This window comes from Haemophilus sp. CCUG 60358, from assembly GCF_001679485.1.
Lineage (GTDB): Bacteria > Pseudomonadota > Gammaproteobacteria > Enterobacterales > Pasteurellaceae > Haemophilus_D.
In genome coordinates this window covers 114,403-172,073 of sequence record NZ_LZOZ01000017.1, presented here as the reverse complement: position 1 = coordinate 172,073, position 57,671 = coordinate 114,403, and the positions used below count along the sequence as shown (strand labels likewise).

The window sequence follows — 57,671 nt, the reverse complement described above, 5'->3', positions numbered from 1 at the left end:
CAAAAACACAAGAATTTTTGACCGCACTTGTTTATGGAATCATCAGTAAATTACTTTTCAGTTTTTAACTGATTTTCTCTGGCTGCTTTGACAAAGCCTTCAAATAATGGGTGGCCATCACGTGGTGTTGATGTAAATTCTGGGTGGAATTGACATGCCACAAACCATGGGTGGTTTGGTACTTCAATGATTTCCACTAATTTACAATCCGCAGATAAACCAGTTACTTTAAGGCCCGCTTTTTCAATTTGTGGAAGCAGGTTATTGTTCACTTCATAACGGTGACGGTGACGCTCTTCGATAGTTTCTTTGCCATATAATGCACGCGCTTTTGAGCCTTCAATTAAATGACATTGTTGCGCACCTAAACGCATCGTACCACCCAGATCTGAATTATCATCACGGGTTTCAATGTGGCCTTCCGCATCTTGCCATTCTGTAATTAAACCAACTACTGGTTGTTCGCAGTGACGATCAAATTCAGATGAGTTTGCTTTTTCAAGACCAGCAACGTTGCGCGCATATTCGATTAATGCAATTTGCATCCCTAAACAAATACCGAGGTAAGGAACATTGTTTTCACGGGCATATTTTGCGGTCAAAATTTTGCCTTCTACACCACGATAGCCAAAGCCGCCCGGTACTAAAATACCATCGACACCTTTTAATACATCAGTGCCTTTGGTTTCAACATCTTGAGAATCAATGTATTTGATATGCACGCTTAAACGGTTTTTCAAACCTGCGTGTTTTAAGGCTTCATTCACTGATTTATAAGCGTCTGGTAATTCAGTATATTTACCTACCATACCGATGGTCACATCGCCCACAGGGTTGGCTTCTTGATAAAGCACTTGTTCCCATTCAGAAAGATCGGCTTCAGGGCAGTCTAAGTGGAAACGTTGGCAGATGAATTCATCTAAACCTTGTGATTTCAATAACGCCGGAATTTGGTAGATCGAATTCACATCTTTTAATGAGATGACCGCACGTTCTGGTACGTTACAGAATAAGGCGATTTTTGCACGCTCGTTTGGTGGAATCATACGATCTGAACGGCAGATAAGCACATCTGGCTGAATACCAATCGAAAGTAATTCTTTTACAGAATGTTGAGTTGGTTTAGTTTTTACTTCGCCCGCAGTCGGGATGTATGGCACTAACGTTAAGTGCATAAAGAGAGTATTCTCACGACCTACTTGTACGGCAAGTTGACGAAGAGCTTCTAAGAATGGAAGTGATTCAATATCACCTACTGTTCCGCCTACTTCCACGATAACCACATCATGGCCTTGTGCGCCGGCAATCACGCGATCTTTGATCTCATTGGTGATGTGTGGGATAACTTGAATTGTCGCACCTAAATAATCACCACGACGCTCTTTGCGTAATACTTCAGAATAAATTTTACCTGTGGTGAAGTTGTTGCGTTTGGTCATTTTGGTACGAATAAAACGCTCGTAGTGACCTAAGTCTAAATCGGTTTCCGCCCCGTCTTGTGTCACGAACACTTCGCCGTGTTGGGTTGGGCTCATCGTACCCGGGTCCACGTTGATGTAAGGGTCTAATTTCATAATAGTCACGTTTAAGCCACGTGCTTCTAAAATTGCTGCCAATGATGCTGCAGCAATACCTTTACCTAACGATGAAACCACACCGCCTGTGACGAAAATATAATTTGTAGCCATAGTGAGAGACCTAATATGTTGGGATAAAAATGATTATAGCCAATCATCTTTTATGCAAATTTGTGCAGAATGCTGAAAAGTGCGGTCAAAAATAAAAGAAAAAGATGATTAGCTATCAAGACGGGAGGATAGTTTACAGGATTTGAGATTTTTATACAATCTTGTCTTGTCAGGAATGTATGAAAATTAAATGGCTTATCATATTCTCCATTCTACGATAGAATACGTTCAATTTTTTTAAAAGAAGAGAAGAATTTATGACAAATAAAGCATTAAGCGTGGTGATTTTAGCGGCTGGTAAAGGCACTCGTATGTATTCTGATTTACCAAAAGTCTTGCACAAAGTGGCAGGAAAACCGATGGTAAAACATGTGATCGATACGGCAAATCAATTAGGTGCGGAAAACGTGCATTTAATTTATGGTCACGGTGGCGAATTAATGCGTGAACGTTTGGTAAATGAAAGCGTGAACTGGGTGTTCCAAGCAGAACAATTGGGGACTGCCCATGCGGTTCAACAAGCTGCACCATTCTTCAAAGATGATGAAAATATTGTGATTTTATATGGTGATGCACCATTAGTGACCAAAGAAACATTGGAAAAACTCATTGCAGCGAAACCAGAAAATGGGATTGCATTGCTCACGGTAAATTTAGATAACCCAACGGGTTACGGTCGTATTATTCGTGAAAATGGCAATGTGGTGGCGATCGTAGAACAAAAAGATGCCAACGCAGAGCAATTAAAAATCCAAGAAGTGAATACAGGTGTGCTAGTGGTTGATGGCGCACATTTCAAAAACTGGCTTTCTCGTGTGAAAAATAACAATGCACAAGGCGAATTTTATTTAACAGATGTGATTGGTTTAGCCAACCAAGATGGTTGTCAGGTTACTGCCGTTCAAGCCTCTGAATTTATGGAAGTAGAAGGTGCCAATAACCGTTTACAACTTGCTGCATTAGAGCGTTTTTATCAACGTAAACAAGCAGAAAAACTTTTACTTGCTGGCGTGATGTTAATTGACCCAGAGCGTTTTGATTTACGTGGTACATTAGAACACGGTAAAGATGTTGAAATTGATGTGAACGTGATTGTGGAAGGCAATGTACGTTTAGGTGATCGAGTAAAAATTGGTGCAGGTTGTGTATTGAAAAACGTGATCATTGGTGACGATGTTGAAATCAAACCTTATTCTGTTTTAGAAGATGCGACAATTGGTGAGAAAGCAGCGATTGGTCCATTCTCTCGTTTACGTCCAGGTGCTGAATTAGCGGCTGAAACCCATGTGGGTAACTTTGTGGAAATTAAAAAATCCACAGTAGGTAAAGGCTCTAAAGTAAACCACCTTACTTATGTCGGTGATACTGAAATCGGTGAAAACTGTAATATTGGTGCAGGTGTCATTACTTGTAACTATGACGGTGCGAATAAATTTAAAACAATCATTGGCAACAATGTATTCGTGGGTTCGGATACACAATTAGTCGCACCAGTTACTGTGGCTGATGGCGCAACGATTGGCGCAGGTTCAACCATCACTAAAAACGTTGAAAAAGATGAGCTTGTGATCACTCGCGTGCCACAACGTCATATTCAAGGTTGGCAAAGACCGGTGAAGAAAAAGTAATTAATATTGAAAGGCGAACCAATGTGTTCGCCTTTTATAATTTGATGCCTTTTACTTTATAAAGGTTGTTCGAGTTGCTAAAATCATCGTCCATTTATAAAGACAGATAATTTCCTATGACAAAAAATAAAACAGGACTTTCATTCCTTTGGTTAAGTGCGGTTGCATTTATCCTTGATTTACTGACCAAATATATTGTAGTGCAACGCTTTGATCTCTATGAAAGCGTAAATATATTGCCTATTTTTAATCTGACCTATGTGCGTAACTATGGCGCAGCGTTTAGTTTTTTAGCTGAGCATGATGGTTGGCAGAAATATTTCTTTATCGTGCTTGCGATTGGGATTTCTTTAATGCTGGCTTACTTTATGAAAAAGAATTCGGCAGAGCAAAAATTACAAAATTCAGCTTATGCACTGATTATCGGTGGCGCGTTAGCCAATATGGTGGACCGTGCGTATAACGGTTTTGTGGTGGATTTCTTAGATTTTTATTGGGATATTTATCATTATCCGGTATTCAATGTGGCAGATATTGCGATTTGTATTGGTGCGGGTTTATTAGCATTAGATGCCTTTAAAGGTGATAAAAAGAGCGGTCAAAAATGAAGATAATTTTAGCTAACCCTCGCGGATTTTGCGCGGGTGTCGATCGAGCCATTAGCATTGTTGAACTAGCGCTTGAAATTCATGGTGCGCCGATTTATGTACGTCATGAAGTGGTGCATAACCGTTTTGTGGTGAATGGTTTGCGTGAGCGTGGGGCGATTTTTGTAGAAGAACTGAGCGAAGTGCCAGATGGTGCCATTGTGATTTTTTCCGCCCACGGCGTATCACAAGCCGTTCGTCAGGAAGCGAAAGATCGTCAGTTAAAAGTATTTGATGCAACTTGTCCGTTGGTAACCAAGGTACATATGCAAGTGGCTCGTGCGAGCCGTAAAGGGACGAAAGCGATTTTGATCGGACACAAAGGCCATCCCGAAGTGGAAGGCACAATGGGACAGTACAACAACGAGGAAGGTGGTATTTTCTTAATTGAAAGCGTGGAAGATATTGCTCGTTTGCCGGTTCAAGAAAATGATGATTTAACCTTTATGACACAAACTACGCTTTCTCTTGATGATACGGCGGAAACTATCAGTGCATTGAAAGACAAATATCCAGCTATTCAAGGCCCACATAAAAACGATATTTGCTATGCTACAACCAATCGCCAAGAAGCAGTGCGTGAATTAGCGAAACAATGTGATTTAGTGGTCGTTGTAGGCTCTAAAAACTCATCGAATTCTAATCGTTTAGCTGAGTTGGCATCGCGTATGGGTGTGAAATCAAAATTGATTGATGATCCAAATGATGTGACAGCAGATTGGTTTGAAGGCGTTGAAACAATTGGCGTAACAGCAGGGGCCTCAGCACCCGAAGAGTTGGTGCAATCTGTGATTGCTCGATTAAAAGAATTTGGTGCGGATAGCATTGAAGAGCTTCAAGGCTTAGAAGAAAATATGTTCTTTGAAGTGCCAAAAGAGCTACGAATAAAAGAAGTAAACTAATTCTATTAAAAAAGTGCGGTTAATTTACCGCACTTTTTTTGTGTTATTTTATTTTTTATTGTGCACTTTAAGCCATTTTTCCATTTGTTCAATTTCTGCTTGTTGAGCGTTAATAATATTCTCAGCAAGCTTACGCATCTCAGGATCTTTTCCGTATTTTAATTCAACTTCCGCCATTTTTACTGCGCCAATATGGTGTGGCAACATACCTGCTGCAAAAGCAACATCAGGATCTTTATATTGCGCAGCTGCCATCATGTCTTGATGCATTTGACTCATACCTTGCATTAATTCTTGTTGCATTGCAGAATCTGTCGACATTGGCATATTCATGTGTGCTTGATGCGGTTGTTCATTAGCTTGGGCATAAATTGAAACTGCAGCAGCGCTAAGTGTGATAAAAGTCATAAGTTTTTTCATGTTTTTCTCCTATGTGATAACTGAATGAGCACCAATCATAAACTTTGACCTAAGGTTAAGGTCAATATTTATTCCGAAAATTTTTGGTGAGATGCTAAAATAAGACAATGTTTGATATGAGGGACAGAATCATGAAACAAAAAATTGTGCTTGCCACAGGTAATAAAGGCAAAGTAAAAGAAATGGCGGATGTATTAGCCAATTTCGGTTTTGAAGTGATTGCTCAAACGGATTTAGGCATCGAAAGTCCAGAGGAAACGGGCTTAACGTTTGTCGAAAATGCGATCCTTAAAGCACGCTATGCAGCTGAAAAATCAGGTTTACCGGCAATAGCGGATGATTCAGGTCTTGTGGTGGATGCTTTAAATGGTGCACCTGGATTATATTCTGCACGTTATGCAGGTGTAGATGGTGATGAAGCTGATGCGAAAAATCGTGAAAAATTACTGGCAGAATTAGCTGATGTTCCATCTGAACGTCGCCAAGCAAAATTTGTGAGTACGATTGTGTTATTACAACACCCAAGTGATCCTTCTCCGATCATTGCTCAAGGTGAATGTGAAGGGAATATCATTTATGAAGAACGAGGCGAAAACGGCTTTGGTTACGATTCGCTCTTTTTTAGCCCAGAAAAAGGCTGTACTTTTGCAGAATTAGAAACCGTAGAGAAAAAGAAAATCTCTCATCGTGCGAAGGCATTGGCCGTTTTAAAATCAAAATTAAGCGTCTAAAGTGCGGTTAATTTTTAATGAGAATTTAAGGATACAAAATGATTGTGACAACAACCCCTAATGTCGAAGGGAAACAAATCGTAGAATACAAACAAGTCGTCTTTGGCGAAGTGATTGCCGGTGCAAACTTCATGCGTGATTTTTTTGCTGGCATAACGGATGTGATTGGTGGGCGTTCTAGTGTTTATGAGCGTCGTATTAGTCGCGCACGTCAAGATGCATTGAAAGAACTGGAAGAAAAAGCATACGCCTTAGGTGCTAATGCTATTGTTGGCGTGGAAGTTAACTACACAACGGTAGGCACGAAAAGCATGTTTATGGTGATTGCAAGTGGCACGGCAGTGGTGGTGCGCTAAGGTCGTTTTTTCATTTACTTAAATGTAATTTTTGCGATCAGGATCGCAAAAGTGCGGTCAATTTCTTGCGTGTTTTCGGTGTTTCTTAAAAATGTCGCTGTTGATATGAATCAACGGTACTTTTTGTTAATAAAGGGCATTTTTATGAAATTGATGAAACATTTATTTAGTTCATTATTTGTTGCGACCACAATGTTGAGCTCGCAAGTGTTTGCAGAAGAAAAGGTGGCTGAACAGGCTCAACCTCAAGCGCAAGTTCAGCAACAAACCGCATCACAAACTACACAACAAGCAGTGAGTGATAAATTAAATATCAATACCGCCAGAGCATCAGAAATTCAAAAAGCGCTAATTGGTATTGGTGCGAAAAAGGCGGAAGCCATTGTGCAGTATCGTGAAAAGCACGGTAATTTCACTATGGCAGAACAATTGCTTGAAGTACAAGGCATTGGTAAAGCAACGTTAGAGAAAAATCGCGATCGTATTGCGTTTTAATCTGCGTTATTTATATATAAAAAGCGGGATAGTAATATCTCGCTTTTTTGTATTTGAAGATAAAATTTACCAAAACTTGCAAAATATCAAATTTTTTTGAAATAAATGGGGGATTTCTTGCAAAGGTTTTTTAAGAGAGTAGAATAACGATAGGTATAAAAATACCTATGTTGAAGTATAAAAATAATCAATTAATTATTTGGAGTAAGATATGGCATCAGAAAATTTAAATCAATCTTCTGTTGCTCTCACACCAGTTGAAGCAACGGATTATGCTGAAAACGTCGCTGCGTATAAAGCGCAAAAACGTCCATTTTTATCATTCATGTCTGGTATTAGTGCTGGGGCTTGTATTGCATTAGCCTTTGTATTTTATACGACAACTCAAACAGCGAGCGCTGGCGCGCCTTGGGGATTAACCAAGTTAGTTGGTGGATTAGTCTTCTCTTTAGGCGTAATTATGGTGGTGATTTTAGGATCGGAATTATTCACCTCTTCTACTTTAACCTTAGTTGCCCGCGTAGGCGGAAAAATAACCACAACCCAAATGATTCGAAATTGGATTGTGGTGTATTTAGGCAACTTCGTAGGCGGTTTATTTATTGCTGCGGTGATTTGGTTTGGGGGACAAACCATGGCAGCAAGTGGTCAATGGGGTTTAACCATTTTGGCAACCGCGCAACATAAAATTCATCATACTTGGTTTGAAGCATTTAACCTTGGTATTTTATGTAACATTATGGTGTGTGTAGCGGTATGGATGTCTTATTCCGGTAAAACTGTTACAGACAAAGCATTTATTATGATTATGCCAATTGGCTTATTTGTGGCATCAGGTTTTGAACACTGTGTGGCAAATATGTTTATGATTCCGCTTGGCATTATTACAGCACACTTTAGTACACCAGAATTTTGGCAACAAATTGGTGTGGATCCAATGAAATATGCAGACTTAGATCTTTATCATTTCATTGTGAAGAATTTAATTCCCGTAACGTTGGGTAACATTGTGGGCGGCGCAGTTTGTATCGGCTTATTCCAACGTTATTTAACCAAAGCTCACTAATGTACTAACGAACTAAACAAGACTTATTTTTTATCAATTAAAAAAGGAAATGACTATGTCAGAACTTAATGAAGCACAAAAAGTTGCGTGGGCAGGATTCGTTGCCGGTGATTGGCAAGAAAACGTCAACGTGCGTGATTTTATTCAGAAGAACTACACCCCGTATGAAGGTGATGATTCTTTCTTAGCTGGTCCAACCGAAGCGACAACAAAACTTTGGGAAACCGTAATGGAAGGGATCAAAGTTGAAAACCGCACTCACGCGCCATTAGACTTTGACGAACATACGCCTTCAACGATTATTTCTCACGCTCCAGGCTACATCAATAAAGACTTGGAGAAAATCGTAGGTCTTCAAACTGATGCTCCATTAAAACGTGCCATTATGCCATTTGGTGGTATTAAAATGGTGGAAGGTTCATGTAAAGTTTACGGTCGTGAATTAAATCCTGAAGTGAAAAAAATCTTCACTGAATACCGTAAAACACATAACCAAGGTGTGTTCGATGTTTATACGCCGGATATTTTACGTTGCCGTAAATCAGGTGTATTAACAGGTCTTCCAGATGCTTACGGTCGTGGCCGTATTATCGGTGACTACCGTCGTGTAGCACTTTACGGTGTAGACTTCTTAATGAAAGATAAATACGCACAGTTCTCTTCTTTACAAAAAGACTTAGAAGATGGCGTAAATCTTGAAGCAACTATCCGTTTACGTGAAGAAATCGCAGAACAACACCGTGCATTAGGCCAAATGAAACAAATGGCAGCAAGCTACGGTTACGATATTTCTAACCCAGCAACTAACGCTAAAGAAGCAATTCAATGGATGTACTTTGCTTACTTAGCAGCAATCAAATCACAAAACGGTGCAGCGATGTCATTCGGTCGTACTGCAACTTTCATCGATATCTATATCGAACGTGATTTAAAAGCGGGTAAAATTACTGAAACTGAAGCGCAAGAATTAGTTGACCACTTAGTCATGAAACTTCGTATGGTTCGTTTCTTACGTACACCTGAATACGATCAATTATTCTCTGGTGATCCAATGTGGGCAACTGAAACCATCGCAGGTATGGGTTTAGATGGCCGTACATTAGTAACCAAAAATACATTCCGTATTTTACACACTCTTTACAACATGGGTACTTCTCCAGAACCAAACTTAACGATTCTTTGGTCTGAACAATTACCTGAAAACTTCAAACGTTTCTGTGCGAAAGTATCGATTGATACCTCATCAGTTCAGTACGAAAATGATGATTTAATGCGTCCAGACTTCAATAATGATGACTACGCGATCGCATGTTGTGTATCACCAATGGTTGTTGGTAAACAAATGCAATTCTTCGGTGCGCGTGCAAACTTAGCGAAAACATTGTTATACGCAATCAATGGCGGTATCGATGAAAAATTAGGTATGCAAGTAGGTCCGAAAACTGCACCAATCACTGATGAAGTGTTAGATTTCGACACAGTCATGACTCGTATGGACAGCTTTATGGATTGGTTGGCAAAACAATATGTGACTGCCTTAAACATCATCCACTACATGCACGATAAATATTCATACGAAGCAGCATTAATGGCGTTACATGATCGTGATGTATACCGTACCATGGCTTGTGGTATCGCAGGTCTTTCTGTTGCGGCAGACTCACTTTCAGCAATTAAATATGCGAAAGTTAAACCAGTTCGTGGCGACATCAAAGATAAAGATGGCAATGTTGTAGCAAGCAACGTAGCAATCGACTTCGAAATCGAAGGTGAATATCCACAATATGGTAACAACGACAACCGTGTTGATGACATCGCTTGTGACTTAGTTGAACGTTTCATGAAGAAAATTCAAAAACTTAAAACTTACCGCAACGCTGTGCCTACACAATCTGTATTAACCATTACTTCTAACGTAGTTTATGGTAAAAAAACAGGTAACACCCCAGATGGTCGTCGCTCAGGTGCGCCATTCGGACCAGGTGCGAACCCAATGCACGGTCGTGACCAAAAAGGCGCGGTAGCGTCATTAACATCTGTTGCTAAACTTCCATTTGCTTACGCGAAAGATGGTATTTCTTACACCTTCTCAATCGTACCAAATGCGTTAGGTAAAGATGCAGAAGCGCAACGTCGTAACCTTGCTGGCTTAATGGATGGTTACTTCCACCATGAAGCAACAGTAGAAGGTGGCCAACACTTAAACGTGAACGTGTTAAATCGTGAAATGTTATTAGATGCGATGGAAAATCCGGATAAATATCCGCAATTAACCATCCGTGTATCTGGTTACGCAGTACGTTTCAACTCTTTAACTAAAGAGCAACAACAAGACGTCGTCACTCGTACATTCACAGAATCGTTCTAAAACACGATAAAATTTAACCGCACTTTAGCGGGAACATAAAAATTATGAGCCTGATTTAAGTCAGGCTCATTTTTTATAGACGATATTTTTGGTAAAATTTAGCTATATTCATTTTTTGGAAATTTATATATGTCTGTTTTAGGAAGAATTCATTCTTTTGAATCCTGTGGCACCGTGGATGGCCCAGGGATTCGTTTTATTTTATTTATGCAAGGCTGTTTAATGCGTTGCAAATATTGCCACAACCGTGATACTTGGGATCTTGAAAGTGGTCGCGAAATTAGTGTTGAAGAGCTCATGAAAGAAGTGGTGAGTTATCGCCATTTTATGAATGCGACCGGTGGTGGCGTGACGGCATCTGGTGGTGAGGCTGTTCTCCAAGCAGAATTTGTGCGAGATTGGTTCCGAGCTTGTAAAGCAGAAGGTATTAATACCTGTTTAGACACCAATGGTTTTGTGCGTCATTACGATCATATTATTGATGAATTGCTTGATGTAACGGATCTTGTTTTGCTTGATTTGAAAGAGCTAAACGATCAAGTACACCAAAATCTGATTGGCGTACCAAATAAACGTACGCTGGAATTTGCGAAATATCTGCAAAAACGTAATCAGCGAACCTGGATTCGTTATGTAGTGGTTCCTGGCTATACCGATAACGATCATGATGTTCATCTGCTAGGGCAGTTTATTGAAGGTATGACCAATATTGAAAAAGTCGAACTTCTCCCTTATCATCGATTAGGCGCTCATAAATGGAAAACCCTTGGCTTTGAGTATGAGCTCGCAGATGTTTTACCACCGACAAAAGAGTCACTTGAACACATCAAAACGATTCTTGAAGGATATGGACATACGGTAAAATATTAAGCTAAGGTATAAAAAGATTAACAGCAGGCTTTAGAAAGCTTTAAGGAGGAAAAATGAAAAAATTAGCATTAACGTTTTTAGGTGTAGCCCTTTTAGCAGGCTGTTCAGCTGTTCAATCGCCAGTTACACAAGAAGAGGTGACATTAACGCCTCCTTCAAAAGATAGAGTAGGGTATGTTCGATTAGTAAAAGATAAAAATTACTACATTGATACCGATTCAATTTGGGTGGACAACCAAGATTTAAATCAAGTGCATTTTGATGCGGTGGTGAATTTGGATAAAGGTTTATATGTGTATCCAAATGAGAAAAAACGTTATGCACGTTCTGTTCGCCAATATAAAATCTTAAACTGTAAGAATTACCATTTAACCCAAGTTCGTACTGATTTTTATGATGATTTCTGGGGCGAAGGTTTGCGTGCCGCACCGAAAAAACAAGAGAAATACACAATTAGCTTAAAACCTAATACAACGCTCTATGCGGCGGCACAAATCATTTGTGTTAACTCAGATAGAAAACCTTCTTTAGATTTAGAAGGCTCAAAAGCGAAATAATCAATCAAAGTGCGGTTAGAAATAACCGCATTTTTTATCTCTATGAAACTAATGAGTAGGTAATAAAAAACGGCCAATATTTATCAAATATTGACCGCGCTTTTTATCTCACAATGAAAGATTATTTCACACGAGAAACGTATTCGCCTGAACGAGTATCGACTTTAATTACTTCACCGATTTGAACGAAAAGAGGTACTTTCACCACAGCTCCAGTACTTAATGTTGCTGGTTTACCGCCAGTGCCCGCAGTATCACCTTTAAGACCAGGGTCAGTATCGATGATTTCTAATTCTACGAAGTTTGGTGGAGTGACAGTAATTGGCGCACCGTTCCATAAAGTCACGATACAATCTGCTTGGTCTAATAACCATTTTTCTGCATCACCTACTGCTTTTGCATCAGCAGAGTATTGTTCGAATGTTTCTGGGTGCATAAAGTACCAGAATGCATCATCTTTGTATGAATAAGTGAGGTTAAGATCCATAACATCAGCAGCTTCAACCGAAGTACCAGATTTGAAGTTTACGTCTAATACTTTGCCTGAAATTAATTTACGAATACGAGTACGAGTAAAAGCTTGGCCTTTACCTGGTTTAACGAATTCGTTTTCAACGATCACACAAGGCTCACCGTCTTGCATAAATTTTAGACCTGGTTTGAAATCACTGGTAGTATATGTAGCCATATTAAAAATATCCTAAAAATAGAGATTGTTTGAAAGTGCGTATTTTAACCCGAAATATTGCGATTAGAGAAGAACAAAATTGGTTAGAAACCCTAAAAAATGCGATTTCTGATCCGAAAATCTTATTAAAAACCTTAAATTTACCTGTTGAAGATTTTGCTGAAGATATCGCCGCTCGTAAACTTTTTGCTATGCGAGTGCCTTTACCTTTTGTTGAAAAAATGGAAAAGGGAAATCCTAAAGACCCACTTTTTTTACAGGTAATGACGGCTCAACAAGAGTTTATAGAGGCCGAAGGTTTTAGCCAAGATCCTTTAGATGAACAGCAAAAAAATGCGGTGCCTAATATTCTGCATAAATACCAAAATCGCTTGCTGTTTATGGCAAAAGGGGGCTGTGCAATCAATTGTCGTTATTGCTTTCGTCGTCATTTTCCTTATGATCAAAACCCAGGCAATAAAACCAGTTGGCAACAAGCAATAGACTATATTGTCGCACATCCTGAAATCGAAGAAGTGATTTTTTCGGGGGGCGATCCGATGATGGCGAAGGATAGTGAATGGGCGTGGCTATTAGAACGCCTTGAAAAGATACCGCACTTACAGCGTTTGCGTATTCACTCTCGTTTGCCGGTCGTGATTCCAGAGCGCATTACGGATGAATTTTGTGATTTATTGTTAAAAAGTCCATTAAAAACGGTGTTTGTGACGCATATCAATCACCCAAATGAAATTGATGAAGAACTCGCTTTCGCTATGCAAAAACTGGTAGGCGCTAAGGTCACATTACTCAATCAATCAGTCCTTTTAAAAGATGTGAATGATAACCCACATACATTAAAAGAATTAAGCGATAAGCTATTTCAAGCAGGCATTCTGCCTTATTACTTGCATTTGTTGGATAAAGTGCAAGGTGCGAGCCATTTCTATATTTCAGATGAGAAAGCGTTACAAATTTATAAAGAATTACAGGCGCTCACTTCTGGCTATTTAGTACCCAAATTAGCTCGAGAAATCGGTGGAGAGCCAAATAAGACTTTATACACAGCGTAAGATCCGATAAAATACGATCCAATTTTTCACCGCACTTTTTGTGCGATCTTTAGTTTAGCAAATCGAGGTAATCCCGTGGATAATAAAAATCAACCTAACGACAATTCATCTCAAAATGAATTAGATTTAGGATTTAATCAAACAGACTCTGTGACACCAAGAAAACCGGTTCAACAAAGTGGCTCAATTTTTGATAAAGCCAAAGGTTTATTTGGTAAAAAAGAGCAACCAGATACGCAATTCCATGTTCGTCGCGAACCAACTTTTGGTGCGGCAGCAAGCCAACCTTTTTCACCTTCTCAAGCATTTCAAAGTGAAAATACTGAACAATCAGTGCCATCAAGTGCTTTCGGAACTCAAGAGCCCGTTGAGAATGTTCAGGTAGAAAACGTAGCGGAAGAAAAAGTGATTTTTGAAAATTCTCCTGCAGAAGAGATTGTGGAAGAAGTGACAACTCAAGCCGAAACAGTTGCACCGGTAGCCGCTGCGGCAGCAGGCTTGAAATCACCTGAAAAATGGAAGGTTCTACAAATGTTACCGGAAAAACATCGTCGTTTATTTATTGCGATTTTGGGTTTAGTGGTATTACTGATCATTTTCTTCACCCTAAAACCAAATTCAGATACGGTGGAGTCTTTTGAACAACAAAATGGTAATGAAATACCAGTTCAATTCCAATCATTGGATCAATCTCAACCAGTTGAAACGACGATATTAGATAACAATAATACGGTAGCACCAGCAAAAACAGAACAAGCAGCAAATGATGCTAAATCAGATACACCTCCAGCAATGGAATATGTAGGTGATAAGGCAGATGCTGCTAAATCACAACCAGCAGAGCCTGCACCACAAACTGTTGCTCAACAACCTGCAACACAAGCTCCAGCTCAACCAACTACTGTTGCTCCGACAGCAGCTAAAGATCCAGTGAAAACTGCACAACCAGCTGTAGAAAAACATACTGCAACGGTTGAGCATAAAGCAGAACCTCGTCATGAACATACACCAGTGGTTCAAGAGAAAAAACAACCTAAACCAGCAACTGAAAAAGCGACAGCTCAGCCGACTCAAACTGTGAAAAAAGAGCAAAGTAAAATTCAAGAAGCTAAACCTGTTGCGACTAAAGAAACTAAAGTTCAAATTGTGGAAGCGAAATCCGCAACCAACAAGACTGTGAAAGCTGCAGAACCAGTAGCTCAAACAGGTGCAACAAAAACATTAACTGTGCCGCAAGGTGTTTCACTGATGCAAGTATTCCGTGATAATAAATTGAATATTGCCGATGTGAATGCGATGACCAAAGCAAATGGTGCAGGTAATGCATTAAGCAGCTTCAAACCTGGTGACAAAGTACAGGTTTCAGTGAACGGTCAAGGCCGAGTGAGTGAGCTTCGTTTATCAAATGGCGGTAAGTTCATTCGTCAAGCCGATGGTTCATATCAGTATAAAAAATAATTTTTAGTGGGCGAGTAATCGCCCATTTTTCTAGATAAGATTGTTTATCCTTGCTCATTTTGCAAAGTGAGCAATCATAAACAACCCTTGATGGAAATAGAATTCATGTTAAAAAAATTAAGCGTAATTTTGACCGCACTTTGTCTTTCTGCTTGTTCACAAAATGTTGAATTAAGCAAACCAGCACCACAGAAAATGAAAGTGCAAACCGTTGATAAAAAATCCCAAAAGGGTTCAGCGACGGTTTATTTGTGTAAAGGCAATAAAGAAGTGAGTGTGGTTCATACCAAGCAAAAACAGAAAAGTAAAAAAACACTTAGTCAGGTGACCGTTACTTTTAATGATGTAACCGAAAAATTGACACGAGTGATTTCTGAGCGTGGGAGAAATTATGCGAATATTCGTTGGTATTGGCAGGAGCGTGATGACTTCAGTCAATTACAAACTAGCGTAGGTGAAGTGCTCGCAGAACGCTGTGTTAAACAACCAAGTGAATTAAAATCAGGCAAATAATTCTTTTATGGATCTCCAACGCGGCTTTGTATTGCATCGTCGTCCTTATAGTGAAACCAGCCTTTTGGTTGATTTATTCACTGAAGAAACGGGACGTTTGACGGTTATTGCAAAAGGTGCACGTGCGAAACGTTCGGCATGGAAATCTGTCTTACAGCCTTTTACGCCATTACTTCTTCGTTGGTCAGGGAAAGGCGCATTAAAAACACTCACCAAAGCTGAACCGGCTGCGATTACATTACCTTTACAACAGACGGCTCTATACAGCGGGTTTTATGTTAATGAATTGATTACGCGTGTGATCGAGCCAGAGACTGCCAATCCACAGCTTTTTCAGCATTATCTACAATGCTTAACAGGCTTAGCGACTCAGCCGCAGGTTGAGCCTACATTACGCTTATTTGAATTTCATTTACTTAAAATCTTAGGTTATGGCATTGATTTTCTGCATTGTGCTGGCTCAGGTTTGCCAGTGGATGAATCGATGACTTACCAATACCGTGCGGAAAAGGGTTTTATCGCTTCGTTGGTGAAAGATAACTTGACCTTTTATGGTCGAGATTTACTCGCCTTTGACCGTTTAGAATTTACTGATGAGGCGGTCTTACAAGCAGCAAAACGTTTTACCCGCATCGTGCTTAAACCTTATTTAGGTGATAAACCGCTGAAAAGCCGAGAATTATTTACGCAAAACGTACTTTATTTAAAATAATCCCTTTCTTTGATACAAATAGATTAAAACACCATCATGGCTTTACTTTACGCTCCACAAAAAAAACAGAAAACCATACAAAAAATCGTCGCTGAAATTCAGGATTTAGATTATCAAGGATTAGGCGTAGCCAAAATTCAAGGTAAAACCTGGTTCATTGAAAATGCTTTACCAACGGAAAAAGTGGAAGCGGTAGTGACCGATGAAAAACGTCAATATGGATTAGCGACTGCACAAAAATGGCTACAAGAGAGTAATCACCGTGTTGAGCCACAATGTTGTTATTATGGGCGTTGTGGTGGCTGCCAAGGTCAGCATATTCCTGTAGAAATGCAACGTAACGCTAAAGAGAAGGCCCTTTTTTCTCGATTAAGTAAACTGCAAGCAGAGCCCATTCAATTAATGCCAATGATTTGTGGTGAACAATGGGCTTATCGTCGTCGAGTACGATTAAGTTTACTGTGGAATGCTAAAAACAAAACTATTGAAATGGGATTTCGTCAGAAAAACTCCAATCAGTTAGTCAGCATTCAGCAATGCTTAGTCGCAGAGCAAGCAATCAATGATCTTATCCCCAAATTGACCGCACTTTGGGCGCAATATTCAGCCCCGAAACAATTAGGACATATTGAATTGGTTTCAGCAGAGAATGGCGTAGCTATGTTGTTACGCTATAAAGGAAACTTAGCCGAAACTGACCGCACTTTGTTGCTCGAGTTTGCTCGTGTAAATGCCGTAAATTTGTTTTTACAAGATGATCAAGGTATTCAACTTGTACATGGTGAAATGCCTTATTATGCATTAGACGATATTCGTTTATCTTTTGATATCCGCGATTTTATTCAAGTGAATACTCGCTTAAATCAGCAAATGGTTGAGACTGCTTTAGATTGGCTTGATTTGAATCAGGACGATCACGTTTTAGATTTATTCTGTGGCATGGGTAATTTTACTCTGCCTTTAGCCAAACGCGTGAAAAGTGCGGTTGGAATTGAAGGTGTTTTTGACATGGTTCAAAAAGCCCAAACGAATGCACAATTTAACCACATTGAGAATGTTGAATTTTATCAAGCTGATTTAGACCAAGCTTTTTCAGAACAACCTTGGGCAAAACAACATTTCAATAAAATTCTTCTCGATCCGCCTCGCAGTGGTGCCGCTTTTGCGCTGAATGCGTTATGTGAGCTGGGTGCAGAAAGCATTCTTTATGTATCTTGCAACCCTGCAACCTTAGTACGAGATGCAGAAATACTTCGCTCTTTCGGGTATCGTATCATCAAAACTGCCATGATTGATATGTTCCCGCATACCAGTCATTTGGAGTCAGTGACATTATTTATCAAATAAGGTGTAAATTCTGATAGAATAGTCAGACTTTTTTGTTGTCTTAAAAAGACAACTCGGTTGACAGGATGTCACCGAGCCATATTCATCAACAAGGGGGTATTATGGTTGCAGTTCGTGGTTCTCACTTATTAAATCCGCAAGATTTTGTGATCGAGCAATGGTGTTCGAGCCTTAAACTTCCTGCCGCCACTGAAAAGTCCCTGATTGATGCCTGGTATTACGCTCAAGCTAAAATAGCTGAACATGCCGATAAAATGGAAAATGCAGTGCTCACATTGCAATCCGGTGTGGAAATGGTGGAAATCCTGCATGAAATGAATATGGACAGTGAGAGTTTGCTCACTGCGATGCTATTCCCATTAGTCGCCAATCAACTCGTAGATTGGGAACAAATTCAAGAAGATTTTGGTTCTAAAATCACGAAATTACTCAAAGGCGTGGAAGAGATGGATAACATCCGCCAGCTCAACGCCAGTCATTCTGCCAATGCCTCTCAAGTGGATAATGTACGCCGTATGCTCCTTGCGATGGTGGACGATTTCCGCTGTGTGATCATCAAACTTGCCGAACGTATTACCTTTCTTCGCGATGCGGAAAATCATTTTTGCGAAGAAGAAAAAGTGTTGGCAGCCAAAGAATGTTCCAATATTTATGCCCCGTTAGCGAACCGTTTAGGTATCGGTCAATTGAAATGGGAGCTTGAAGATTACTGTTTCCGTTATTTGCATCCAGAACAATATCGAAATATCGCCAAATTATTGCATGAGCGTCGTTTAGATCGTGAACAGTATATTACTGATTTTGTGACAGAATTAACCGGTTATTTAAAAGAAAATATTGATCAGGTTGAGGTTTACGGTCGTCCAAAACACATCTATAGCATTTGGCGAAAAATGCAAAAGAAACATTTGGAATTTAGTGGTTTATATGATGTAAGAGCGGTCAGAGTTATTGTGCAAAAATTGCAGGATTGTTATACCGCGCTTGGTATCGTGCATACCCATTTCAAACACTTACCAAAAGAATTTGATGACTATGTCGCCAATCCTAAACCGAATGGCTATCAATCCATTCATACTGTGGTATTGGGCAAAGGCGGTAAGCCGATTGAAGTGCAAATTCGTACTCAACAAATGCATGATGATGCTGAACTTGGGGTTGCGGCGCACTGGAAATACAAAGAAGGGACGACAGGTAGCCTTTCTGCTTACGAAGAAAAAATCACTTGGTTGCGTAAATTACTTGCATGGCAAGATGATATTACAGATTCTGGCGAAGTGATGGCGGAATTGCGTAGCCAAGTCTTTGATGACCGAGTCTATGTGTTTACGCCAAAAGGTGAGGTAGTAGACTTGCCAGCTGGTTCTACACCGCTTGATTTTGCTTATGCGATTCATAGTGAAATTGGTCACCGTTGTATTGGGGCAAAAGTCGGGGGGCGTATCGTGCCATTCACTTATCACTTACAAATGGGTGAGCAAGTGGATATCATTACGCAGAAAAATCCGAACCCAAGCCGAGATTGGGTCAATCCGAACTTAGGTTTTACGCATACGTCAAAAGCGCGTGCGAAAATCCAAGCGTGGTTCAAAAAACAAGATCGTGATAAAAACGTTCCTGCGGGTAAAGAGCTATTAGATAATGAGCTTGCGCGTTTGAATATCAGTTTAAAACAAGTAGAGCAGGTTGCATTACCTCGTTATAACTTAAAAAACCTTGAAGATTTATATGCGGGTATCGGTAGCGGGGATATTCGTTTAAATCAGTTGGTGAATTTTTTACAAAGTCGATTAATTAAAGTGACGGCTGAAGAGGCAGATCAAGAAATTCTCCGTCATGTGGCGAGCAAAAGTGCGAATACCGCGCAGCAAAAAGCACAACAAAAAGCAGATCAGCAACAGAAAAAAGGCTATGTGATTGTTGAAGGCGTCGGTAATTTACTGCATCATATGGCGCGTTGTTGCCAACCGATTCCAGGCGATGCAATCGCAGGCTATATTACTATGGGACGTGGCATCTCAATTCATCGCTGCGATTGTGAGCAGTTTATTGAATTACAAGCGGCACATCCTGAACGCGTGGTAGAAGCCCTTTGGGGGGATAATTACGCGGCTGGTTTCCATATTAATATTCGCATCGTGGCAAGTGATCGTAATGGTTTATTACGCGATATTACGACTGTGCTGGCGAATGAAAAAGTCAGTGTGCTAGGTGTTTCAAGCCGTGCGGACACCAAAAAACAAGTAGCAACGATGGATATGGAAATTGAACTGAAAAATGTCGAAAGTTTAAGTAAAATACTAGCCAGATTAGCGAAGTTAGACGACGTTATCGAAGCAAAACGTTTATAGATTACAACATAGGAACTTTTATGTATAAAACCACGGGATTAACCCATTTAATTAACTCCACAAAATATTCCTTACAAGGTTTAAAGAGTGCATTCAAAAATGAAACTGCATTTCGCCACGAATGTTTTCTTGCGTGCATTCTGATACCGCTCGCATTTTGGCTAGGTGACACTAAAATTGAAATTGCCTTGATGATTTCATCGGTTTTACTCGTGATGGCAGTAGAGCTGTTAAATAGTGCAGTTGAAGCGGTGGTAGACCGTATCGGTACAGAACGCCACGAGCTTTCAGGGAGGGCCAAAGACCAAGGCTCAGCAGCGGTATTCATTGCGCTTTGCATCGTTGCCGTTGTTTGGGGAAGTATTTTATTTTTCTAAAGTGCGGTCAATTTTAATTAAAAATGTCGGCTTATGTGTTTTACATAAGCCGTTTTTGTATAATGTACACAAACATTTATATACCTCAGCGGTATTGGATATAAGTAGGTATTTATGACAACAGTTTCGTCTTTCGGTGCATTAGTTTCGCTTATTGTGGCCATTTTTCTCATTTTGAAAAAAGTCTCTCCAGTCTATGGCATGTTGACGGGGGCCTTTATAGGCGGGCTAGTTGGTGGCGCTGATTTATCCGAAACGGTGAACTTAATGATCGGTGGGGCCCAGGGCATTACGACAGCCGTCATGCGAATTTTAGCGGCAGGCGTACTGGCGGGGGTACTCATTGAATCGGGGGCGGCCAGCACGATTGCCGAAACTATTACACATAAACTTGGCGAAGCAAGAGCGTTATTGGCTTTAGCCTTAGCCACATTAATTTTAACCGCTGTTGGCGTGTTTATTGATGTGGCCGTTATTACGGTTTCCCCGATTGCGCTCGCGTTAGCTCGTCGCACCAATTTATCAAAATCAGCCGTTTTATTGGCGATGATTGGTGGGGGAAAAGCTGGAAACTTGATGTCACCTAACCCCAATGCCATTGCAGCAGCAGATACCTTTCATCTGCCTTTAACGTCGGTAATGGTAGCGGGGATTATCCCCGGGATCTTTGGGTTAGCCTTAACCTATTTCTTAGCGAAACGTTTAAAAAATAAAGGCTCTTTTGTATCCGAACAAGAGAGCGTTGCCGTTGATACTCAACATTTACCCTCATTTTTGGCCGCACTTGCTGCGCCATTAGTGGCCATCTTATTACTGGCGCTACGTCCATTGGCGGACATTAAAGTCGATCCTCTCATTGCATTACCTTTAGGTGGTTTAATTGGTGCGTTATGTATGGGAAAACTTCGCTATGCGAATAGCTATGCAATTAGTGGTTTAGGCAAAATGGCACCAGTGGCGATTATGTTGCTCGGTACAGGGGCTTTAGCAGGCATTATTGGCAACTCGGGCATGAAAGATGTGCTAATTGAGGGCTTAAAACATTCTGGTTTGCCTCCTTATATTCTTGCGCCAATTTCTGGTGTATTGATGTCTCTTGCGACGGCATCTACGACGGCAGGCACAGCGGTCGCATCCAATGTATTCAGCTCAACATTATTAGAACTGGGCGTAAGCAGCCTTGCGGCGGCTGCCATGATTCATGCGGGAGCGATCGTATTCGACAATATGCCACACGGTTCTTTCTTCCATGCGACTGGTGGCAGTGTGAATATGAATATGAAAGAACGCTTAAAACTGATTCCTTATGAAAGTGCGATCGGTTTAATTATGACGGTCGTTTCTACGCTTATTTTCGGTGTGTTTTATTGATTTGAGGAGTGTATATAAATTTTAAAGAGCGGTCGTAAAACGTAATGAATTATGACCGCTCTTTTGATTCTATTTTTTGTATTTTTTGTATTTTTCTAATATTTCTTTAGCTTGAGATTCTAATTCAGGAAATAGAGAATTTTGACTAATTCCGAAAATTTTCAACTCATCTAAAATATGTTGTTTACGGTCAGCTGGAATAATGAAATTTTCATTATTTTGGTCTTTTTTTATCCATTTTTCATTTAATTTGGCTTGCGATGTTTTTATTTTATTTATGCCAAACAGTAAGAAACAACCTTGTTGTCTAATAATTCTCTTGTTATTTAATTTAGGTTTTACACAGATTACTCTTTCTAGATCTTCTTTATTTATAATTGGTCTAAATTCAGGTTTATCTTTTCGAATGTCATGTAATAGTTTAGATATTTCAGTTGACCTATTAAAACATTCAGTATTTGATTCTTCTTTAATTGTAGCTAATGACATTTCATAATTCTCTTTTTTGTCTTTGTTTTGCATTTTAGATATTATTTCTTCAATTTCTTTTTCGAGTTTATTGATATCTTCTTCGCCGAATGAAATATTAGATTGATACTTTATATTTTTTTTCACAGCATTTTTAAAAAATAAAGCGGATTCAGTGAATCCAGATGTTGGAGTCACGCTAAGTAGGAAATCGGCTTGTGCGCATAAACTTTGCGCCTTTAAAATGGTTTCATCAATATTTATAGAAAAATCACTTTTTCTTAAAGATATTGCAGATAAAACTGAAACCGTATCACTATCAAAATATTTGATATCGTTATTAGGAATATCAAAAATAATAATTTCACCTTTTTCATCAGGATTGCGCACGGCAAAATAAGCAGCAACGAGAAGGTTGCTTGTTAAGTCTAATAATCGTGTAGGGTAACCATAGTGTTGTAATTTAACCAATGTATCAAATAGAGTATCTTTATCTGAAAATTCATCTGGGTTGTTTATAATAGCATCTCTAATTATATTATCTTCATTATGATAATATTTGTTATCTTCTCGATATATGCTTGGTTCTAATTTATATTTTTCCGCATTAGAATGCCCCCTAAAGAATCTGGTATACCCATCTTTAGGTTCTCCTAATTGCTCTAATGCATCAATAAGATCTTTAATGCTCTTAATTTCCATATTTTTTCCTTAGTTTATATAGAGTTAATATAAATTCCTTTTAAATAATAACTTGCGTTTTATTTATCCCCTTGGATGAAATCTTTCATGAAGGTGTTTCAAGCGTTCTTTAGCCACATGAGTATAGATTTGCGTAGTGGAGAGATCGCTATGTCCGAGGAGCATTTGCACAACACGGAGATCCGCACCGTGGTTCACTAAATGTGTCGCAAAGGCATGACGGAGAACGTGCGGTGAAAGGGCATCCGTATCGATTCCCGCTAACACCGCATAATGCTTTATACGATGCCAAAAGGTTTGGCGAGTCATTTGCTGAGCTCGTTGACTTGGAAAGACCACATCTGAACTTTGTCCATTAAGCAAAATAGGACGACCGTAAAGTACGAATTGTCGCACCCAAAACGCGGCCTCTTCTCCCATTGGTACAATACGTTCCTTGTTGCCTTTGCCAATCACACGCACGACACCTTGTTGTAAATTCATATTTTCAATGGTGAGGGTGACCAACTCTGTCACACGCAATCCCGTAGCGTACAGCAATTCCAACATGGCTTTATCGCGTAACTCAAGCGGAATTTCTACATCTGGTGTATTTAATAAATCTGTGACTTGTTGCTCGGTTAAATACTTAGGCAAACGGCTTGGTAATTTAGGCGAGCTCAGTACGGCACTGGGATCATCTGTACGATATTTTTCACGGTATAAATATTGGAATAATTTCCGCATCGCACTTAGCATTCGTGCGGTGCTAGTCGCTTTATAGCCTTGTTCTAAACGGCTACCTAGAAATTGCTGTAGATCTAATGGCTCGAGGGTTTCGAGGGATAAATTTTGTTTATCCAACCAATCACATAGTGCGGTCAAATCGAGACGATAAGACTGCACAGTGTTTTCAGACAATCCTTTTTCAATCCAATATTCATTCAAGAACAAATCGACTAGCGTGAGATTATTCATGTTTACACTCTATGAGGTAAAAAGGCTTTTACACCTCGTGGGGTGATAAATAAACCAATGAAGGCAAAGGCGGCCATTAAGCTGAAAGCATAAACTGGTGAAATTGGATAAAGTACGCCAGAAAGTGCGGTGAAAATGGCAATGGCTGCACATCCTGCTAAGGCATTGTATAAACCTTGTAATTTCGCAATATGGGTTTGTGGTTGCGTGGTGATATAACGCACGGTTGCGTAATGTCCCGCAACATAAGTAAGGCTGTGAAAACATTGCAATAGGATGATTTCAACAAAGGTATCGGCATAACCGAAAGCAAGCCAACGTACGATAGCTGCGATGCCTGTGAGATAGAAAAGGGCCGTAATGCTCCAGTTTTTGAATAATCGGGTAGAGAAGAAAAAGACGACGATTTCAGCTAATACACTGATTCCCCAAAATAACCCAGCATCGGAAACAGAATGACCGTGGCTTGTCCAGAAGATAGTGCTATATGAGTAATAAGCGGCATGCGATCCTTGAATCAGTGCGATAGCAATAAATAAACGAAGTGTCGTTTTATTTTTGAGTAAGCCTAAGAATCCAACAGAATTTTCGACCGCACTTTGTGGCTCATCTTGTGGCATTGGATTTGGATGAAGTAGCTGAACAATGCTATAGAAAACGAGTATGCCCGTGATCATCCAAGTAATATATTGCTCACCCACGAGTCCAACGAAATACCCGAATACCATGACACCAACAACAAACGCAAAGGAACCAATTAAGCGCGCTTTGCCGTAATCTAAATGAATTTGTTGCTGCCACGTACTGGCAAGGCTATCACCAATCGGCATCCCCGCTGCATTTACCATGGAATACAAGGCAAGTCCAATAAACAATAGCCAGAAATTGTGTGACATCAGTCCAATTAACGCCATTGTAATCGCACTAGCCACACCTAAATAACGTAAGCCATTTACTAAGAGGGAAACACGTTTTATTAAGCCGGAAAATAAAATACCGCCGCTGAAACGGAATATGTAGGCACAGGCAAGCAATAAGCCGATACTTTCTTCGCTATAAGATTGCGTTTTCAACCATGCTGGGAAAAGGGGAAGAAACACACCGTAGGCACAATAGTAGCCAAAAAAGCTCAAGGCGAGCCAAGTAAAAGGACGAACTTGCATTAGAATAATTTTTCCATTTCTTGTGAGCATGCCACACAGGCCTGCATTGCTTGTTTAATGATGTCGTTAAATTGGTGCTGATTGAACACATTTAACGCGGCTGCGGTGGTACCTCCTTTTGAGGTGACATTTTCTCGTAAAGTCGAAAGGGCTGTCTGTGGATTTTCAATCACCAGCTTCGCCGAGCCTAACATAGCTTGTTGTACCAACTCACGAGCTTGCTTTTCATCTAAGCCCATTTCTATTAAGCCTTGTTGCATAGCCTCTAAAAATTGGAAGAAGTAAGCTGGGCTACTGCCAGATGCAGCGGTGACAGCATGCATTTGATCTTCATTCGTCACCCAAGTAGTTTTTCCTACAGCTGAAAGTAAATCTTCCGCAAAAGTGCGGTCAGTTTCAGGCGTGTTTTTGTCAGCAAATAAGCCTGCCATACCTTCTCCAATTAACGCTGGGGTGTTTGGCATCACGCGAACAATGGATTTTGCTGTTGGAATGAGTTCGGCTAATCGAGCAGTCGAAATACCCGCAGCAATAGAAATGATTAATTTATCAGAAAAATCAATCGCACTTAATGACTTGCAAACATCAGTGAGGACTTGCGGCTTAACGGCAAATAAGATTACTTGAGATTGCATGATGGATTGAGCGTTATCCGTAGAAACCGCGACGCCGTATTGAGCAAAAAAAGCACGTTTCTCTTCATTAGGATCATTAACGATAATTTTATCGGCTGGATAACCTTGTTTTAATAGGCCTAACACAATGGCTTGTGCCATATTGCCACCGCCGATGAAGGCAATTAATTTCTGTTGCATCATTTTTTCCCGTGAGTTTATGGGCTACAATGTCGCGTATTTTACCCTATTATGAAGGAAGTGTTACGATGTGGTTTAAAAATTTAATGTCATATAGGCTGACTAAGCCCTTAGATTGGGATCTTAATGAATTACAACGCCAGTTGTCAGATTGTGAATTTTATCCTTGTGGCTCACAAGATCAAAGTAAATTCGGTTGGGCGAGTCCCTTGAGAGGCAGCGAGTTATTGCATTTTTCAGTCGGTAAACACATTTTGTTGGTCGCGAAAAAAGAAGAAAAAATATTGCCGGCGAATGTGGTGAAACGTGAATTAGATGAACGTATTGAAAGCCTAGAGCAAAAAGAAAACCGCAAATTAAAGAAAACGGAAAAACAAACGTTAAAAGATGATGTGGTGATGAATTTATTACCACGTGCATTCACTAAAAATCAGCAAACTGCCGTATGGATTGATACGGAGAACAACCTTGTTCATGTCGATGCTGCATCCAGTAAACGTGCAGAAGATGCCTTAGCATTATTGCGTAAATCACTTGGTTCGTTACCCGTTGTGCCGTTGGCTTTTGCCAATGAACCTTCGACCATTTTAACAGATTGGATTGTGCAGGAAAAAATCCCGCATTGGTTGGTGGCATTAGAAGAGGCTGAATTGCGTGGAAGCCAAGAAGACAGTGTAATCCGTTGTAAGAAACAGCCATTAGAAAATGAAGAGATTCTTGCGCTTTTACAAGATGGCAAAAAAGTGGTGAGTAAGCTCGCATTGGAATGGGAAGATACGCTGACTTTTGTGTTTAATGAAGATTGTACGCTCAAACGCTTAAAATTTGCTGATGCAGTGCGTGAGAAAAATGCGGATATTTTAAAAGAAGATTATGCACAGCGTTTTGATGCTGATTTTGTATTAATGACGGGGATTTTATCTAAGCTGACGGAAAACTTACTTGATGAGTTTGGTGGTGAGAAAGTACGATTAGGCTAGTTTTAATCATGAAATAAAAAGGCGAACATCATGTTCGCCTTTTGTTTGTTTAAACGTGTGGTCAAATTTCCGAACGTTTTTAATTAGTGAGTACTCGTACTGGTTGTCGTACGGTTTGCACGTTTACGATCGTTTTCCGTTAAGAGTTTTTTACGGATACGGATCGATTCAGGAGTCACTTCCACCAACTCATCATCATCGATAAACTCGATAGCTTGTTCAAGTGTAAATTTTACCGGTGTAGTTAATACGATGGCATCATCTTTACCCGATGCACGCATATTGGTGAGTTTTTTACCTTGTAAACAGTTAACAGTTAGATCGTTTGTACGGCTGTGAATACCAATGATTTGGCCTTCGTAAACTTCTACGTTAGCTTCGATCATTAATTTACCACGCTCTTGTAAACCAAATAGCGCATAAGCTAATGCTTTACCAGTTGCGTTAGAAATTAATACACCGTTTTTACGTTGACCGATTTCACCTGGTTTGATGTCATCGTAGTGATCGAAACTGGAGTAAAGTAAACCTGTACCGGATGTCATCGTCATGAATTCACCACGGAAACCGATTAAGCCACGGCTTGGAATGATGTATTCTAAACGTACACGACCTTTGCCATCCGGCATCATGTCACGAACTTCACCTTTACGGATACCTAATGCTTCCATGACAGAGCCTTGGTGTTGTTCTTCTACGTCGATAGTCACTTGCTCGTAAGGCTCTTGTTTTTTACCGTTGATTTCACGGTAAATTACTTTAGGACGAGAAACCGCAAGTTCATAACCTTCACGACGCATATTTTCAATTAATACAGAAAGGTGTAATTCACCTCGGCCAGAAACACGGAATTCATCTGGGTTTGGTGTTTCTTCTACGCGTAGTGCCACGTTGTGAACTAACTCTTTGTTTAAACGTTCAAGAATTTGACGAGAAGTCACATATTTACCTTCTTGACCCGCAAACGGAGAGGTGTTTACACAGAAGAACATGGTTACGGTTGGTTCATCAACAGTTAATGAAGGTAAGGCTTCAACCGCATTGATATCACAAAGGGTGTCGGAAATATTTAATTCACCTAAACCGGTAATCGCAATGATGTCACCTGCATAAGCGATATCTTCTTCATAACGTTGTAAACCAAGGTGACCTAATACTTGACCCACACGACCTTGGCGAGTTTTGCCTTCACCATCAATAATCGTTACAGGTTGATTTGGTTTGATTGCACCACGTTTGATACGACCGATACCGATAACACCCACATAGCTGTTATAGTCTAATTGTGAGATTTGCATTTGGAATGGTGCATCAAGTTCTACTTTTGGCGGTTCAACGTGTTGAACGATCGCTTCAAATAACGGCGTCATATCTTCCGCTAATTCTTCGTGTTCGAGACCCGCAACACCATTTAATGCTGAAGCATAGATAATTGGGAAGTCTAATTGCTCATCGGTTGCACCAAGGTTAACGAATAAATCGAATACTTGATCCACAACCCAATCAGGACGTGCGCCTGGACGGTCAACTTTGTTGATAACCACAATTGGTTTTAAACCGTGAGCAAAGGCTTTTTGGGTCACGAAACGTGTTTGTGGCATTGGGCCATCAAAAGCATCTACCACTAAAAGTACAGAGTCTACCATAGAAAGTACACGTTCCACTTCACCACCGAAGTCGGCGTGTCCTGGGGTATCTACGATGTTAATGCGATAACCATTCCAGTTAATTGCGGTATTTTTTGCAAGAATGGTAATACCACGTTCTTTTTCAAGATCATTTGAGTCCATTACGCGTTCATCAACATCACCACGAGTTGATTCAAATGTACCGGATTGTTGAAGGAGTTTGTCAACGAGGGTGGTTTTACCATGGTCAACGTGAGCGATAATTGCGATATTGCGCAATTTATTAATATCAATGTCGTTTTTCATTTATTACGTTCTTAAAGTTTAAGTTTGGTAGGGTGGAATTTTTATGCCACCGAATAGTCCAAGTAGTTTGAATTAGTGAGTAAACTCACCCTACGAGAATCTCGAAAGGGCAAAAATTATACACGATATTTCGCTGCTCTGCTATGCCATGGGATAAAATAAATCTTATGAAAAAGGCAAGCGATTGCGTTATAATGCTCTTTTAATTTTTATAAAGATTATATACATAGCAAAATAGAGGACTCCTTATGCCTAATGCAAATGCAATTGCCAACGTATTCAAACTGATCGAAGAGAACGATATTAAGTTCGTACTACTTCGTTTCACCGACATTAAAGGTAAAGAACACGGCGTTTCTATCCCGGTTAGCCTTGTCGATGAAGATATGTTTGAAGATGGCAAAATGTTCGATGGCTCTTCTGTTGAAGGTTGGAAAACCATTAACAAAGCCGATATGCTTTTAATGCCAATTGCTGAAACTGCAGTAGTCGATCCATTTGCGCAGATCCCAACACTTTCAATTCGTTGTAGCGTTTATGAGCCAACAACCATGCAAAGCTATGATCGTGATCCGCGTTCAATTGCTATTCGTGCTGAAAACTATATGCGTTCAACCGGTATTGCTGATCAAGCATTCTTTGGTCCTGAGCCAGAGTTCTTCTTATTTGATGATGTGCGTTTTGATGTATCAATGAACCGCGCTTCTTTCGCCATTGATGACATTGAAGCCGCTTGGAACACCAACAAAAAATATGAAGGTGGTAACAATGCTTATCGTCCATTGAAAAAAGGCGGTTACTGTGCGGTTGCTCCAATTGATACGGCACACGATATTCGTTCTGAAATGTGTTTGATTTTAGAAGAAATGGGCTTAGTTATCGAAGCTCACCACCATGAAGTGGCGACCGCGGGCCAAAACGAAATTGCAACGAAATTCAACAGCTTAACCTTGAAAGCAGATGAAACACAAATCTATAAATATGTGGTACAAAACGTTGCATTAGAACACGGTAAAACCGCTTGCTTTATGCCAAAACCAATTACGGGCGATAATGGTTCAGGCATGCACTGTAATATGTCATTAAGCAAAGATGGTAAAAACATTTTCCAAGGTGATAAATATGCCGGCCTTTCTGAAACCGCACTTTATTACATCGGTGGTATCATTAAGCACGCTAAAGCATTAAATGCTTTCACTAACCCAAGCACTAACTCATACAAACGTTTAGTACCAGGCTTTGAAGCGCCAGTTTTATTAGCTTACTCTGCAAGTAACCGTTCTGCGTCAATCCGTATCCCAGCAGTAACCAGCCCGAAAGCAATCCGTATTGAAGCGCGTTTCCCAGATCCAATGGCAAACCCGTATCTCGCTTTCGCTGCATTATTAATGGCAGGTCTTGATGGTGTGGTGAACAAAATTCATCCAGGTGATGCAATGGATAAAAATCTTTATGATCTTCCACCTGAAGAATTAAAAGATATTCCAGCGGTAGCGAGCTCACTAGAAGAAGCATTGAATTCATTAGAAAAAGATTATGAATTCTTAACGCAAGGTGGTGTGTTTGCTAAAGACTTTATCGAAGCATTTATTAGTATTAAACGTAAAGAAGTAGAACGTTTAAATATGACACCACATCCTGTTGAGTTTGAGATGTATTATGCCTAGTGCGCGTATAATTAACTGATTCTATTTATAAAAGGTATTATCAAATTTTGATGATACCTTTTTTGTTTCTTAGAGCCATTTATTCTATTATGAGTGCTAGTGATTACAGGTCATAACCAGCCTGAATTTCCTTGTTAGCCTAAGGTAACTTAGGTAGAATGAACTCGCACTATAGTATATAGAAATACTTGAAGGAATTAATGATGAGTGATACTTATTCTCCAAAAATGAATGAATCTAATGAAATAGATTTAATTGAGTTAATCAGAATTTTATGGAAGAAAAAGCTGTGGATAATATTGTCAGCTCTTGTTGGTATGGCCATTTCTGTAGGTTATGTATTTACGGCAAAGGAACAATGGACATCTACAGCGATCCTTGTTGCTCCCCGTTCCACTGATTTAGGACGTCTGTTACCCGTGCGTGCTGAGTACGCTCGTATTGTTGGTGATAGTGAATTTTCAACTGGTAAATTATCAAGTTCTCTTTATGGGCAATTTAAACATTTTCTTTTATCAAACGATTTAAAAAGAGAATTTTTGTCACAATCAACTTTAGTTAAGGACTATACTAAAGAAATGACTGAAGAACAAAGAGAAAACTACATTGAGACCGCGATTTCAAACTATCTCATTGTTCATGAAGTTGATCCTAAGAAAAATGATTTGACCGAATTAGATAAAATAGGGTTAAAGATCACCTTTTCAGCTGAAACGCCTAAATTAGCTCAATCAGTATTAGTTGATTATATAAATTTTGTGAATCAATACATCTTAAATCAAACTAATAAAGAATTTAAGTTAGGATTTTATTTACGTTTAGACGCCTTAAAGTTTACTAAATTACAAATTGAAGAAAGTTTAACTGAGGCTAAAAAGGTCCAGATAGAGAATTTAACTAATGCTTTAAATATTGCTAAAAAAGCGGGGATTACAGAGTTTTCTAAAGGTAATACAAATAGTTTATCGATTCCTGAATATATGATGGGGGAGGGTCGTTTAAATATCTCTGATTCCAAATTAGCAGATGGAACCTATCTCTTTATGCTTGGCGAGAAATATTTAAGAGCCCAGCTAGATATTGCAAAGGGTACTGAAATTGTTTACCCAGTGAACTATTATAGTACAGAAAGACAGTTAGCAAAATTAACAGAATTAGAACCTCGCTTAGATAATATTGGAGAGGTAAAAAGCTATTATTATTTAAGTTCACCAGATTATCCCGTTCAGCGTGATTGGCCTAAGCGATTGATTTTACTTATTGTAGGGTTTGTTTTTGGTGTAGTACTTTCATCATTAATCATTTTAGCTAGAGAAGTATTTTCAAATAGGGCGTAAATATGAAAGATATTAAAATTATTATTGCTACACACAAACAACATTTTATGCCATCAGATGATATGTATCTGCCATTACATGTAGGTAAATTAGGAAAAGAGGAACTTGGTTATCAAGGCGATGATACTGGTGATAATATTTCAGCTAAAAATCCTAATTTTTGTGAACTAACAGGGCTTTATTGGGCGTGGAAAAATTTACCTAATGATTATTTAGGTTTAATTCATTATCGCCGTTTTTTTAGTGTAAAAAGCCGAATGGAGCGTAAAAAGAATCCGTTAGAAACACTCTATTTAACACACAAAGAAGCGAGTGAATTATTAAGCCAATATGATGTAATCGTACCAAGTAAACGCAATTATTACATTGAAACGCTTTATTCACATTATGCAAATACCTTACATGCCGAGCATTTAGATGTAACTCGTGAAATTATTACCGAAAAGTGCGGTGAATTTCTAGGAAGTTTTGATGCAGTAATGAAACAGCGTGGCGGCTATATGTTTAACATGTTCATTATGTCTAAAAAATTAGTGAATGATTATTGCAGTTGGCTATTTCCCATTTTATTTGAATTGGAAAAACGTATTCCTGCGGAACAATATTCAGTATTTCATGCGCGTTTTTATGGACGCGTAAGTGAGTTGTTATTCAATGTTTGGTTAAAACAATATTCTCAATCTAAACTATTAAAAGTGAAATCAATTCCATTTGTTTATGGCGAGAAAATTAATTGGTTGAAGAAAGGAACTGCATTTTTAATGGCTAAGTTCTTTGGTAAGAAATACGAAAAGAGTTTTTAATAATGAAAAAGCAACTTTCTTTAGATGAAATTAAACAAGTAGAATTGCAGATTTTAATTGAGTTTCGCAGAATTTGTAATGAACTTGGATTGAGATATTATCTTTCAGGTGGCACATTGCTAGGCGCTATTCGTCATAAAGGCTTTATTCCTTGGGATGATGATATTGATTTAGCAATGCCTCGCAGTGATTTTAATAAGTTGATTGAATTTAGTCGTAGTTATAAAAATGATACTTATAAATTCTTATTTTTTAGTCAAACTGGAACTTTATTACCTTATGCTAAATTTGTAAATGTCAAAACACACATTGATGTTAAGTATGCAGAAGATGAAATGCAGCAGCATCTGTGGCTAGATATTATGCCAATGGATGGTTTACCTGAAGATCTAAATGAAGTTGCTAGAATTTATAAGAAGGCGGAATACTATCGAAAAATTATTGGTTTATGTAATGCTAAATTAGGCGAAGGGAAAAGTGTGGTCAAGAAATTAGCCAAATATATACTTAAGCCTTTAGCTTTAATTTATGGTAAAGAGCGTGCGATAGCTAACTTAAATAAATTAGCGATGAAATATGATTATGATTCAGCTAAATATGTAGGAGCTATTACGTGGGGGCTTTATGGTGAGGCTGAAAAAATATTAAAAGCTGATATTGATAAAGGGTATCAAGTTACTTTTGAGAATGAGCAATTTGATTCTTTTAGTTGTTGGGATTCTTATTTAACTGCTCTTTATAAAAACTATATGCAATTGCCTCCAGTTGAAAAACGCATTAATCACGAAATGATTGCTTGGGTTGAAAAATAATATGAAATTAAGTTTAATTTTTTGTTGTTACAATGTCTCTAAATACTTAGATGGTATTTATAAGTGGTTATGTGAGCAACCTTATCAAAATATAGAAGTTATTTTTGTCGAAGATTGTGCAACTGATGATACTAAGGAAAGACTATTTTCGTTAGTGCATGATCCTAGGATGAAAATTATTGAAAATCCTAGGAATTTAGGTTTATCGGAAAGCCGTAATATAGGATTAAGACACGCTACTGGTGATTATGTTGGTTTTCCTGATCCTGATGACCAGTTTGATACTAACTGGTTACTAGAAATTGCGGATATTTCTAAAAATAACAGTATTAATGTAATTATTACGGGTATGAGAGAAGATTATGAAACTAATGATAAACTTGAGTTTTCAAAGGATATAATTAGTAAATTTTCAGGGGGTATTACTCGTAATAATATTTTTGATGCTCTAGTTGATTTAGAACAAAGTTTTCTACTAGGTTACATGAATAATAAATTTTATAATCGAGAATTTTTGATTGAAAATAAATTTTCTTGCAAGTCATTAGCGCTAAAAGAGGATTTTGAATTTAATATTAATGTATTTAGTAAGGTTGATTCATTATATATACTTAATAAACCCTATTATTTTTATAAGAAAAGAACGAATGGTAATACATTGACATCTAAATTTGTACCAGAATATTTTGATATTCATATGGATACACTTTTGCAATTTAAATCTTTGTTAGAAGTTTACCAATCTAATTTATCTAAACAATCAGAAATACTCTTAGTTAATAGATTTGTTAGATATTTCCTATCCTCTATTGAGCGTAACACAAGTAAATCCGCAGGCTTAACATTTAATGATCAAAAAGAATGGATAGAATCTATATTTTCTAATTCAAAATATAATTATTTCTTAGAGAGACTAGATTTAATAACAGGAAAGATAAAGATAATTGAATGTATTTTTTCAGCTAGGTTCTCTTGGTTGCTTGTAATACTTGGTAATATAATAAAATATTTGAAAGCGAATTTGCCTATTCTTTTTGCTAAGCTTAAATAGGAATTCTTTAATGCTTAATTCTAATAAAAGCATATCCAGATATGTGTTTCTGTTAGCCTACTTTCTATGGGTATTTTTTATCCATATTTTAGGTGGTCAATATTTTACACTATTTGATACTAATTTATTACTGAAGTCATTTAATGCATGTGTAATGTTTTTATTGCTTGCTTATGTTGTAATAGGTTATTCGTTTAACAAAGCTTCATTTTTAGATCTATTAATTACTATCGTGTTTTTCATAGGTTATATGCATTTTAAAAAAGGTGTATTAATTTATCTTTTTATTATGCTATGCCGTAATATTCCATTTTCGAAAGTAATGAAAACATTCTTACTAGCAACATTTTCAGGAATGTTATTTATTTTCTTTACATATCTTTTTAACCTTTATCCTGAAACTTATTTAAATCTATTTCGTGAAGATGGTACATATCGTTATTTATTAGGTTATCGGTTCCCAACTTTTTTACCGAATTACTATTTCCATTTGGTTTTATGTTGGTTTTTTGTAAGAAAAGAAAAAGTTACCTTTCTAGAGTTATTAGTAATTTTATTATTGAATTATCCTATTTATGTATTTACAGATACGAAAGCAGCATTTGGATTGGTCATTCTTTCTTGTGTTGCAATTTTATTTGTTAAATATTTAAAAATTAATTACTCTACACTGATGTTTGGTAAGTTATATAAATTATTTACAAAATATAGTTTTATTATTTTTGCCGCAATAGCCATATATTTTCAATATACATATAATCCAGAACTTGAGTGGATGGGCAAGTTAAATTCTATGCTTAGTGGACGTTTAGCGTTAGGGCATTGGGGGTTTGAATTATATGGTATTCAGCCTTTCGGTAGTTTTGTTGAGTTTACAACAATGTTAGAGGCTAGCGAAACAAATAAGTTCTTTTATATTGATTCTGCTTATGTTCAGTTATTATTGGTTTATGGATCAATTATTTTTGCTTTAGTGTGCATAGGTTATACAAGAATTGGAATAAGAATTGTTAAACATAATGATAAATATTTTAGTTTGGTGTTAATTCTTTTATTTGCACATTCGATTACTGATCCTCAATTAATGTCTCCTGAATTTAATCCATTCTTACTTTGCTTGGGTTATTATGGGTTAAATAAATATAGGAATAATATATTTAGATAAATGATGAAAATTCACTCAGTTAAATTTAACTTTGCAATGAATATGTTATTAACGGTTTCAAACTTTTTATTCCCGTTAATTACATTTCCTTATGTTTCTAGGGTGTTAAGCCCTATTGGAACAGGGAAAGTTGCATTTGCTTATTCTATTGTTTCTTACTTTAGTATTTTTGCAGCTTTTGGTGTAGCTAATTATGGTATCCGAGCTTGTGCACAAGTAAGGGATGATAAAGAAAAATTATCAAAAACAGTACAAGAAATATTACTCATCAATATGGTATTGATGAGTTTTGTCTATATTGTCTATTTTTTAGGTATCGTTTTTATTCCTGAATTAAAGGCGGAGAAAACACTTTTTTTAATTTCGGGTTTAAATATTCTATTCACAATTGTGGGGGTGGAGTGGCTATATAAAGGAATTGAGCAGTATTTTTATATTACTATCCGTTCCATTATTTTTAAATTTATTGCTTTTGTACTTGTTTTTACGTGTGTTAAAACTGAGTCAGATTATAGTGGTTATGCATTTATCATTATTTTTGCGACTGTTGGTTCAGGTTTCGTAAATTTATATAATTTGCGGAAAATAATAACAATTAAATATTTCTCAAATTATGACTTTAAACGCCATCTTAAACCAATGATGACTTTTTTTATTACTACGATTGCAGTCACTTTTTATGTAAATGTAAGTGTGGCATTGCTTGGTTTTATACAGGGGAATGAAGAAGTTGGTTATTATAATGCAGCATATCGTATAAAAGATGTAATGGTGAGTATTGTTACTTCGTTAGGTGCCGTTTTATTACCAAGATTAAGTTATTATATTGAAAATAATATGTGGGATAAGTTTAATGATATTTTGTCAAAGTCAACACAATTTATTTTTATCTTATCACTTCCTTTGGTTGCCTTTTGTATTTTATTTGCAAAACCATCAGTTTTGATTTTGGCTGGTTCTGCTTATTTAGGCTCGATTATTCCACTGCAAGTATTAGCGTTAATTATTTTTATTGTGGGATTATCTAATTTAACAGGGATTCAGATGCTTATTCCACTTAAGAAAGAAAAATATTTATGCTATTCCGTAGTGATTGCTGCGGTAATCAATATGGTACTTAATTTAATCTTAATTCCAGAATACGGAGCAATCGGTGCGGCAGTTTCTGTAATGGTGGCAGAGGCGAGTATTTTAATCTATCAGATTTATATATTAAGAGCTTATTCTCAAGTGTTATTTAGTGGCGTCAGTTATATGCGAATTATTATGGCATTAGCCTTAGCTATTATTGTATCAATATGGCTGAATATAAATCTGAATTATAATGAGACTATTGTGTTTTTAGTAAGCGCGAGCCTATTTTTTATTTGTTATTTAGGTGTTTTGTTATTGTCTAAAGAACCTTTTATTTTTACTATTCTAAATCAAATTAGATCAAAATTAACTAAGAACTAGGAGATGGATATGAATTCGGCAGTGATTTTTGCAGGCGGAACAGGTTCTCGTATGAATTCTAAGGTATTGCCAAAGCAGTTTTTAAAAATTTATGGTAAGCCCGTGATTATTCATACCCTAGAAGTTTTTGAAAATTGTGATGAAATTGAAGAAATCGTTGTAGTGATTTTGCAAGGGTGGGAGCGATATTTGGAATGTTTATTAGAACAATACCGTATTACTAAAGCTAAAAAAGTAGTTACAGGCGGTGAAACTGGGCAGCAGTCTATTTATAACGGATTAAAAGAAATTCGTGAGGGTATTGTATTGATCCATGATGGTGTTCGCCCATTTATTTCTAGTCAGCTTATCAAAGAAAATATTGAGACGGCAAAGGTTAATAAAATTGCTATTACATGTGTAAAAGCAAAAGAAACATTAGTTTCAGTTAAAGATCATAAAATTAACGGCGTACTTAAACGTGATGTTTCTTATATGGCACGAGCACCGCAAACTTTTGATGTGTCTTTACTAAAATTAGCACACAAAAAAGCGATTGCAGACAATAATTTTTCTTTTGTTGATTCTTGTGCAATTGTAAAACATTATTTCCCTGAATCGGACTTTAATATTGTGGAATGTGGTTCTGAAAATATTAAAATCACAACACAAGAGGACTTTTATTTAGCTAAAGCTATGTTTTCTTTAGAAGAAGATGAACAGCTTTATGGCTTTAAACGTGGTGATGAGAAAAAATAATGAAAGATTTAGTTTTAAAAGAAGATTTAGAATTTATTTTAGATAAGGTTTTCAGAGAAGGAAAATTTAATCGTTCAACAGTATTAGTCACTGGAGCGACAGGTCTAGTTGGCTCCTTAATTGTAAAAAGCATACTGTATGCTAACCAGGTATTAAATGCTCAGATTATAGTTTTAGCTAGTGTCCGAAATTTAGAAAAAGCAGCAGATACTTTTGCTGATTTTTCAAATGAAAGTTTAATATTTGTGACAGACAGTTTGTTATCTCCCTTGTATTTTGACCAAACTATTAACTTTATTGTGCATACTGCAAGTATTACTGCTTCAAAAGAAATGGTAGAAAATCCAACAGGTGTACTATTAACAGCATTTGAAAGTACAAAGAATTTACTGGAATATGTGAAAGCGCATCCAAGTTGCAAAATGGTTTATATTTCTTCAATGGAATATTATGGTCAGGTTGCGGATGATTATACTAATGTTACTGAAGATAAATTAGGTTATATTGATCTTAGTAAATCACGTAGTTGCTACCCTGAAAGTAAGCGAGTTTGCGAGGCATTATGCAATGCTTATGTAGTACAATATAACCTAGATGTATGCAGTGCAAGGCTGGCTCAAACATTTGGAGCTGGTGTACCTCTTTCTGATAACCGTGTATTTGCACAATTTGCAAAAAGTGCACTCAATAAGACGGATATTATTTTACATACTATGGGGCAATCTGAAGGTAATTATTGTTATACGGCAGATACGGTGTACGGTATTTTTGTTCTTTTGCAAAAAGGCGAGAAAGGGCACAGTTATAATGTTGCTCGCAATCATAGCACCATTTTAAATATGGCAAAAATGGTTGCAGATAAAATTGGTAACAATCAAATTAAAGCAGAAGTTCATATTCCTGAAAATTTAGGTAGTTTGGGATATGCTCCAGATGTTAAATTAAAACTAAATTCAGATAAACTTAAAGCATTAGGTTGGCAACCTGAAATGGATCTTGAGAATATGTTTAAACGTATGATTAGAAGCTGGGAATTACAGGAATAATAAAATGAAGGAATATGATTATCTTATTGTTGGAGCAGGTCTTTTCGGCTCAATCTTTGCTCATGAAGCAGCTAAACGTGGTAAAAAATGTTTAGTGATTGAAAAGCGTAATCACATTGGTGGAAACTGCTATACCCAAAATATCGAAGGTATCAATGTGCATAAATATGGTGCACATATTTTCCATACTAGTAATAAAGTAGTTTGGAACTACATTCAACAATTTGCTGAATTTAACCGTTTTACCAATTCACCCGTTGCACGCTATAAAGATGAACTCTATAGCTTGCCATTCAATATGCTAACCTTCAATAAAATGTGGGGGGCAATTACACCACAAGAAGCAGAAACAAAAATCAAAGAGCAGATTACAAAAGAAAATATTGCAGCCCCTAAAAACTTAGAAGAGCAAGCAATTTCACTTGTTGGTCGTGATATTTACGAAAAATTAATCAAAGGTTATACAGAAAAACAATGGGGGCGTAAATGTACGGAACTTCCTGCATTTATTATTAAACGTTTACCCGTGCGTTATACCTACGATAACAACTATTTCTATGATACTTATCAAGGTATTCCTATTGGTGGATACACAAGGATTTTTGAAAAAATGTTAGATGGTATTGAGGTTAAACTGGGGGTAGATTTTTTTGCAGCGCGTGAATATTACGAAAGTATAGCTGATAAAATTGTGTTTACAGGAATGATTGATGAGTACTTTGGGCATCAATTCGGTAAATTAGAATATCGTAGTTTGAGTTTTGATAATGAAGTATTAGATATGCCAAATTATCAAGGTAATGCAGTTGTGAACTATACTGAAAGTGAAGTCCCTTATACACGTATAATTGAACATAAGCACTTTGAATATGGTGCGCAAGATAAGACAGTGATTACTCGTGAGTATTCAAAAGAATATCAAGAGAGGGATGAACCTTATTACCCAATTAATGATCAGCGTAATAACGAATTATATTCAAAATATAAGGTATTAGCAGATAATGTATCAAATGTTATTTTTGGAGGTCGTCTAGCTCAGTATAAATATTTTGATATGCATAATATTATTGCTGAAGCCTTGGAATGTGTAGCTAAAGAGTTAGATTAGATAAGGAGTGATATGCATAGAATAACGTTATCAAAAATATTTCTTTGGTTTGGTGATTTTTTTGCTTTTTTTTCCTCTTTTTTTATTTCATTGACGATATTACCTTTAGTCAATCATAGTCAAGCCGCTTTTCCCAAAGAGGAGCTAGATGAATATATTTTTATTCATCTTGTGATTTCTCTTTGCTGTGTATGCTGGTTTTGGATTCGTTTACGTCACTATACATATAGAAAGCCTTTTTGGTTTGAGCTTAAAGAGATACTTCGAACCCTGCTTATATTTTTTGTTATAGAGTTAGCAATTATTGCGCTCTCCAAACTTTATGTATCTAGAACATTGTGGGTGTTAACTTGGTTTGGGGCTATAGTTTTAGTGCCTGTAGTTAGAGTTTGTTTAAAAAAATTACTTTTAAAACTAAATTTATACCAAAAAGATACAGTTATTATTGGTAGCGGTCGAAATGCTAAAGATGTATATAGAGCCTTATCAGATGAATCTTACTTAGGCTTTAGTCTTTGTTATTTTGTTTCATCGGATACTATTCCAGAAGATGGTATGAATGAAATCAAAGTAATTGATGCAAAGAATAAGGATATTATTTCGCTTCTGCAATTAGATATTAAGACAGTTCAGTTTATATTAGCTTTAGATGATGAGATATTGTTAGATTCTTGGTTGAGATATTTAGCGTTGAATAAATGTCGTTCGGTTTCAGTTATTCCTAACATTAGAGGCATACCGTTATATGGTACGGATATGTCTTTCTTATTTAGTCATGAAATGTTGTTGTTGAGAGTAAATAACAATCTTGCAAAGCGTTCCTCTCGTATTTTAAAAAGAATAATGGATATTGTAGGTTCTTTAGTTATTATTATTCTACTTTTTCCAGTGTTGCTTTATCTTTATTTTTCAGTAAAAAAAGATGGAGGTAATGCGATTTATGGACATCCTCGAATTGGTCGTAATGGAAAAACGTTTAACTGCTTGAAATTTAGATCCATGGTTGTGAATTCTAAAGAAGTGCTAGATGAATTTCTAAGAACCGATCCTGAAGCAAGAGCTGAATGGGAAAAAGATTTTAAATTAAAAAATGATCCTCGTATTACTAAAATTGGCGCCTTTATTCGCAAGACAAGTTTAGATGAATTACCTCAGCTATTTAATGTTTTAAAGGGGGAAATGAGTTTGGTTGGGCCACGCCCAATTGTTGCTGATGAGCTAGAGCGTTATCAGGATGATGTTGAGTATTACCTTATGGCAAAACCAGGAATGACAGGGTTGTGGCAAGTGAGTGGCCGTAATGATGTGGATTATAATACCCGTGTTTATTTTGATTCTTGGTATGTTAAAAACTGGTCACTTTGGAATGATATCGCTATTTTGTTTAAAACAGTGAATGTTGTTTTGAAAAAAGATGGAGCCTATTAATTAGGAGTCTATATAATTATATGATTGAGATAGATGTTTGAATGAAATTGATGATATGAAAACATTTATTCTCTCGATATAGGTAAGAAATTTAAATATTAAATGAATCAGAAAACTTTAATTTTGAAACAACGAATACTTTATTTTGATATTTTGAATATCTTAGCCTGCTTTGCGGTGTTGTCGTTACATCATAATGGGATTGTTCATAATTTTAATGTAAATACATTTGCATGGAAACAATCATTGATGTTTGAAGTGTTATTCTATTGGGCAGTGCCTATTTTTTTATGCTAACAGGTGCTACATTATTTGGATATCGAAATAAATATTCAACTCAGGATTTCTTTAAAAAGAGAGTTTTTAGAGCAATAGTCCCCTTTATTATATGGAGTATTATTTTACTATTCCACTCGTGGTTAGTGGGTAAGTTCACATATAAGAATATTAATGAAGTTTTAAGTGCTATTATTACAACAAGGATATACCATGGTGATATCTATTGGTTCTTTATCCCCCTGATATCATTGTATTGTTTTATACCGGTATTATCTCTGCTAAAGGATAACAGGAACATTTTATGGTATATGGCTATTTTTTTATTTGTTACTCATTCTTGTTTGCCATTACTCTTTCTATCCTTAGGTATTAAATATAATAATTCATTATCATTTCCTGTGGCTGGATATGTATTATTTCTAATTTTAGGTTACCTTTTTTCTACAATCGAGTTATCTAGAAAGCAAAGGATTATAATTTATTTACTTGGCCTGATATCTGCATTTATTAGATATGCTGGGACCTATTATTATTCTTTAGAGCAAGGGAAGATTGATAAGTTTCTGTTTGGTTATATACAATTTCATTCTGTATTATTAGCTTTGGCAGTATTTGTTCTAGTTAAAGAAATAGGAAAAAATGTCGAATCTGTTAAGATCACAAACTTTCTTGCTGTTCTATCATCATGTAGCTTGGGGATTTATTTAATTCATAAGCTAGCGATGTCTTATGAATTGTATTTTCTACAAATTACAGCTGATAATGTTTATTGGCGCTTTGCTGGGGCTTTCTTGACCTACTTTTTATGCCTAAGTGTAGTATTAGTTATAAAAAGAGTTCCTTATTTGAGGGTTGTTTTTCCATAAGATATGAATATCCTCATCACTGGCGGTTCCGGCTTCATCGGTTCCGCCCTTATTCGGTATATCATTAATCAGACTCAAGATTATGTGATCAATATTGATAAACTGACCTATGCGGCAAATCAATCAGCGTTGAAAGAGGTAGAAAATAATCCTCGCTATGCTTTTGAGCAAATTGATATTTGTGATCTTAAGGCGATAGAAAGCGTTTTCGAGAAATATCAGCCTGATGCAGTGATGCATTTGGCGGCAGAAAGTCATGTCGATCGTTCTATTTCTGGAGCAGCTGATTTTATTCAAACCAATATTGTTGGTACTTATACGTTGTTAGAGGTTGCTAAGAATTATTGGCATACCCTAGACGAAGCTAAAAAAACGACCTTTCGATTTCACCACATTTCTACAGATGAAGTGTATGGGGATTTATCCCTTTCTGATCCTGCCTTTACTGAACAGTCTCCTTATCATCCGAGTAGTCCTTATTCAGCCTCAAAAGCAGCGAGTGATCATTTGGTGCACGCTTGGCATCGCACTTATGGTTTGCCGGTGATTATCACAAACAGTTCCAATAACTATGGGGCTTATCAACACGCTGAAAAGCTTATTCCTTTAATGATTTCAAATGCTGTGATGGGAAAGAATTTGCCAATTTATGGTGATGGGCAGCAGATTCGTGATTGGTTATTTGTGGAAGATCATGTTCAAGCCTTATATTTAGTTTTAACCAAAGGTCGAGTCGGGGAAAACTATAATATCGGTGGAAATTGTGAAAAAACGAACCTTGAAGTGGTTCAAATGATTTGTGAGTTACTTGAAGAACTGGTGCCAAATAAGCCTAATCACATTGAGTATTACGAAGATTTAATTACTTTTGTAAAAGACCGACCTGGTCATGATGTGCGATATTCATTGGATTGTTCTAAAATTCATGCAGAATTAGGTTGGCGACCGCAAATAACCTTTGAACAAGGACTTCGTCAGACGGTAAAATGGTACCTAGAGAATAATAGATAAATAAAGGAGAATAACCACATGCAAATTACATTATCAACTACTCCCGCTTCGGAGAGTTGGGGCAAAAATGCCATTTTAAGTTTTAATCAAGATCAAGCCGTTATTCATCTTAAAGATGATGAAAAATCGAATCTTGTTTTAGTTCAAAAAGCCGCACGTAAGTTACGTGGACAAGGTATTAAAGACGTTGAGCTTGTGGGGGATGAATGGGAATTAGAAAATTGCTGGGCATTTTATCAAGGTTTTTACTCGGCGAAGCAAGATTATTCGATTGAATTTCCTCATTTAGATGATGAGCCACAAGATGAATTATTGGCCCGTATTGAATGTGGCGATTTTGTACGTGAAATTATTAATGAACCGGCACAAACCCTTACTCCGGTTAAATTAGCAGAACGTTCGGCTGAATTTATTTCTAAACAAGCCGAAAATTATGCCGATAAAAGTGCGGTCAGTTTTCAAATCATTTCTGGTGAAGCATTAAAAGATCAAGGCTATCACGGGAGCTTTACGGTGGGGCGTGGTTCTATTAATCCACCCGCTATGTTGCAATTAGATTTTAACCCGACTAATAATCCAAATGCGCCAGTATTAGCGTGTTTAGTCGGTAAAGGTATTACTTTTGATAGTGGTGGTTATAGCATCAAACCAAGTGATGGTATGAGTACTATGCGTACCGATATGGGGGGCGCTGCGTTATTAACGGGAGCATTAGGATTTGCGATTGCGCACGGTTTAAATCAACGTGTAAAACTCTATCTATGCTGTGCAGAAAACTTGGTGAGTGATAATGCGTTTAAATTGGGTGATATCATCACATATAAAAATGGTGTAACCGCTGAAATTCTAAATACTGATGCAGAAGGCCGTTTAGTATTAGCAGACGGTTTAATTGAAGCTGATAGCCAAAATCCACAATTTATTGTCGATTGTGCAACCTTAACCGGTGCGGCGAAAGTGGCAGTGGGTAATGATTACCACAGCGTACTTTCTATGGATGATGCGTTAGTAAATAGCCTATTCCAAGCTGCGAAAGAAGAAAATGAACCATTCTGGCGGTTGCCTTTTGAAGCGTTCCATCGTAGCCAAATCACTTCTTCTTTTGCGGATATTGCCAATACAGGTACAGCGCCGGTTGTCGCGGGCGCAAGTACTGCAACGGCATTTTTATCGTATTTTGTGAAAAACTATCAACAACGTTGGTTACATATTGATTGTTCGGCCACTTATCGTAAATCAGGTAGTGATTTATGGGCGGTTGGCGCAACCGGAATTGGTGTGAAAACTTTAGCAAATTTATTAGTAACGAAAGCAAGTTAAGTAGGATTTTATGGTAGAACGTACTTTTTCAATTATTAAACCTGATGCAGTAAAGCGTCATTTAATTGGTGCTATTTTAGGGCGTTTTGAATCTCAAGGATTCTGTGTCGTTGCGCTTAAAATGGTGCAATTAACCAAAGAACAAGTGGAAGGTTTCTATGCGGAACACCAAGGTAAACCGTTTTTTGAACCGTTGGTGGAGTATATGCTCTCTGGTCCGATGGTGGTTTCTGTATTGGAAAAAGAAAATGCCGTAAAAGATTACCGCACTTTGATTGGTGCAACGAATCCCGCTGAGGCAGCAGAAGGCACTATCCGCAAAGACTTCGCGTTAAGTCAGCGTGAAAATTCCGTTCATGGTTCTGATAGTGTTGAAAGCGCAAAACGAGAAATTGCTTATTTCTTCGTAGATTCAGAAATCTAGCCATAATTCATTTCTATAAAAAAGCACTTAGTAAATCGCTAAGTGCTTTTATTTTATTGCTTTTCAATTTTTGAGATAGTCTTTTTCAGTGGATCAATTTCAGCTCGAATATGAAAGGCTTTCGCCAGATTCTCCGCATTTAATACGGCTTGCGTTTCACCGACTGCCAGCAATTTTCCTTTATCTAATAGAACAATTTCATCACAAAATTGATAAGCCAATGAAAGGTGATGAATTGCGACGATGCATGTATGTTGTGGTGTAAGTGATTTAAGCTGTTCCATCATATCAATTTGATAATAAGGGTCGAGTGGCGCAATCGGCTCATCGACCAATAAAACGGGGGATTCTTTAATACTGCAACGAGCAAGTTGTACACGTGCTTTTTCGCCACCAGAAAGTTGTTGAAATGGCTTATCGAGTAAATGCGTTACCGCAAATTTTTCTGAAAATACTTGAATTTTTGACCGCTCTTTTTCTTTTGGCAAGGGCGTAGCTAAGCCTAGGGCTATCACATCATAAACGGATAAATCCCAATGAATTTGCGTATTTTGTGCAAGATAAGCAATGTATTGGCTTTTTTCGGGAGCATTCATTTTGCTTAATAGCTGATCATCAAACCAAACCTCCCCTTGTTTGAGGGGCAAGATACCCGCAATGGTTTTTAATAACGTGGATTTTCCCGCACCATTAGCACCCATAATGCCGATCAATTTACCTGATGGAAGCGTACAGTTGATGTCATTTAAGCAATAGGATTGGGTGAGTTTTTCAATTTTAATCATAGATTTTTCTCTGTTGCGTTAATAACATCCAAATCAAGCAAGGCGCACCGATAAGTGCGGTCAATGTTCCGATGTAAATATGGGAAAACAGTGGGATATATAAAATCGCTAAATCGGCCAGTAATAGCAATAATGCCCCAATTAATGCGCTGGTAAGGTAAAGCTGTGATGGGCGAGCTTTCAGTAAAATACGGGCGAAGTGTGGCGCGATTAAGCCGATAAAGCCAATGGTACCGGTTTGTGGAATGGTAGCACCGACTAATAAAGCGACACCAAAGGTGCTGATAAAAAAGCTACGTTTGGGATCTACGCCCATTGTGCTCGCTGTTTCTTCACCAAAGGTAAGTAAATCTAAGTATCGGCGAGTGTGGTATAAACAGAAAATCCCCGTAAGAACAATCGGGAGAGAAATGAGCAAAGTATCTAATTTCGCCCACATCAATGAGCCTTGTAGCCATCGATAAAGTTCAGCTAATGCCCATGGGCTTTCCGCGTTGGAAAGCAGTAATGCAATTGCTGACCCAAGTAACATATTTACCGCTAAGCCGCTTAGAATCATCATTGTGGTGCCGTAGTTTTTAGCGATCAAATACACGATTAAAAAACTTAAAAGCGCGCCAATTACACCTCCAGCTAAGAGCAGTGAAAATGGCACGGCAAAATAATAAAGGATAAATACACTAGCAGCCGTTGCACCAGCGCTACTGCCGAGTAAGCCCGGACTCGCTAGTGGATTTTGGAAAATACCTTGCATCGCATTGCCGGCAATCGCCAGGCTGGCACCCGTCAATAAAGCTAAACCAATGCGCGGAAAACGAATATCCCACAGCACCATCGAACGCATATCGGTGAGCACACCATCAGCATTTTTGAGATGGGCAAAGTCACCTAGCTGATGATAAACCGCAAAGCCGCTAATCAACAGCAGCGCGAAGAAAAGTGCGGTATTTAATTTGAGTGTTTTGGTCAATGATCAATTTCCTATGTAATCCAAATATCATTTGTTAATTTGATTTTGTCAAATCTCCCCTAACCCCTCTTTGCTAAAGAGGGGATTATAGTGTCAAGATTTATAATTCTGATGTTTTATTTTAATCATTTATACATAAAAGCTGTAAACACATTATTTTGGGTTAATCTAATCATGCAATACCTCTCTTTAGTAGAGTGGGTGGGATTATAGTGTCGGGATTTATAATTCTGATGGTTTATTCTAATCATTTATACATAAAGACATATAAATATGTCATCTAGGGTTAATTTAATAATGAAATTCCCCTCTTTAGCAAAGAGGGGGTAGGGGAGATTTGTCAGCTACATTATTTTAACTGTTGATAAATCTTCTCCGCCCCTTGCCACACGCCATGATCAAAGCAATAGGTATATTTCATCGGGATGCTGACAAGCGGTTGATTTTTGAAAAAATCTTGCAACATAGGGTGGTGCAGTAATTCAGCTTGTGCATTGTAACCTTGTTTGTCAGTCAGTGAAATGAGCACATTCGGTTGGCTTAAAATCACTTTTTCTAACGAGAAATTTTGTGCGGTAAGTGGTGTTTTTAACGGTGTTAATCCGAGTAAACTTAACAGCACGGGATATTGCGGATAATAACTTTCTACCACACCAGTTTCTGACAAAACCAGTGTATCAGTAAGCGGTCGATTTAAGTGAAAGTTTTGTGATTTGAGTTTTATTACTAAATCAGCCGCCTTTTGCTCATTACCCAGTTGTTTGCCTAAGTCTAGAATCAGCGTAAACAATTCATCTGGCGTTTGTGGGCTGTCGTTAATCGGGATAATCTTCACACCGAGTTTTTTCAGCTCCGCGACTAATTGTGGATAAAAGGTTTCATTAATCAGAATAGTTTTATCCAAATAGGGCAATAATTCCGTTAATTGCGGCTCCAGTACAGGTTTGTCGGTATTGATTTTATCCAACATCATCAACGGTTTTTTCGAATAAGGCGATTGAGCAGCAATTTGCGAAGGCTCAGCCAGTTCGATAAGCAGTCTGTCACTGCAAAGCGTAAGCGAGACAAATTGTTCCGAAGCCTGAGCGGTAAACGGAAGGAAAAGTGCGGTTAAAATTAAGCGAGTTTTTTGCATATAGATAATGATACGCTACGCCATCAAGAATGTAAAAAGGCGTGCTAAGCACGCCCTTATTAGTGGGTAATAATTAGAACGATCCTTTTAACCCAACGTAAATATTACGTCCTTCTTGACCATAGCCTAGTACGTTTTCGTATTTTTTATTGAATACGTTGTTAAGGTTCGCATAAATCGTCAAGCTATCCGCTACTTTATAGTTCACGCCTAAGTTTGCCAAGGTGTAAGATGGCAATTTCACTTTATGTGTGCTGTAAGTTGGTGAGTAGTAGGTATCCATGCGTTTGCCTGTGTAAGATACATTTACATCTGCACCCAATTTTTCAGTGATTTGGTATGCTAAGCCCGCGTTCGCCAAATGTTTTGGACGACGTGCCAATTCAGCGCCTTTGCTGTCTCGGGTTTGCGTGTAGGTGTAGTTAGCATAAGCAGTTAATGCATCGGTAACTTTACCGTTATAAGCTACTTCAACACCTTTCACTTTGCTCTTACCTTCAAGGTTTACGGCACGGCTTGCATAAGTGGTAAAGTTGATTACTTCACTGCTAATCGCGTTTTTCACGTTGCGAGCGAAATAAGTCACATCAAAGCTGTGACGACCATCATTGGTTTCAAATAAGAAACCAACATCGCCACCTAAACTTTTCTCTGGTTGTAAATTAGGGTTGCCGATATAGCGCGCGTTGTAACCGTAATATTCAGTGATTGTCGGGTTTTGAATCGCAGAACCAAAACTTGCGTGTGCTTTCACATTATTGTGTAAACGGTAAGCGCCAGCGATACGGCCAGTCCATGAGTTTTCGTATTCAGAGCTGTCAGTGTAACGACCACTAATATTTAAACTATGATCTGCATCGTGCAATAAGCGATATTCTGCCGCTAAGCTTTTCTCAATAAGTTTTTTATTGCCTGCATTATTGAAATAAGACGAGTTAAAATCTGTTTTTTGATAGTCAGTTAAGAAACTTAAACCTTGTGTGAGAGAGCCTTCACGATCGAAATTGACGTCTAATTGATAGTTCGCATTGAGTTTTTTTGCATCGTAAGCCGATGTGTAGCCAACAGTATCGCTGTCAGTTGTGAGATGGCTTACCCCAACTTTGTGTTTAAGCAATTCATCGTCATTACCTAAGAAACCACTTAATTTGAACAAGGTGTCACGTGTGCGGGTGTAATGACCTTTTTCATCCGTTGCGCTGTTATCAAAGTTAGCAGTTTGGCTGCTATGGGAGGTTAAGAAATCAAAACCTTTTTGGTTATCGTCATAGCCGAAACGAAGAGAGGCATTATCACGGTGGAATTTATCGCGTTCGCTTGAGCCACCGGTACTTACCGCTGTGCCATCTTGTGCGGTGTAGTTAAAGCGGTTTTTGCTGAGTGCCGAAATGCCTTTGGTGTGGTGGCTATCACCGTGTAAAGCGTAATAGAAACCGTTATTTGAGCCTGAAAGGGTTAATGAACCATCTACTGTGCGGTTAGAGCCTGTGCCGAAATCGTAATCAACGTTGAAGGTTTTACCTTTTTCTAAGCCTTTCTTCGTGGTGATATAAATCACACCACCCATGGCGTCACTTCCCCAAAGGGCAGATTGCTCGCCGCGTAAGACTTCGATGCGGTCGATATTGCTTAATGCTAATCCACCAAAATCAAAGCCATAGCCAGAAACAGGGTTTACTTTTACGCCATCAATAATCACTGCAGTGTGGTTTGCATCCGCACCACGTAAGAATACATTAGTTAATGTGCCACGACCGCCCGATGCGCTAACAGCTAAACTCGGTACGGTTTTCAACACATCACTGACATAAGTCGCACTACGTTGTGCGAAATCTTTTTCGGTTAAAACGGTAACAGAAGAAGCCGTTTGATGAAGGCTCGTTGGGGTAGCTGAGGCAGAATAGACGTTAATCACATCTAATTTTGCCACGTCTTCAGCCGCCGCTAATGCCGGAATCGCTAATAAAATCGCTGAAGTAATCACATTTTTTTTCATTTTAAAATCCCTAGGATAAAAGTCTGTATAAAAGCGCCAGCAGTTTACACATTTGAGGCTTGGCGCGCAAACTTCTGGCGATGAAAATAACTCATCATCAAAATGAATGAAATTTAAGAGAAATAAAAAAATTAAGGATTTTTCTGGCCGCACTTTTTCGTCTTTATCTACTTTGTAGTTTCAAGTATAATTCACGAGGAATCAGTTTAAAAAATCCTAATGGCTTAAAATTTACGTTTTAAGCCATTATTTATAGCATAAATCCTGCCTTTATATTCTTCTGTGCCTTTTAATGGTTTGATTAAAATCCCTTCAGAAAATAACCGCACTTTTATGTTTCATTATTTTAATTATGAGGTCTTTTTAGGTAATTTTTATGAAAAAAATTGCATTTCGTCTTAACTTTTTAACCGCTTGCGTTTCATTAGGGATAGCTTCGCAAGCATCGGCAGGACATACTTATTTTGGTATCAACTACCAATACTATCGTGATTTTGCTGAGAATAAAGGGAAGTTCACAGTTGGTGCTCAAGATATTGATATCTACAATAAAAAAGGGGAAATGATAGGTACAATGATGAAAGGTGTACCTATGCCTGATTTATCTTCTCTAGCAAAAGGTGGATATGCGACATTGGTCGGTGATCAAACCTTAATCAGTGTTGCACATAATGTAGGTTATCAAGATGTTGATTTTGGGATGACAGGACATAATCCCGATCAGCACAATTTTAAATATAAAGTCGTCAAACGTTATAACTATAAAAATGATAGTACGCACCGTTATATGACAGACTATCAACATCCAAGACTTGCTAAATTTGTCACTGAAGTTGCGCCTATTGAAATGGTTTCTCGCATGAATGGGAAGGTTTATACCGATTTGAAAAAATATCCAATGCGTGTTCGTGTCGGTAGTGGTCACCAATATTGGAAAGATGATAACAATAATACAAACGCAGACTTGGCCTATGGCGGTGCTTGGCTTACTGGTGGTAATACCTTTATGGATGGCGGCACGGGAGATGGTCATCTCTATTTAAATGGCAGAGTGCAAACCCCTAATGAATATGGTCCATTGCCAATTGCAGGCGCTCAAGGTGATAGTGGCTCTCCTTTCTTTATTTATGATAAGGAACAGGGAAAATGGCTATTAAACGGTGTGTTACGTGAAGGGCATCCTTATGCTGCGGTGGGCAATGGATATCAAATTGCACGCCAAGATTATCTTGAAGAGGTTCTTGAGCAAGATCTTGCTGCCAGATTCTTTTTAAATAACGCAAATTACACATTAAAAACAACTCAAGATGGAAATGGCACCATTACGCAAAATGGCAGACGTTCCCAAACCATTGGTTTGTATAATAGCGCTTTACCATTTGATTCTCGTGGCGGAAATAATGGTGATGAAGCTCCAACTTATAAAGGGCCGAATCCATGGTCGCCAGCATTACATCATGGTAAAAATATCTACTTAGGGGATATGGGAAAAGGTACACTGACTATCGAAAATACGGTAAATCAGGGAGCTGGTGGCTTATATTTTGAAGGGGATTTTTCCGTTAAACCAAGTGATAACACCGTGACTTGGCAAGGCGCTGGTGTCTCTGTTGGAGAAGAAAGTACGGTTGAATGGCAAGTACATAATCCGGAAGGCGATCGCTTATCCAAAATTGGGCTGGGAACCTTACTTGTTAATGGTAAAGGGAAAAACTTAGGAAGCCTGAGTGTGGGTAATGGTCTTGTTGTATTAGATCAACAAGCAGATGATGCGGGTCAAAAGCAAGCCTTTAAAGAAGTCGGGATCGTTAGCGGGAGAGCAACAGTTAAACTGAATAGCGAAAACCAAGTGGATCCAAACAACATTTATTTTGGTTTCCGTGGTGGGCGTTTAGATCTTAACGGACATTCATTAACCTTCGAGCGTATTCAAAATATCGATGAAGGTGCGATGTTGGTTAACCGTAATGAAACTCAGGCAGCCAATATTACCATTACAGGAAATGCCACTGTTAATAGTGATGCAAAACAATTAACCAATAAAAAATATATCGCATTTAACGGTTGGTTTGGTGAGCAAGATAAAGCCAAAACAAATGGTCGTTTAAATGTGAATTATCAACCAGTTAATGCAGAAAATCATTTGTTGCTTTCTGGGGGGACAAATTTAAACGGCAATATCACGCAAAATGGCGGTACGTTAGTTTTTAGCGGTCGTCCAACGCCTCATGCTTACAATCATTTAAATCAAAATCATGCCAAAATGGAAGGTTCAACCCGAGGAGAGGTGATCATTGATGATGATTGGATTAACCGCACTTTTACAGCTGAGAATTTCCAAATTCAGAACGGACAAGCGGTCGTTTCTCGCAATGTTTCTGCAATTAATGGTAATTGGCAATTAAGCAATAATGCTAAAGTCACTTTTGGTGTGACACCAAATCAAGAGAATTTGGTGTGTATCCGTTCAGATTGGACTGGCTTAACAGAATGTAAATCAGAAAATCTAACAGAACAGAAAACAATCGATTCATTACCAAGAACAAAAGTCAATGGTAACGTGCATCTAATGAACTCAGCAAGTGCGGTAGCATCTGGCTTAGTTGATTTAATCGGTAACGTGAGTTTAGCGCAGAATAGTCAATTTATATTAAGCCATAATGCAACCCAAACTGGTTCGTTAAACCTTGTTAATCAGGCGAATGCCACTGTGAATAATGCTCGGTTAATTGGCAATGTAACATTATCAGATTCTGCTCAGTTTAATTTAGCAAATAGTCGTTTTTCACATCAAATTAGTGGGACAGAAAGCACAACGGTTAATTTAGAAAATGCAAATTGGACAATGCCTGCAAGTACTACTTTAGGTAGTTTGGCACTCAATAATAGTGAAATTACGCTGAATCCAGATTTTGTTACTCAAGCGAACAATAGCCAATTTAATACGTTAACGATCAGCGGCAATTTAAATGGTAACGGTATTTTTAATTATCGTACTTATTTACACCAATATTTAGGTGATAAGTTAGAAGTTAATGGCCAAGCGCAAGGTGATTTTAAATTAAAAGTGCATAATACAGGTGCAGAACCAACCGCTTTAGAACACCTGACTCTGATGACACTGAAGCAAATGCCATCTTCTGGGCTTAATGTTACTCTCGCAGATAATTATGTGGATGCAGGGACATGGCGTTATGAATTAGTCAAAGACGGCAATCAATACCGCCTTTATAGCCCAATGAAAGAGGCTGAACTACAAAAAGCGGCAGAAGCGAAACGCCTAGCCGAAGAGCAACATAAAGCGGAAGAGCAACATAAAGCGGAAGAGCAACATAAAGCGGAAGAAGCCAAACGTCTAGCGGAAAAACAACGCAAAGCCGAAGAAGCTCGTAAAGCTGAAGAGGCTCGTAAAGCCGAAGAAGCACGTAAAGCGGAAGAAGCACGTAAAGCTGAAGAGGCTCGTAAGGCTGAAGAAGCTCGCAAAGCTGAAGAGGCTCGCAAAGCTGAAGAGGCTCGTAAGGCTGAAGAGGCTCGTAAGGCTGAAGAAGCACGCAAAGCTGAAGAGGCTCGTAAGGCTGAAGAAGCTCGCAAAGCAGAAGAAGCCCGTAAAGCGGAAGAGGCACGCAAAGCCGAAGAAGCTCGTAAGGCTGAAGAGGCACGCAAAGCGGAAGAAGCCCGTAAGGCTGAAGAAGCTCGCAAAGCAGAAGAAGCTCGCAAGGCTGAAGAGGCACGTAAGGCTGAAGAAGCACGCAAAGCGGAAGAAGCTCGTAAGACTGAAGAGGCACGCAAAGCTGAAGAAGCTCGCAAGGCTGAAGAATCACGCAAGGCTGAAGAAGCTCGTAAGGCTGAAGAGGCACGCAAAGCTGAAGAGGCTCGTAAAGCTGAAGAAGCACGCAAGGCTGAAGAAGCTCGCAAGCAAAAAGAGCTTATTAGTCGTTATTCAAATAGTGCTCTCTCTGAATTGTCTGCAACGGTAAATAGCATGCTTTCGGTTCAACATGAGCTTGATAGAGTTTTGGTTTCGGATTCCGATCTTTCGGTATGGACGAATATTACGCAAGATAAAAAACGTTATGATTCAGATGATTTCCGTGCTTATCAACAAAATATGAATTTACGCCAAATTGGTGTTAAGAAAAAAGTTGAGAATGGACGGATTGGGGCAATTTTCTCACATGGTCGTGCTAATAATACCTTTGATGAGCAGATCTCTAATCAGATGGATCTCACGATGGTGTCAGCGTTTGCACAATATCAATGGCATGATTGGCAATTGGGTGTTAACGCCGGTTATGGGGTGAGTTCAAGTAAAATTTCAGGTGAACAAAGCCAAAAAATTCATCGTCGTGTGATGAGTTATGGCCTTAATGCGAACTATCAGTTCCGTTTAGGAGAATTAGGTGTTCAGCCTTATCTTGGTGTAAATCGCCATTTTGTTGAAGGCGAAAATTACCAATACGAAGGTGTGAATATCCAGACACCGAAAATAGCATTTAATAGCTATACTACAGGGATTAAAGTAGATTACACCTTTACACCAGCTCAAGATGTGACAATTAAACCGTATTTCTCGGTAAATTATGTCGATGCTTCAAATGCGCGCGTGCAAACTAAAGTCAATCAGGCGACTTTACAACAACAGTTCGGGCGTTATTGGCAAAAAGAATTGGGTTTAAGTGGGGAGATCTTGCATTTCCACATGTCGGTATATGCAGCTCAATCTCAAGGTTCACAATTAAGTAAACAGAGAACAATTGGGGTGAAATTAGGGTATCGTTGGTAGGCTTTAATTAAACATCCATGATCAAAATGAGAGTTTTCTTTATTTAGCATAGAGATATATCAGAATAAAGAGGCTCTCATTTTTTATTCTCATTATTTTTTGGTAAATCCCTTTTAAATTTGGTTAGATTAACTTTAGTCAATAACAGAAAAATTTGGTGTTATATAAGATCCAAGATTTTCTGACCGCACTTTTTCGCCTTTATCCGCCTTATAGTTTCAAGTATAATGCCTGTATTTTTCATCACATTGTTATTAAAAAAATTATGAGTACAAAATTCAACGTAAAAACATTCCAAGGCATGATTTTAGCCTTGCAAGAATATTGGGCAAATCAAGGCTGTACCGTTGTGCAACCTTTTGATATGGAAGTGGGCGCAGGGACTTCTCACCCAATGACTGCATTACGCGCGTTAGGCCCAGAGCCGATGGCATTTGCTTATGTGCAACCTTCACGTCGTCCAACCGATGGTCGCTATGGCGAAAACCCGAACCGTTTACAACATTACTATCAATTCCAAGTGGTGATTAAACCGTCTCCAGACAACATTCAAGAACTCTATTTAGGCTCCCTTGAAATGCTCGGTTTTGATCCAACGCAAAACGACATCCGTTTCGTGGAAGATAACTGGGAAAACCCAACCTTAGGGGCTTGGGGGTTAGGCTGGGAAGTGTGGTTAAATGGTATGGAAGTCACCCAGTTTACCTATTTCCAACAAGTGGGTGGCTTAGAATGTAAACCGGTAACAGGTGAAGTAACTTACGGTTTAGAGCGTTTAGCGATGTACATCCAAGGCGTGGATTCTGTGTATGACTTAGTTTGGTCTGATGGCCCGCTTGGCAAAACCACTTACGGTGATGTATTCCACCAAAACGAAGTCGAGCAATCAACTTACAACTTTGAATACGCCGATACTGATTTCTTATTCTACTGCTTCGATCAATACGAAAAAGAAGCGAAAAGCTTATTGGAATTAGAACGTCCGTTACCATTACCGGCTTACGAGCGCATTTTAAAAGCTGCACACAGCTTCAACTTGTTAGATGCACGTAAGGCGATTTCGGTCACAGAACGTCAACGCTATATTTTACGGATTCGTGCATTAACTAAAGGTGTGGCTGAAGCCTATTATGCAAGCCGTGAAGCCTTAGGTTTCCCTGGCTGTAAAAAATAAGGCGAAAAACAACCGCACTTTAAGCATTAACACAACGATATAAGGAGAAAATGATGAAAGATTTTCAATATCCAGACGATATCTACACGGAAGCAGAAACTGATCCGAATACGCTTGCGAATTTAGGTCCATTGGCTAGATTAGCGGGTGTTTGGGAAGGTAAGCGTGGTGTAGATATCAACCCGAAAGCGGAAGGACCAGAAAAAGATCCTTATATCGAGCGTTATGAAGCCCATCCGACAGATGGTCAAACTAATGGTCCGCAACTCTATTATGGATTGCGTTATCACGCTCATATTGTACAACCGGGCGAGGTAGAAACCTTCCATGATCAAGTCGGTTACTGGTTATGGGAACCTGAAACTGGCAATATTTTGTTAACGGGTAGCATTCCACGCGGTCAAGCGTTTATTGCAGTCGGTAATGCACCGGCGGATGCGAAAGAGTTTACGGTAAAAGCGGTACGCGGTTCATTAACAAACGGCATCATTTCGAATCCGTTTTTAGAACGTTCATTTACCACGGAAAGTTTTGAAATGACGGTGAAATTCCATGATGATGGCACTTGGTCATATGATCAAACCACAACCATGATTATCCCAAATTATGATGCACCATTTGAACATCGTGATCGTAACCGTTTGACAAAAATTGGCGAACCGACATTAAACCCAACTGCGGCAGCAGAACAAGGAGGTGAATAATGAAACCCATTCTCTATTATGCGGCAGATTGCCCTGATACAGCGCCATTTGTGGCGGAATTAAAACGCCTAGGCGTGGATTATGAGGCTGTGGAAGTCTTATCTTCTATTCCAAATTTGAAACAATGGTTGCGTTTGCGTGATCGTCACCCAGCATTTGATAATGCCAAAGCGCAAGGCTATGCAGGCTTTCCGGCATTATTGTTAGATGATGATCGTGTTATTTTAGATGAATCCAAATTAAAAGAGATTTTTCTAAAATGATGAAAAAAGCGTTAGCCTTTGCAACTTCAGCGATGATTTTGACCGCTTGTAGCAATGCACAACCGCAAGCTGAAATACCAACCGTGGGCGGGGAAACCGATGCTCACGGTTGCTTACCCAGTGCGGGTCAGTCTTATTCTTATTTGAAAAAAGCTTGCGTACAAGTGTTTGATGTAGCGGAAATTAAGTTAGACGATCCCGCCAATAAAACTCAAGCGGTTTATGGCATTCTTTCGGAAGATAAGCAACAGGTTGAAGTGTTTGCTTCTGATTTGCCTGAAAACACGATTTTAGAGGTAGTCAAAGGCGGCTATGTCTCCAAAGACGGCAAAGTGCGTTTAATGAAAACCAAGAAAAGTTGGAAAATTCGTAAGTAATGAAGAAAGTCAGTTTTTTGCAATTTTTATTTAGAATTGGTGATGACTATTTAATGTTTTTGCGAAATTTAACACCCGCTGTGTTGTTTTTATCACTCGCGTTATTTATGTATTCTGAGCTGGATTGGACACATTGGGCGTGGAGTAATGTGCTCGTGCTGTTTTTAAGTTTGGCTTCAGGATTTATTGCACTCAGCGTCATGGCAATAAATACTGTCGCTTTTGTACGCAAGATGCTGAAAACCTTAAGAACACTAAGCGGAGAGAGCGAACTTGATGAAAATATTGGTACGCTCGCATTATTTAAAATGCTCTGGGTGGAGAGCAACAGTAAACAACTAATCTTTTTTGCGGTAGT

The 57,671-nt window shown here is 38.2% G+C and carries 52 protein-coding genes (1 of these 52 running past the window's edge); 40 read left to right on the top strand and 12 right to left on the bottom strand.

Annotation, left to right across the window (positions count from 1 at the left end; genetic code table 11):
* Positions 1 to 50: 50 nt before the first annotated feature.
* Positions 51 to 1,688 carry a glutamine hydrolyzing CTP synthase gene (gene pyrG, locus A9500_RS08635; protein ID WP_065244611.1) on the bottom strand — a complete coding sequence of 546 codons (1,638 nt, stop codon included), beginning with the start codon at positions 1,686 to 1,688 and terminating at the stop codon, positions 51 to 53.
* A 257-nt stretch (positions 1,689 to 1,945) separates the two neighbouring features.
* On the opposite strand from pyrG, the gene glmU reads away from it, so the two are divergent.
* From glmU to ispH, 3 genes are all read left to right on the top strand, one after another.
* Positions 1,946 to 3,316 carry a bifunctional UDP-N-acetylglucosamine diphosphorylase/glucosamine-1-phosphate N-acetyltransferase GlmU gene (glmU, locus tag A9500_RS08630; RefSeq protein ID WP_065244610.1) on the top strand — a complete coding sequence of 457 codons (1,371 nt, stop codon included), beginning with the start codon at positions 1,946 to 1,948 and terminating at the stop codon, positions 3,314 to 3,316.
* Positions 3,317 to 3,432: 116 nt separating this feature from the next.
* Positions 3,433 to 3,924: a signal peptidase II gene (gene lspA / locus A9500_RS08625; RefSeq protein WP_049374701.1), complete on the top strand. Its 492-nt coding sequence runs from the start codon at positions 3,433 to 3,435 to the stop codon at positions 3,922 to 3,924.
* Entirely contained in the window at positions 3,921 to 4,865 is a 945-nt protein-coding gene (gene ispH, locus A9500_RS08620; protein ID WP_065244609.1) for a 4-hydroxy-3-methylbut-2-enyl diphosphate reductase, read from the top strand. Before lspA ends, ispH begins: the two co-directional genes overlap by 4 nt.
* A gap of 48 nt (positions 4,866 to 4,913) precedes the next feature.
* Here the strand turns inward: ispH and A9500_RS08615 are convergent, their stop codons facing one another.
* Positions 4,914 to 5,285, bottom strand: a complete 372-nt coding sequence (locus tag A9500_RS08615; RefSeq protein ID WP_065244608.1) for a DUF305 domain-containing protein — start codon at positions 5,283 to 5,285, stop codon at positions 4,914 to 4,916.
* 131 nt (positions 5,286 to 5,416) lie between these two features.
* Between A9500_RS08615 and rdgB the strand changes: the two genes are divergently transcribed.
* From rdgB to A9500_RS08580, 7 genes are all read left to right on the top strand, one after another.
* The gene (rdgB, locus tag A9500_RS08610) at positions 5,417 to 6,016 is read left to right on the top strand and encodes an RdgB/HAM1 family non-canonical purine NTP pyrophosphatase (RefSeq protein WP_065244607.1); all 600 of its coding nucleotides are present in this window, start codon (positions 5,417 to 5,419) and stop codon (positions 6,014 to 6,016) included.
* Positions 6,017 to 6,054: 38 nt separating this feature from the next.
* The gene (locus A9500_RS08605; RefSeq protein WP_005698058.1) at positions 6,055 to 6,372 is read left to right on the top strand and encodes a heavy metal-binding domain-containing protein; all 318 of its coding nucleotides are present in this window, start codon (positions 6,055 to 6,057) and stop codon (positions 6,370 to 6,372) included.
* Positions 6,373 to 6,516: 144 nt separating this feature from the next.
* On the top strand, positions 6,517 to 6,867 hold the full coding sequence (locus A9500_RS08600; protein ID WP_065244606.1) for a helix-hairpin-helix domain-containing protein: 351 nt from the start codon (positions 6,517 to 6,519) through the stop codon (positions 6,865 to 6,867).
* 211 nt (positions 6,868 to 7,078) lie between these two features.
* Positions 7,079 to 7,933: a formate transporter FocA gene (gene focA, locus A9500_RS08595; protein ID WP_049369830.1), complete on the top strand. Its 855-nt coding sequence runs from the start codon at positions 7,079 to 7,081 to the stop codon at positions 7,931 to 7,933.
* A 55-nt stretch (positions 7,934 to 7,988) separates the two neighbouring features.
* The gene (gene pflB, locus A9500_RS08590) at positions 7,989 to 10,301 is read left to right on the top strand and encodes a formate C-acetyltransferase (RefSeq protein ID WP_065244605.1); all 2,313 of its coding nucleotides are present in this window, start codon (positions 7,989 to 7,991) and stop codon (positions 10,299 to 10,301) included.
* 129 nt (positions 10,302 to 10,430) lie between these two features.
* Positions 10,431 to 11,171: a pyruvate formate lyase 1-activating protein gene (pflA, locus tag A9500_RS08585; protein WP_065244604.1), complete on the top strand. Its 741-nt coding sequence runs from the start codon at positions 10,431 to 10,433 to the stop codon at positions 11,169 to 11,171.
* A gap of 53 nt (positions 11,172 to 11,224) precedes the next feature.
* Complete coding sequence (locus A9500_RS08580; protein WP_049364778.1) at positions 11,225 to 11,728, top strand: surface-adhesin E family protein; 504 nt, start codon at positions 11,225 to 11,227, stop codon at positions 11,726 to 11,728.
* A 121-nt stretch (positions 11,729 to 11,849) separates the two neighbouring features.
* On the opposite strand, the gene efp is transcribed toward A9500_RS08580, so the two are convergent.
* Positions 11,850 to 12,416, bottom strand: coding sequence for an elongation factor P (gene efp / locus A9500_RS08575; protein ID WP_005695259.1), 567 nt, complete (start codon positions 12,414 to 12,416; stop codon positions 11,850 to 11,852).
* 35 nt (positions 12,417 to 12,451) lie between these two features.
* Here efp and epmB point away from each other — a divergent pair, with 35 nt between their 5' ends.
* The 8 genes from epmB (at position 12,452) to A9500_RS08535 (ending at position 21,597) form a co-directional block, all read left to right on the top strand.
* Complete coding sequence (gene epmB / locus A9500_RS08570; protein WP_065244628.1) at positions 12,452 to 13,468, top strand: EF-P beta-lysylation protein EpmB; 1,017 nt, start codon at positions 12,452 to 12,454, stop codon at positions 13,466 to 13,468.
* A gap of 75 nt (positions 13,469 to 13,543) precedes the next feature.
* Positions 13,544 to 14,926 (top strand): opacity-associated protein OapA, encoded by a 1,383-nt coding sequence (gene oapA, locus A9500_RS08565; RefSeq protein WP_065244603.1) that lies wholly within the window; start codon positions 13,544 to 13,546, stop codon positions 14,924 to 14,926.
* Between the two features lie 105 nt (positions 14,927 to 15,031).
* Positions 15,032 to 15,439, top strand: a complete 408-nt coding sequence (locus tag A9500_RS08560; RefSeq protein WP_049364780.1) for an MliC family protein — start codon at positions 15,032 to 15,034, stop codon at positions 15,437 to 15,439.
* A gap of 7 nt (positions 15,440 to 15,446) precedes the next feature.
* Positions 15,447 to 16,151 (top strand): DNA repair protein RecO, encoded by a 705-nt coding sequence (gene recO / locus A9500_RS08555; protein ID WP_065244602.1) that lies wholly within the window; start codon positions 15,447 to 15,449, stop codon positions 16,149 to 16,151.
* A gap of 36 nt (positions 16,152 to 16,187) precedes the next feature.
* Positions 16,188 to 17,498 (top strand): 23S rRNA (uracil(1939)-C(5))-methyltransferase RlmD, encoded by a 1,311-nt coding sequence (gene rlmD, locus A9500_RS08550; RefSeq protein WP_065244601.1) that lies wholly within the window; start codon positions 16,188 to 16,190, stop codon positions 17,496 to 17,498.
* 101 nt (positions 17,499 to 17,599) lie between these two features.
* Positions 17,600 to 19,849, top strand: a complete 2,250-nt coding sequence (gene relA, locus A9500_RS08545) for a GTP diphosphokinase (RefSeq protein WP_065244600.1) — start codon at positions 17,600 to 17,602, stop codon at positions 19,847 to 19,849.
* A gap of 20 nt (positions 19,850 to 19,869) precedes the next feature.
* Positions 19,870 to 20,226: a diacylglycerol kinase gene (locus tag A9500_RS08540; protein ID WP_005695266.1), complete on the top strand. Its 357-nt coding sequence runs from the start codon at positions 19,870 to 19,872 to the stop codon at positions 20,224 to 20,226.
* Positions 20,227 to 20,340: 114 nt separating this feature from the next.
* Positions 20,341 to 21,597, top strand: coding sequence for a GntP family permease (locus A9500_RS08535; protein ID WP_065244599.1), 1,257 nt, complete (start codon positions 20,341 to 20,343; stop codon positions 21,595 to 21,597).
* Positions 21,598 to 21,666: 69 nt separating this feature from the next.
* Here the strand turns inward: A9500_RS08535 and A9500_RS08530 are convergent, their stop codons facing one another.
* The 4 genes from A9500_RS08530 to proC all read right to left on the bottom strand — a co-directional run bounded on the left by A9500_RS08530 (position 21,667) and on the right by proC (position 25,702).
* The gene (locus A9500_RS08530; protein WP_065244598.1) at positions 21,667 to 22,767 is read right to left on the bottom strand and encodes an FRG domain-containing protein; all 1,101 of its coding nucleotides are present in this window, start codon (positions 22,765 to 22,767) and stop codon (positions 21,667 to 21,669) included.
* A 63-nt stretch (positions 22,768 to 22,830) separates the two neighbouring features.
* Complete coding sequence (xerD, locus tag A9500_RS08525) at positions 22,831 to 23,724, bottom strand: site-specific tyrosine recombinase XerD (protein ID WP_005698164.1); 894 nt, start codon at positions 23,722 to 23,724, stop codon at positions 22,831 to 22,833.
* A 2-nt stretch (positions 23,725 to 23,726) separates the two neighbouring features.
* Positions 23,727 to 24,887, bottom strand: a complete 1,161-nt coding sequence (locus A9500_RS08520; RefSeq protein ID WP_065244597.1) for a 3-phenylpropionate MFS transporter — start codon at positions 24,885 to 24,887, stop codon at positions 23,727 to 23,729.
* Positions 24,887 to 25,702, bottom strand: coding sequence for a pyrroline-5-carboxylate reductase (proC, locus tag A9500_RS08515; RefSeq protein ID WP_065244596.1), 816 nt, complete (start codon positions 25,700 to 25,702; stop codon positions 24,887 to 24,889). Before proC ends, A9500_RS08520 begins: the two co-directional genes overlap by 1 nt.
* 68 nt (positions 25,703 to 25,770) lie before the next feature.
* Here proC and rdgC point away from each other — a divergent pair, with 68 nt between their 5' ends.
* Positions 25,771 to 26,682, top strand: a complete 912-nt coding sequence (gene rdgC / locus A9500_RS08510) for a recombination-associated protein RdgC (protein WP_065244595.1) — start codon at positions 25,771 to 25,773, stop codon at positions 26,680 to 26,682.
* Between the two features lie 83 nt (positions 26,683 to 26,765).
* Here rdgC and typA read toward each other — a convergent pair whose 3' ends face one another.
* On the bottom strand, positions 26,766 to 28,616 hold the full coding sequence (typA, locus tag A9500_RS08505) for a translational GTPase TypA (RefSeq protein WP_049369816.1): 1,851 nt from the start codon (positions 28,614 to 28,616) through the stop codon (positions 26,766 to 26,768).
* A 248-nt stretch (positions 28,617 to 28,864) separates the two neighbouring features.
* On the opposite strand from typA, the gene glnA reads away from it, so the two are divergent.
* The 15 genes from glnA to ndk all read left to right on the top strand — a co-directional run bounded on the left by glnA (position 28,865) and on the right by ndk (position 45,126).
* A complete protein-coding gene (glnA, locus tag A9500_RS08500; RefSeq protein WP_065244594.1) occupies positions 28,865 to 30,283 on the top strand; it encodes a glutamate--ammonia ligase in 1,419 nt (472 codons plus the stop codon).
* 203 nt (positions 30,284 to 30,486) lie between these two features.
* Entirely contained in the window at positions 30,487 to 31,620 is a 1,134-nt protein-coding gene (locus tag A9500_RS10550) for an LPS O-antigen chain length determinant protein WzzB (protein ID WP_083180401.1), read from the top strand.
* A 2-nt stretch (positions 31,621 to 31,622) separates the two neighbouring features.
* The gene (locus A9500_RS08490; RefSeq protein WP_065244593.1) at positions 31,623 to 32,423 is read left to right on the top strand and encodes a DUF4422 domain-containing protein; all 801 of its coding nucleotides are present in this window, start codon (positions 31,623 to 31,625) and stop codon (positions 32,421 to 32,423) included.
* Positions 32,424 to 32,425: 2 nt separating this feature from the next.
* Positions 32,426 to 33,235, top strand: coding sequence for a phosphorylcholine transferase LicD (locus A9500_RS08485; protein WP_065244592.1), 810 nt, complete (start codon positions 32,426 to 32,428; stop codon positions 33,233 to 33,235).
* A 1-nt stretch (position 33,236) separates the two neighbouring features.
* Positions 33,237 to 34,286, top strand: a complete 1,050-nt coding sequence (locus tag A9500_RS08480) for a glycosyltransferase family 2 protein (protein WP_065244591.1) — start codon at positions 33,237 to 33,239, stop codon at positions 34,284 to 34,286.
* A 10-nt stretch (positions 34,287 to 34,296) separates the two neighbouring features.
* Positions 34,297 to 35,451, top strand: a complete 1,155-nt coding sequence (locus A9500_RS08475) for a hypothetical protein (RefSeq protein WP_065244590.1) — start codon at positions 34,297 to 34,299, stop codon at positions 35,449 to 35,451.
* The gene (locus tag A9500_RS08470; RefSeq protein ID WP_306452694.1) at positions 35,452 to 36,906 is read left to right on the top strand and encodes a flippase; all 1,455 of its coding nucleotides are present in this window, start codon (positions 35,452 to 35,454) and stop codon (positions 36,904 to 36,906) included. It begins immediately after the preceding gene.
* A 9-nt stretch (positions 36,907 to 36,915) separates the two neighbouring features.
* Positions 36,916 to 37,644, top strand: coding sequence for a 2-C-methyl-D-erythritol 4-phosphate cytidylyltransferase (locus tag A9500_RS08465; protein ID WP_065244589.1), 729 nt, complete (start codon positions 36,916 to 36,918; stop codon positions 37,642 to 37,644).
* Positions 37,644 to 38,690, top strand: a complete 1,047-nt coding sequence (locus A9500_RS08460) for an NAD(P)-dependent oxidoreductase (RefSeq protein ID WP_065244588.1) — start codon at positions 37,644 to 37,646, stop codon at positions 38,688 to 38,690. Before A9500_RS08465 ends, A9500_RS08460 begins: the two co-directional genes overlap by 1 nt.
* Positions 38,691 to 38,694: 4 nt before the next feature.
* On the top strand, positions 38,695 to 39,798 hold the full coding sequence (glf, locus tag A9500_RS08455) for a UDP-galactopyranose mutase (RefSeq protein WP_065244587.1): 1,104 nt from the start codon (positions 38,695 to 38,697) through the stop codon (positions 39,796 to 39,798).
* A 12-nt stretch (positions 39,799 to 39,810) separates the two neighbouring features.
* On the top strand, positions 39,811 to 41,226 hold the full coding sequence (gene wbaP / locus A9500_RS08450) for an undecaprenyl-phosphate galactose phosphotransferase WbaP (protein ID WP_065244586.1): 1,416 nt from the start codon (positions 39,811 to 39,813) through the stop codon (positions 41,224 to 41,226).
* Positions 41,227 to 41,516: 290 nt separating this feature from the next.
* On the top strand, positions 41,517 to 42,371 hold the full coding sequence (locus A9500_RS08445; protein ID WP_257005707.1) for an acyltransferase: 855 nt from the start codon (positions 41,517 to 41,519) through the stop codon (positions 42,369 to 42,371).
* Positions 42,372 to 42,374: 3 nt separating this feature from the next.
* Positions 42,375 to 43,382, top strand: a complete 1,008-nt coding sequence (rfbB, locus tag A9500_RS08440; RefSeq protein WP_065244585.1) for a dTDP-glucose 4,6-dehydratase — start codon at positions 42,375 to 42,377, stop codon at positions 43,380 to 43,382.
* 18 nt (positions 43,383 to 43,400) lie between these two features.
* Complete coding sequence (gene pepB, locus A9500_RS08435; RefSeq protein WP_065244584.1) at positions 43,401 to 44,702, top strand: aminopeptidase PepB; 1,302 nt, start codon at positions 43,401 to 43,403, stop codon at positions 44,700 to 44,702.
* Positions 44,703 to 44,712: 10 nt separating this feature from the next.
* Positions 44,713 to 45,126, top strand: a complete 414-nt coding sequence (ndk, locus tag A9500_RS08430) for a nucleoside-diphosphate kinase (RefSeq protein ID WP_065244583.1) — start codon at positions 44,713 to 44,715, stop codon at positions 45,124 to 45,126.
* Positions 45,127 to 45,179: 53 nt separating this feature from the next.
* Here the strand turns inward: ndk and A9500_RS08425 are convergent, their stop codons facing one another.
* The 4 genes from A9500_RS08425 to A9500_RS08410 all read right to left on the bottom strand — a co-directional run bounded on the left by A9500_RS08425 (position 45,180) and on the right by A9500_RS08410 (position 50,012).
* The gene (locus A9500_RS08425) at positions 45,180 to 45,911 is read right to left on the bottom strand and encodes an ABC transporter ATP-binding protein (RefSeq protein ID WP_065244582.1); all 732 of its coding nucleotides are present in this window, start codon (positions 45,909 to 45,911) and stop codon (positions 45,180 to 45,182) included.
* Positions 45,904 to 46,881: an iron ABC transporter permease gene (locus A9500_RS08420; protein ID WP_065244581.1), complete on the bottom strand. Its 978-nt coding sequence runs from the start codon at positions 46,879 to 46,881 to the stop codon at positions 45,904 to 45,906. The genes A9500_RS08425 and A9500_RS08420 overlap by 8 nt, the downstream gene beginning before the upstream one ends.
* Before the next feature lie 349 nt (positions 46,882 to 47,230).
* The gene (locus tag A9500_RS08415) at positions 47,231 to 48,016 is read right to left on the bottom strand and encodes a helical backbone metal receptor (RefSeq protein WP_065244580.1); all 786 of its coding nucleotides are present in this window, start codon (positions 48,014 to 48,016) and stop codon (positions 47,231 to 47,233) included.
* A gap of 73 nt (positions 48,017 to 48,089) precedes the next feature.
* Complete coding sequence (locus A9500_RS08410; RefSeq protein WP_065244579.1) at positions 48,090 to 50,012, bottom strand: TonB-dependent siderophore receptor; 1,923 nt, start codon at positions 50,010 to 50,012, stop codon at positions 48,090 to 48,092.
* A 376-nt stretch (positions 50,013 to 50,388) separates the two neighbouring features.
* Here A9500_RS08410 and A9500_RS08405 point away from each other — a divergent pair, with 376 nt between their 5' ends.
* From A9500_RS08405 to A9500_RS08380, 6 genes are all read left to right on the top strand, one after another.
* Positions 50,389 to 54,795 carry a S6 family peptidase gene (locus A9500_RS08405; protein WP_065244578.1) on the top strand — a complete coding sequence of 1,469 codons (4,407 nt, stop codon included), beginning with the start codon at positions 50,389 to 50,391 and terminating at the stop codon, positions 54,793 to 54,795.
* A gap of 265 nt (positions 54,796 to 55,060) precedes the next feature.
* A complete protein-coding gene (gene glyQ, locus A9500_RS08400) occupies positions 55,061 to 55,969 on the top strand; it encodes a glycine--tRNA ligase subunit alpha (protein WP_005695296.1) in 909 nt (302 codons plus the stop codon).
* A gap of 53 nt (positions 55,970 to 56,022) precedes the next feature.
* Positions 56,023 to 56,673: an FABP family protein gene (locus A9500_RS08395; RefSeq protein WP_007523757.1), complete on the top strand. Its 651-nt coding sequence runs from the start codon at positions 56,023 to 56,025 to the stop codon at positions 56,671 to 56,673.
* Positions 56,673 to 56,936, top strand: coding sequence for a hypothetical protein (locus A9500_RS08390; RefSeq protein ID WP_007523739.1), 264 nt, complete (start codon positions 56,673 to 56,675; stop codon positions 56,934 to 56,936). Before A9500_RS08395 ends, A9500_RS08390 begins: the two co-directional genes overlap by 1 nt.
* Positions 56,933 to 57,313: a hypothetical protein gene (locus tag A9500_RS08385; protein ID WP_007523747.1), complete on the top strand. Its 381-nt coding sequence runs from the start codon at positions 56,933 to 56,935 to the stop codon at positions 57,311 to 57,313. Before A9500_RS08390 ends, A9500_RS08385 begins: the two co-directional genes overlap by 4 nt.
* Positions 57,313 to 57,671: the 5' portion of a hypothetical protein gene (locus tag A9500_RS08380; protein ID WP_065244577.1), read on the top strand. Its footprint extends 88 nt past the window's final position; 359 of the gene's 447 nt are visible here — the first part of the coding sequence; its start codon is at positions 57,313 to 57,315; its stop codon lies off the right edge, out of view. The genes A9500_RS08385 and A9500_RS08380 overlap by 1 nt, the downstream gene beginning before the upstream one ends.

Bases quoted from the DNA above. Each gene is read 5' to 3' on its own strand.
- pyrG (WP_065244611.1), bottom strand. From the start codon at position 1,688: ATGGCTACAAATTATATTTTCGTCACAGGCGGTGTGGTTTCATCGTTA.
- glmU (WP_065244610.1), top strand. From the start codon at position 1,946: ATGACAAATAAAGCATTAAGCGTGGTGATTTTAGCGGCTGGTAAAGGC.
- lspA (WP_049374701.1), top strand. From the start codon at position 3,433: ATGACAAAAAATAAAACAGGACTTTCATTCCTTTGGTTAAGTGCGGTT.
- ispH (WP_065244609.1), top strand. From the start codon at position 3,921: ATGAAGATAATTTTAGCTAACCCTCGCGGATTTTGCGCGGGTGTCGAT.
- A9500_RS08615 (WP_065244608.1), bottom strand. From the start codon at position 5,285: ATGAAAAAACTTATGACTTTTATCACACTTAGCGCTGCTGCAGTTTCA.
- rdgB (WP_065244607.1), top strand. From the start codon at position 5,417: ATGAAACAAAAAATTGTGCTTGCCACAGGTAATAAAGGCAAAGTAAAA.
- A9500_RS08605 (WP_005698058.1), top strand. From the start codon at position 6,055: ATGATTGTGACAACAACCCCTAATGTCGAAGGGAAACAAATCGTAGAA.
- A9500_RS08600 (WP_065244606.1), top strand. From the start codon at position 6,517: ATGAAATTGATGAAACATTTATTTAGTTCATTATTTGTTGCGACCACA.
- focA (WP_049369830.1), top strand. From the start codon at position 7,079: ATGGCATCAGAAAATTTAAATCAATCTTCTGTTGCTCTCACACCAGTT.
- pflB (WP_065244605.1), top strand. From the start codon at position 7,989: ATGTCAGAACTTAATGAAGCACAAAAAGTTGCGTGGGCAGGATTCGTT.
- pflA (WP_065244604.1), top strand. From the start codon at position 10,431: ATGTCTGTTTTAGGAAGAATTCATTCTTTTGAATCCTGTGGCACCGTG.
- A9500_RS08580 (WP_049364778.1), top strand. From the start codon at position 11,225: ATGAAAAAATTAGCATTAACGTTTTTAGGTGTAGCCCTTTTAGCAGGC.
- efp (WP_005695259.1), bottom strand. From the start codon at position 12,416: ATGGCTACATATACTACCAGTGATTTCAAACCAGGTCTAAAATTTATG.
- A9500_RS08560 (WP_049364780.1), top strand. From the start codon at position 15,032: ATGTTAAAAAAATTAAGCGTAATTTTGACCGCACTTTGTCTTTCTGCT.
- recO (WP_065244602.1), top strand. From the start codon at position 15,447: ATGGATCTCCAACGCGGCTTTGTATTGCATCGTCGTCCTTATAGTGAA.
- rlmD (WP_065244601.1), top strand. From the start codon at position 16,188: ATGGCTTTACTTTACGCTCCACAAAAAAAACAGAAAACCATACAAAAA.
- relA (WP_065244600.1), top strand. From the start codon at position 17,600: ATGGTTGCAGTTCGTGGTTCTCACTTATTAAATCCGCAAGATTTTGTG.
- A9500_RS08540 (WP_005695266.1), top strand. From the start codon at position 19,870: ATGTATAAAACCACGGGATTAACCCATTTAATTAACTCCACAAAATAT.
- A9500_RS08535 (WP_065244599.1), top strand. From the start codon at position 20,341: ATGACAACAGTTTCGTCTTTCGGTGCATTAGTTTCGCTTATTGTGGCC.
- A9500_RS08530 (WP_065244598.1), bottom strand. From the start codon at position 22,767: ATGGAAATTAAGAGCATTAAAGATCTTATTGATGCATTAGAGCAATTA.
- xerD (WP_005698164.1), bottom strand. From the start codon at position 23,724: ATGAATAATCTCACGCTAGTCGATTTGTTCTTGAATGAATATTGGATT.
- A9500_RS08520 (WP_065244597.1), bottom strand. From the start codon at position 24,887: ATGCAAGTTCGTCCTTTTACTTGGCTCGCCTTGAGCTTTTTTGGCTAC.
- proC (WP_065244596.1), bottom strand. From the start codon at position 25,702: ATGCAACAGAAATTAATTGCCTTCATCGGCGGTGGCAATATGGCACAA.
- rdgC (WP_065244595.1), top strand. From the start codon at position 25,771: ATGTGGTTTAAAAATTTAATGTCATATAGGCTGACTAAGCCCTTAGAT.
- typA (WP_049369816.1), bottom strand. From the start codon at position 28,616: ATGAAAAACGACATTGATATTAATAAATTGCGCAATATCGCAATTATC.
- glnA (WP_065244594.1), top strand. From the start codon at position 28,865: ATGCCTAATGCAAATGCAATTGCCAACGTATTCAAACTGATCGAAGAG.
- A9500_RS10550 (WP_083180401.1), top strand. From the start codon at position 30,487: ATGAGTGATACTTATTCTCCAAAAATGAATGAATCTAATGAAATAGAT.
- A9500_RS08490 (WP_065244593.1), top strand. From the start codon at position 31,623: ATGAAAGATATTAAAATTATTATTGCTACACACAAACAACATTTTATG.
- A9500_RS08485 (WP_065244592.1), top strand. From the start codon at position 32,426: ATGAAAAAGCAACTTTCTTTAGATGAAATTAAACAAGTAGAATTGCAG.
- A9500_RS08480 (WP_065244591.1), top strand. From the start codon at position 33,237: ATGAAATTAAGTTTAATTTTTTGTTGTTACAATGTCTCTAAATACTTA.
- A9500_RS08475 (WP_065244590.1), top strand. From the start codon at position 34,297: ATGCTTAATTCTAATAAAAGCATATCCAGATATGTGTTTCTGTTAGCC.
- A9500_RS08470 (WP_306452694.1), top strand. From the start codon at position 35,452: ATGATGAAAATTCACTCAGTTAAATTTAACTTTGCAATGAATATGTTA.
- A9500_RS08465 (WP_065244589.1), top strand. From the start codon at position 36,916: ATGAATTCGGCAGTGATTTTTGCAGGCGGAACAGGTTCTCGTATGAAT.
- A9500_RS08460 (WP_065244588.1), top strand. From the start codon at position 37,644: ATGAAAGATTTAGTTTTAAAAGAAGATTTAGAATTTATTTTAGATAAG.
- glf (WP_065244587.1), top strand. From the start codon at position 38,695: ATGAAGGAATATGATTATCTTATTGTTGGAGCAGGTCTTTTCGGCTCA.
- wbaP (WP_065244586.1), top strand. From the start codon at position 39,811: ATGCATAGAATAACGTTATCAAAAATATTTCTTTGGTTTGGTGATTTT.
- A9500_RS08445 (WP_257005707.1), top strand. From the start codon at position 41,517: ATGCTAACAGGTGCTACATTATTTGGATATCGAAATAAATATTCAACT.
- rfbB (WP_065244585.1), top strand. From the start codon at position 42,375: ATGAATATCCTCATCACTGGCGGTTCCGGCTTCATCGGTTCCGCCCTT.
- pepB (WP_065244584.1), top strand. From the start codon at position 43,401: ATGCAAATTACATTATCAACTACTCCCGCTTCGGAGAGTTGGGGCAAA.
- ndk (WP_065244583.1), top strand. From the start codon at position 44,713: ATGGTAGAACGTACTTTTTCAATTATTAAACCTGATGCAGTAAAGCGT.
- A9500_RS08425 (WP_065244582.1), bottom strand. From the start codon at position 45,911: ATGATTAAAATTGAAAAACTCACCCAATCCTATTGCTTAAATGACATC.
- A9500_RS08415 (WP_065244580.1), bottom strand. From the start codon at position 48,016: ATGCAAAAAACTCGCTTAATTTTAACCGCACTTTTCCTTCCGTTTACC.
- A9500_RS08410 (WP_065244579.1), bottom strand. From the start codon at position 50,012: ATGAAAAAAAATGTGATTACTTCAGCGATTTTATTAGCGATTCCGGCA.
- A9500_RS08405 (WP_065244578.1), top strand. From the start codon at position 50,389: ATGAAAAAAATTGCATTTCGTCTTAACTTTTTAACCGCTTGCGTTTCA.
- glyQ (WP_005695296.1), top strand. From the start codon at position 55,061: ATGAGTACAAAATTCAACGTAAAAACATTCCAAGGCATGATTTTAGCC.
- A9500_RS08395 (WP_007523757.1), top strand. From the start codon at position 56,023: ATGAAAGATTTTCAATATCCAGACGATATCTACACGGAAGCAGAAACT.
- A9500_RS08390 (WP_007523739.1), top strand. From the start codon at position 56,673: ATGAAACCCATTCTCTATTATGCGGCAGATTGCCCTGATACAGCGCCA.
- A9500_RS08385 (WP_007523747.1), top strand. From the start codon at position 56,933: ATGATGAAAAAAGCGTTAGCCTTTGCAACTTCAGCGATGATTTTGACC.